Source organism: Nostoc flagelliforme FACHB-838 (assembly GCF_014698065.1).
Taxonomy (GTDB): Bacteria; Cyanobacteriota; Cyanobacteriia; order Cyanobacteriales; family Nostocaceae; genus Nostoc; species Nostoc flagelliforme_B.
On the sequence record NZ_JACJSI010000057.1, the window covers coordinates 1 to 43,658 of the forward strand.

Genomic DNA, 43,658 nt, shown 5'->3' on the forward strand with positions numbered 1-43,658 from the left:
GTGACATTTATCCCTTGTGTTGCACTTGAGTAGTCCCCAGTATCTTCACCTAAGCCACCATCTAGAGTGTCATTGCCAGCGAAAGCATAAATAATCTCATTACCTGGCGTGCCGATGATGTTGTCATTCTTGGGAGTACCGTAGATTCTACGTAGTGGATTAACTGAACCAACACCTGTTCCGTAGATGTCTCGAATTCCCTTAATGTCATCATCATACAGGAACGCGCTTCCTAAACCAGAATAACGATTAACGGCAGTTGGATTCATGATCGCATTAGTGCCACCGTCCTTAGTTGAAGGTTCATGGTCAAGCCCTAAAGCGTGACCAATTTCGTGTACTGCTACTTCTAAGATGTCAACTTGATTAGAAGTAAATTTTAATGCCCAAGTCTCACTGCTGTCGAAGTGAATATCACCAGCTAGACCATAACTTAGACTGGGTGAGGGATTATAGGCATGTGCCAAAATATTACCACTACTACCATCTATCATGTGGTAACCAAACCGTATTTTAGCATGGTTAGCTCCGGGGTAATTATTGTCAGATGGTGGAGGACCACTATCAGGTCTCTCCACAAAAGTTAGCGGTGCATAAGTTGCCCACAGCTTTAATGCCTCTTCTATTGCTGAAGTCAGTGTACTTACAGCAAGACCTCCACGTAAATTACCGTCTAGAAGATTACTGTAGCTATAAGTAATAGTGATTGGTGTTCCTTTACCAGAGGGTTGTAGCCATTTGGAACCGCTCCTCCTGAAGTTCTCCGGCTCTAGAGGTGTGTGTACTAGATCAATTCCATCAGCATGAGCTTGGCTAGTTTCAAGGCTTTGTTCCTCTCCAGTTCCCGGCTCAACTAATAAATTCGACTGACTAAAATTAAAGTCTTGAGCAGGTTTAATAGTGGAAAATGTGGGGACTAAATCTGTAGTACTAACTCCTTGAAAAACAACAGATTCAACCGGAGTTTCCGATAATATGCCTAAGAAAGCATCCTTTGTGGTAAAAGCACTAAGCATGAGTTATGTTTTCTCCTAATATATGTCAGATTGCTAGTTGCAATAAAAGACAGACTGTAAAACCCAAGCAAGAGCTATTAAAATTGACTTAAACCGTTATCAAAACTCGCATTTCTAAGCAGATTCACAGCCTTAGCTGGTGATAGATTAGTTAGTATTGATGCTAGAAAAGCAGATAGTATTAACAGAGTTTTAGTAGTACCGATCATTCTTTTATGTCCATGCAACTTTGAAATCTCTAAAATCTCAAAGACCTGAAACCCACTCCTGTGTACGACTATTTGATCGTTTGTTTTCTTCAAAGACAAGTATTTTTGTCTGCTTGATAAATACAATAAAACAAGCCAAAAGATAATAATATGGATGCAAGTGCAAAGTTGATTGCTCAAGTAAGATAAGTCAATTGCAGATGTAAGCAGTATGGATTACAGTTTTGTGCAATCATTCTCTGATTTTTCCCGTTAAGTCTCAAAAATGTTTGAAGCATTTCAAAATGGCTGATAGCGTACTGAAAAGTAGAGACCGTTTTCTTGCAACGAGTTGCCCCGATCGCCAACTGAAATTAAGGGAATGCCGTAGTCTAGGTGCAACGATAAATCGGGGCTAATCAGCCAGCGCGACCCCAGTCCTAAACTGGCAATTGTCGCCGGGTCGGGGTCAATTTCTCGATTATTCCAGACCGTACCGATTTCAAAAGAAGGCACTAACTGTAGTACTTTGGGGTCTGATGTGACGGGAACGCGAACCTCAACTGAACCTACGATGCCATTGTCGGCAACGAGTTGGTTTTGTCGGTAGCCTCGAACTGTATCGACTCCACCGACGCTGAAGCGTTCCAAAGACAGTAAAGAATCTGGGGTTAGTTGGGCATCAATTCGCGCTACTAGCAGATTTCTGGGTGACAACTGCTGCACCCACTGAAATTGTCCCAACCAGGAAAAGAATTGCCCATCAGTACCCGTATTATTTATAGTTGCATCAAACGCATCTATCCCTAGACTGAATTGAGATCGGGCAGCTAAGACTCGTCTGGTACCGCGATTGACCCAATCTTGAGAAAACCGAATTACTGTAGCTTTGGTTTCCGCATCTTCTGAACCTTCTGTGAAGGAAAAGGGTATGTCGTTGAACAAATACGTTTGGCTGCGACGCAAATCTAAGGATAAGCCGAATGCAAATTCACTGGTTGGTGTTCTTGTGATTGGCTGACGTAAACCGAGGGAATAGGTTTGAGCCTCGCTTCTGATACCAAACTCCCGGAAATCTTCTTCGATAATGCGGCTATCGCCATTGTTATAGCGGAAGTTAAGAGTACCATTGCTCGCATTGACAGGGATGGTATAATTGATGTCGTAAAGGTCAAGTCCCTCGGTACGACCGTATCTGGCACTGAGGCGATCACCAAATCCTAACAGGTTATCATGGCTGACTTCTATGCTGCCTTGGATGGAACCAGTGCTGGGAGATTGGTTGTTATCAATGACTAAAGCAGTGTGAAAAGCAGGTGCTTCTTTGAGACTGACCCGTAAGATATTGCTCCCTGGAGTGCTGCCTGCGACTAACTGGGCATTCACCTGCTCAATAAGCGGATCGAGTTGCAACAGTTGCAAGGCTTCTTCTAGCCGTTGCTGGTTTAAAGGAGTAGACGTGCCACGTTGGAGGCGCGATCGCACGTATCCTTCACGCAATCGCCTTAAGCCACCGATTTCAATCTGCTCAAGTTTGCCCTCTACAACTTGAATTTAGACTATACCAGTACTGAGGTCTTGATTGTTGGGCAAGAAGGCTCCAGAGCTGATGTAGCCGTTTTTTATGTAGAGTTTAACAATTGCCGAGCGCAGTTCGAGCAACTCTTCAAAGGTGACTGAGCGGTTCTCGTAGGGCTGGGTTAAGGTGGTAATTTCGTCATCCAAAACGGTATTTCCCCGCACTTCCACTTTTTTAATGAAGAAGCGATCGCCTGATGGGAAAGTAACTTCAGGTGAATCTGGGGTTGGGGGAATTTGCAGTTTAATTTTTGGTGGTAATGTAGGCGTTTCACCAGGGAGAGTTCGGGGTGAAGAAGGTTTGGGAATCGTTTGCTCAACCGCATCAGGTGCAGTTGGGGGAATAGTGACACCTGGTGGCGGTGGGGACTGAGCCACTGCACTGAGCGCAAGGCAAGCTGAGGTCGCCATGTAAGAGCTTAAAATGACAACCCACCTATTGATTGGGTACATACTCAATATTATTGAATTAAGAACATTCTCGACTCAATACGAGTTTCCCGTTCGATAACCGATACACCCCAAGCGGTTCTATAATGGGGTCGCCTTTTTGCCAAGGACGATTTGGGTTGGTCGTTGAGAGTGTGCTCTCACTGGGTAAAGTTTCTACGTTTACTGTGGGAAAGCTGGACATTTGAGCATCTCCGGGGCGCTGAGGTAAGCCACCAGTACCTGTGATAGTGAAGCTTCCTCTTGTTGGTTGATTGCGGCGGACAATGCAGCTATTTGCCAGAAGGCTTTCGGTGTTAATCTGATTTTCGGGTAACTCGCTGAGGCTGTTTTGGATAAAGGTGGTATCGGGTAGAGTGATGACTCCTTCTACAGCACCAGTGGCATTCACGTCTACTCGGTCATTGCCATTGAGGGTGCGAGGGTCCGTGTTACGAGGTGCAGGACGATAGTCTTCTCCGAAGAATGCCGGAGTATTGAGGGTGATATTTCCACCTGTGCCTCCAGGAGCATAAGCGAGGATATCGCTGTCGTTGAAAGCAACTATGGAGTCAGCCGTCAATTTAATGTTGCCGCCGCCCCCTGCACCTTGGGCAACGAAGGTTGTAATATCAGTGTTACCAAATAGGTGAATCTTAGAAGCTGTGATGTTGATGTCGCCCCCAGAAGATTCGTTGGAGGAGGTTGCGATCTTGCCATTTGTGGCTGTTAGGTTTGGGGTGTTAATCTTGATGTTACCAGCAGGAGCTGCGCCTGTTGACTTGGCATCTAAACTTGCATTGGTAAGGTTGAAGGATTCTGTGGCTTTGATATCGATACTGCCGCCTGTGCCTTCTGGATTTTTTGAGTCGGTGGATGCAGAGATAGTTGCACCGTCAGCAATGGTGAGCTTTTGCGTGTCAATTCTCAACTCTCCCGCAGCACCATCACCTGTGGTTTCTGTGGTAATGGTGCCTTGTCCCTGAATCGTGATGGCGTTGGGAGCCTTAATTTCTATATTCCCCCCGATTCCTTGGTTAGAAGTGGAGGCAGAAATAGACGTTTCCGATGCCAGGTTAATATTGAGGTTTTCTCGATTGGGATGAGATTGAAGGGTAATTACTCCGGCAGGGCTAGAACTTGCTGTGGTGGTGGCAATTTTCGCTCCGTTTTGCAGGGTTAATTCCGGGGTAGTTAGGGTAATATTTCCGGCTTCGCCTTGGTTAGTGGTTCCGGCAAATAGGGCAGATAGTTCACTATTAGAACCGACGAGCGTAATTCCTTGATCGGCTTCGATACCGATACTGCCTGCCGCACCTGTGTTGCTAGTGCTACTTCTAATAGAACTATTATTGAATGTGACTAGACCTGGGCTGATTACGGTTACATTCCCAGCGCTATCGCTACCTTTGGTGTCACTTTGAATGGAACTGTTGTTGAATGTGAGATTGCCTGAGCTGGTGACAGTTACCTCTCCTGATTCACCTTCTCCATCGGCAGTTAAGGTGATGAATCCTCTAACGGCAGTTAAGGTAATGAATCCTCTATACGGCATATACTCAAATGGAACTGGTACAGTTACCTGCTTACTCGTTAGAATGTTAGTATCCGTAAGCACTAAATCTCCCAGACCTTTTACCTGAACTACTCCAGATTTTGAGTCAGAAGATAAAGTTAAGATTTCTAAATTACTTACGTTGTTTTTAGCTTCTAGAGCAACGTTCCCGCCATTTCCTGCTGTTCCTTGCTCAGAGATAGAAAAGGAGCCAAGGACTGTAGACTGATTTCCTCTCCCGGAAATATCCCCTCCTCTGGTTCGGAGGGAAATCGCGCCTCCCTGACCTGCTGTTCCTATGGGAGAGTACGAGAAAGAGTACAAAGAGCCAGTGGTATTGATGTCATTGGCAGTATTTAAGTTAATCGCACCTCCCTGACCCGCATTGCCAAAACCAGAGTACGAGTAAGAGGACAAATCGCCAGTGATATTGATCTCATTGGCAGCAGTTAAGTTAATCGCGCCCCCCTGATCCGCATTGTCAGAACCAGAGTACGAGTAAGAGGACAAATCGCCAGTGATATTGATGTCATTGGCAGCAGTTAAGTTAATCGCGCCCCCCTGACCCGCATTGCCAGAACCAGAGTACGAGTAAGAGTATAAATTGCCAGTGGTATTGATGTCATTGGCAGCAGTTAAGTTAATCGCGCCCCCCTGACCCGCATTGCCAGAACCAGAGGACGAGCCAGAAACTAAAGTGCCAGTGGTAATGCTGCCGTTATCAGTATTTAAGTTAATCGCGCCCCCCTGACCCGCATCACCAGAAACAGACAACGAGTAAGAGGACAAATTGCCAGTGGTATTGATGTCATTGGCAGCAGTTAAGTTAATCGCCCCCCCCTGACCCGCATCGCCAGAAAGAGAGAACGAGTAAGAGTATAAATTGCCAGTGGTATTGATGTCATTGGCAGCAGTTAAGTTAATCGCGCCCCCCTGACCCGCATTGCCTGATTCAGAGTACGAGAAAGAGTATAAATTGCCAGTGGTATTGATGTCATTGGCAGCAGTTAAGTTAATCGCGCCCCCCTGACCTGCATTGCCAGAAGGAGAGGACGATAAAGAGCGCAAATTGCCAGTGTTAATGCTGCCCTTTGCAGCCGAGAGTATAATGTCCCCTCCATTCCCACCATTGCGCGAAAAAGTATCGATATTGCCAACACTAATTCCCAGTGGCAGCCCTAAAGTAGCCGTGAACTCTGTGCTTCCAGCATTCTGAGTCAGGTTAGGAGTGTTGACGGAGGCTAACTCTGCCCGTAAAATCACTGTTGGACGATCTGTGAGTGTGGCGAAATCTGAATCGGTTGTGGGAATACCGCCAGCACATCCCGTGGAACCCGCTGCACACTCTGCTCCTGTAATCTTGATATTCCCACCCTGAATACTGCCCGTTGCTTCCACCTTTAGAGCAACGCCTGTATAGTCCCCAAACAGAATATCCCCATTCGCTTGAATAATTGAACCAAACATACTGACAAAGTTACCCGGTGTACCTGAATCGGTAAGCATCGACAGGTTTCCACCACTCTCAAAGTGAGCATCAAGAGAAATATCGCCATCACTGACCAGGTTGAGATTCCCCCCACTCCCAATCTTTGAAAGGGGATGGGAAAGCGCCAAGATATCAACATTCTGGTTGCCTTGAATGGTCAGATTTCTTCCAGAAGTAGCAATAATTGGGCTAGCGATCGCATCGCGCACTTTCACAGTATCCTGCGCCTGTAACGTCAAATCTCCAAGAGCTTTTAACTGTCCCTGCAAGTCGAGATTGCCAGCCGACAGAGTAAGATGTTTCCCAGTTGATAAATTCCCCTGATTAATAATCGAACCCGGTTGACTAGCAACTGCATTAAAAAACAGCGCTCCCGGAGTGACAGAAAGCAAACTACTTGTTTGCGGTTGTGTTGCACTGAAATAGCCACTATCACCCAACTGTATGCGGTCGGCTGTCGTCGCCAGAAATGACCCCTGGATATCCAAACTGGCATTCGGACCAAATATAATCCCGTTCGGATTGAGCAAAAATAAATTCGCCCCACCCAAAACCCCTAACCTGCCCAAAATGTTAGAGGCATTGCCGCCTGTAACGCGAGTTAAGATGTTCTCAATTCCAGTGGGATTGGCAAAATAAGCCCCCTTGCCTTCTCCCACATTAAAGTCCTGCAAACTGTGGAACAGGTTAGCACCGCGAGTTGCGCCACCATCAATGCGATCGCTAGAAATTCCCTGTATATTGACATTGGGTGTAACGACAGAACCTTCAGCACCTAGCATCTTGTCAGGCACGATTTGAGCATTAACGCGATCGCTTACTCCTATTGAGAGTACCGCCACTAAAGCGACACAACCCCCAATCTTCCACTCCAAACCTCGACCGAACCAGCTTTTAATAATCATTTGGTGGTTTTATTAACATTTTTGGAAATCTCTACACGCCCATCTCTCAATCACCTCTGTAGATGTATTTTCCGTATTTACTTATCTTTACATGTTGGTTTTTTTCACGCCGACTTTCTTAGATTAATTGGGATAAGTGAGTTGGCACAATCAAACCAAACTGTGTAAAGATAAGTAAACAAGGCTCAAGCCCTTTTTCCTCCTCTCCCCTGCAAGAATTGCCTTATCCCGACAATAATTATTTACGCCGACCTACTTATTAGGTTAAAAGCTGTCAAAATCTTAACTATAATCGGCCTCATATAACAATTTTATTTATACGTATCATTTATAAGATTTTTATTTTGAGAAAGAGAAACTGAGTGCCGCTTCCCTCGAAGTCAAAAATCAAAAGTTATTCCAGCTAATGGTATCAATCACTGGTAAATCATGGCTGACTTTTAAGCCGTCACTGCATTGAGTACTGCTTGCTTAATTTATACAATATATCTGGAACTAAAATTAGGCATTCACCTGTTGTGCTAAATTAATGGTAAAACAAAGCAATACTGATTGCACAATTAGGCAGCTACCATTGCTCAAATGTGCAAATTCAGATCAGAATAGAGTAAAATTTCGGACAAGTCTTTCGGTACTTGGGTACGCTCCATATCCTTTGCACAACATCTTTGACGATTCTACCAGTGGGAACTTTGGCACCCGCAAGCTCTATTGCCGTTAGCCATACTTCTTGCTGTTCTTGGGGTTCAAGCTTTGTCATGGGTCAAACTTGCCCCTCTGCTGTCGGCAATTTGTGATCAATTTGATCACAAATTTCAACCAAGTTATCAAAAACAACAGCCGTATCCATTAAAAGATAAGACTGGCGACGGCTATGACCAAATCTTTCCCGGCAATATTCCTCAAATGTCTTATGCGTCGAACGATATAATCTGCGATCGCGTAATTCCGCCAACCGACAGCAGTAACCGTAATTGTTGCTGAAGAGGGATCTACTTGCTGGGAGATATCCCCATTTGTGGAAATAGCTGGTAGTTCTGAGTTAGATGCGGCAGAGGTGGCTTTTTTGCGTTTTGAAGGTGGTTTAGCCATTATTCCACCTCTTATGGTTTAACGGTATTTGCTTAGAGTCAATGGCTAATAAATTTTGAGTGTTATGGATAGTTGCGATTGCCAAACAGCTAAGTTAATTTTTGTAAAAACAAAAGCATTCATGATGCCTCCTTATTAGGTAATAACCAGAATACCTGGGCATTAGTATTGTCTGATTTCCCTGAATTAGGTGAATGCCCGTTTTTGGGTTTTTCTGTAGTCATTGATTGAATATCGGCATATCCTGGATCACCATCGCCATCATAAGTGTAGTCAAACAAATCTCCAGGCGTAATGATTCGCTCATCCCCTTTTGCGTGATAGGCCTTGGTTAAGCCGTTACACAAATTATTCAAAACTCTACCGCTAATCTGCTCAATCTCATCAGCGTTTTTCAGTTTTGAAATGGACGTTGGATGTATACCTGAAAGTTCAGCAAGTTCTTTGTTGCTGATTTTCTTCTCTGCCATTAATATTCTTAGCCGCCAACGAATCATCTTTTGAGAGTCTTTTTTTGTTTTCCTTACTCTCATAGTTTCCTCCACTAATGCTTTTATAGCTAGATCGCTTACTTAAAGCGATTCCTTCAAATATAGCAGCCATAACAATTAATATGCAAGCTTGACAAATATATAGCAAGATCGCTATATTTATAGATAGCAAAAAGCGACCGCACCTCTCTCGCAAATTGGAAGCGATCGCTTTTGCAAAACATCCACCATACAGATGGCCTAACCAATATAATGACATACCAAATCTATAGTCATCAACAGCTGCAACTGAAATCGATTGCCCGTCTCAAGCAAATCTACAGCGAAATCGCTTGTACAGACGAAGTAAGCGACAAACGCTGTAAAAACGCGTGGATTTCCGCCATTGTTAACTATCAGGCAAGCAAGATTCAGAAAGTCGCCCCTGCTACCCCAGACAACCAAGCCCTCGCTCAAGCCGAACTCGACCACTTCATCGCAACCCAAGCCCAAGCCGTAGCTCCCGAACCCCTCAGAATAGTCGAAATCTCATTTTCTGATTACGAATATTACGCTGATGACAAACTGATAGCCAGCATCAGCCATGACGACAACCACTTAACGTGGCTAGACTTGCCTAAATGGCGTAATCAGCGAAACTTTATTTTAAAGTATTCTTTTGGTGAAGATAATTATAACCCCTTGGCATCTTGAGTAATAAATGCGATTTTAGATTAAAGATACAAAAACCCTGTTAATGCTTTAAGTAAATATACCAGTTAACAAATTAATTACATATAGGACTCCGATTTGATTTCTGAAAACATACTGAGGCTGGAAAGCCCGTTTTATCTAGGGTTTTATCTGAAATCTTGTTCAGAAATCAGATATGAGTCTTATATACCTTTTTAACTTAAAAGCCAAATACAAAAAATATTTTCGATATTACATGAATAACATTTATACGCTTTCTAACAGTTTAGTTGTAGAGTCTCCTTTAGCCATTGACTCAATTATATTAGTAACTTTAGAATAAGCTCTAGTTCTGGTGCAAGAAAGATTGCAAGCTTTTGCTGATGACCCAGACTTTACTCAAAAGATGGCGCTAGCTTTTGGGGAAAAATCTGATCCTGGCTCTTTAAAAATAGCGTGGTTGGCAGGGGATTTTAGTATTTTTCCAAAAATAGATATTCGCCATACAGCAGATATCAATGGTGCGAATGGAGCTTACGGGGCATATACTAACCGGATTTATCTGTCTTGGGAGTTCTTGCAGGCGAATCAGGTAAATACAGAAAGTTTTGTTGGATTGTTATTAGAGGAAATTGGACATCAAGTTGATAGTATCTTGAATGATAGTGATAGTGATAGTGCTGGGGATGAAGGGGCGATTTTCTCAGCTTTAGTACAGAGAAAAAGTTTTTCTGATGAAGTATTGATACAGTTAAAGACGGAAGATGATTCAGCAGTTATTAATATTGATGGGCAAGCGATCGCAGTTGAACAGCAGAATTTCACTGGTGATAATGGAAATAACACAATAACAGGAACCTCTGGCGACGACACAATTAATGCCGGATTAGGAAGCGACAACGTAAATGGCGGTGCAGGCAATGACCTATTAATCGTTGATTACTCCAGCAATACCTATACAGGTTCAAATTCTGGCATTAATAACTCGGTATCCAGCAATGGTACAGGTGGATTCAACGGTTATTATCAAGCCAATAATGGCTCTGTTTACGATACAGTTAACTTCTCCAACATTGAACGGTTTCAAATTACCGGAACCGCAGCTAACGATCAGATTCGCACAGGCGATGGCAATGACACGATTATTGGCGGTGCTGGTAATGATGTCATCAATGCAGGGAATGGCATAAACGTCATTGATGGAGGGGATGGGATAGATACTTTAGTTGATACCAACTTCAGTACTGCTGCTAATGGACTCAGTATTAATGATGTTCAAAATTCCATCATCCTCTCAGACGGCACAAGTGTATCAAATATTGAACTGTTCACCAACCTGACTACTGGCAGTGGTTATGATGTCATCAACTACACCCAGCGCAACAGCAACACAATTAATACAGGTGATGGTGACGACACAATTAATGCCGGATTAGGAAGCGACAACGTAAATGGTGGCACAGGCAATGACCTATTAATCGTCGATTACTCCAGCAATACCTATACAGGTTCAAATTCTGGCATTAATAACTCGGTATCCAGCAATGGTACAGGTGGATTCAACGGTTATTATCAAGCCAATAATGGCTCTGTTTACGATACAGTTAACTTCTCCAACATTGAACGGTTTCAAATTACCGGAACCGCAGCTAACGATCAGATTCGTACAGGCGATGGCAATGACACCATTATTGGCGGTGCTGGCAATGACACCATTGATGGACTGGGCGGAAATGATACCATTACGGGTGGTGCAGGTAATGATGTCATCACGGGTGGGACAGGCATCAACATCATTGATGGGGGAGAAGGAATCGATACCCTGGTTGATGGCAACTTTAGTTCTGTAACTAGTGCCTTAAGCATTGACGACACCAACACCAGCAAAACCATCACCCTTGCAGATGGCACAAGTGTTACCAACATCGAACTGTTTACCAACCTAACCACTGGCAGTGGTAATGATGTCATCAACTACACCCAGCGCAACAACAACACGATTAATACAGGTGATGGTGACGACACTATTAATGCAGGGTTAGGAAACGACAATGTAAATGGTGGCGCAGGCAATGACCTATTAATCGTCGATTATTCCAGCAATACCTACACTGGTTCAAGCTCTGGCATTGGTAGCTCGGCATTCAGCAATGGCACAGGTGGATTCAACGGTTCTTATCAAGTCAATAATGGCTCTGTTTACGACACAGTTAACTTCTCCAACATTGAACGGTTTCAAATCACCGGAACCGCAGCTAACGATCAGATTCGTACAGGCGATGACAATGACACGATTATTAGCGGTACTGGTAATGACACCATTGATGCTGGTGGTGGGAACGATCGCTTGATCGGGGTTGCTCAAAACGCCGTTAATCCTGGATTAGGAGAAATTGACACTCTTCAAGGCGGTGCAGGTGGAGACATTTACATCATTGGTAATGCAGCTACTACCTTCTATGATGATGGCAACACGACTACAGCAGGTACGGCAGATTATGCCCGAATTGTTGGCTTTAACGCTAGTGAAGATATCATCCAACTGACAGGCCCAAAAACTAACTACATCCTGGGTACATCTCCTATAAATGGCGTCACTGGCACAGCAATTTACATTAACAAACCCAATAGCGAACCAGATGAACTCATCGCCATCATTGAAGGAGTCACAGGATTAAACCTGAATTCCAACGTTTTCATCGAAGCACAAAACGAATCTGGTCTATTCTCCTTCAGTCAAGCTACTTTTAGTACTCCTGAAAGTAATAATGCCACCATTACAATTACCCGTGAACAGGGAACTGTTAATGCAGCTAGTGTTACCTTGGCTTTAACTAACGGTACTGCCACTGCTCCAGGTGATTATGACAACAGTAGTATTACTGTTAACTTTGCCGATGGCGAAACTAGCAAAACCATCACTATTCCCATTGTTAACGATAATATCTATGAATCTAATGAGACTGTCAATCTGACCCTGATTAACCCCACCAATGGCGCAGCTTTAGGAACTCAGAAGACAGCCACTTTAACCATTGTCGATAACGATGCTCTTCCTGGCGCGATTGCCTTTAGTGCAGCTAACTATAGCGTCAACGAAGATGGTACACCTATTACAGTTGTCACCCTCACCCGTACTGGTGGTAGCGATGGGGCAGTCAGTGTGATTTTGACTCCTACCAACGGTACAGCAACAGCATCTAGTGACTTTATTAGTAACCCGATTACAGTTAACTTCGCTAACGGGGAAACTAGTAAAACAGTTACAATTCCTGTAATTAATGACACTATTAACGAATCCAATGAAACCATTAATTTAACCCTCACCAATGTGACGGGTGGCGCAACCATTGGCGCACAAAATACCGCCGTCTTAACGATTATTGATAACGATCCTTTACCTGGAACTTTGGCATTTAGTAATGCTAATTACACAGTTAATGAAGATGGAACACCAATTACCATTGTTACTGTTACCCGTACTGGTGGAAGTGATGGCGCAGTCAGCGCAATAGTAAACTTAACTAATGGAAGTGCGATCGCGCCTAATGACTACAGTAATACTCCGATTAATGTTAATTTTGCGAATGGAGAAACTAGTAAAACCGTTACTATTCCGATCACCAACGATGCTTTACTAGAAGGGAATGAAACAATTAACCTCTCCCTGACTAATCCTACTGGTGGTGCAATTCTGGGTACTCAACAGAATGCAACTTTGGTAATTATTGATAACGATGTTCAGTTAGCCTTTTCTAACAGTACTTTCAGCGTCAATGAAGATGGTATCCCCATTAACCAAGTTACAGTAGTACGTAGTGGTCTAACTAGTAGTGGGGTATCTGCCACAATCGAACTGAGTAATGGCACAGCTACTACACCCTCTGACTATACTGATACCCCGATTACTGTTACCTTCGCTGCGGGTGAAACCAGTAAGATTGTTGCGATTCCCATCATTAATGACTCAGTATTAGAGGCGACAGAAACTCTCAGTTTAACTTTAACTAATCCTACTGGTGGCGCAACACTAGGAACACAAAAAACAGCCATCCTGAATATTGTTGATAATGATGTTGTACCAGGAGTTATTCAGTTTAGCAATGCTAACTATTCAATTAATGAAAATGGTACGCCTGTAACTGCTATTACTTTAACTCGTACTGGAGGAAGTGATGGTGCAGTTAGTGTCAGAGTTGACTTAAGTAATGGAAGTGCGATCGCAGGCAGTGACTATAATAATAGTTCAATTACGGTTAACTTTGCCGATGGAGAAACGAGCAAAACTGTCACCATACCCATCATTGATGACAGTATTTTAGAAAGCAATGAAACCATTAATTTAAGTCTTTCTAATCCCATCAATGGTGTAGTGATTGGAACACAAAACAGCGCAATTGTCAATGTTATCGACAATGATTTTAAACCGATTTTAACCGTTAATATTGCTGCTGAAGAAGCTACTGAAGGCAATACCATTCAGGGAACAGTCACCCGCAATAGTGACACCACAGAACCCCTCACTGTTACCTTAGCTAATAGCGATAATACTCAAATTACAGTACCTACCACAGTTACGATCGCTGCGGGGGCAAGTTCTGTTAACTTCAATATTAGTGCTGTTGATGATACTTTAATTGAACTCCCTAAAAATTACAGTATCATTGCTTCTGCACAGGGATTTATTAGTGGATCAGATAACGTTGCCATCATTGATAATGATGAAGTAACATTAAATGTAACTTTTGATACCACTAATATTAATGAAAATGGCGGAAAAGTGATCGCTACTGTCACCCGAAATATCGTTACTAATATCCCTTTAGTGGTTCAACTTTCTAGCAGCGACACCACAGAAGCAACCGTTCCCACGACCGTCACCATTGCAGCCAATCAAGCATCCGCTACCTTTGAAATTCAAGGGGTTGATGATAGCATTGTTGATGGTACACAACCTGTTATTATTACGGCTAAACCTACCTATACAAACACGAATTTAGCTTTACAGACAGGAAACGCTACTGCTAATCTGAATGTCGTTGATAACGAAAGTCCCACTTTAAAATTAACCATAGATCGGGATGTTATTGCGGAAACAGGAATAGCAAGTGCAACTATTACCCGTAATACAAATACAAATACTGAGTTAATTGTCACCCTTAATTCTAGTGATACCACAGAAGCAACAGTTCCCAATACAGTAATCATTGCTGCGGGACAAACTTCGGCAACTTTTGCGATTACTGGAGTTAGTGACGGGATTAATGATGGAAGTCAATCAGTCAATATTACAGCATCAGCGATCGGGTTAAATAGTGATACAGATAGCTTAGAAGTCACTGATATTAATGTACCCGATTTAACTATCACTCAGTTACAAGGAATTCAACCCACTTATACAGGAAAACAATCTCAATTTACCTACACTGTTGCTAATAATGGGATTATAAATGCGTCGGGAAGTTGGAAAGACAGAGTTTATCTTTCTACAGATAACAAACTTGATGCCAATGATACGTCATTAGGGGAATTTGGCTTAGGTAGCGTGGAAAATCCGGCTAACTTTGCACCAGGAACATCTTATGAACGCACTGTCACCTATTTTGCACCACGCACCCCTGGACAGTATTATTTAATTGCCACCACCGATACTGGCAATACAGTTAATGAAGGGGTAGGCATTGGGGAAAATAACAATACTACTATTGCACCGATTACAGTTACACCATCCTATCGTGCGATCGTTTCGACTAACACTGAGACTTCTTTAGCTGGAAATCCTGTCATCCTGCGCGGACAAGCTATTAGTAATAGCGATAATTCCCCCATTGCATTTGAATTTGTCAAAGTCAGGGTAGAAAATAACGGCATAATTCGAGAATTCGACTCGTTTACCGATGCAAATGGTAACTTTGTCAGACAATTTAATCCCCTCCCAGGTGAAGCGGGGACTTACAACATTAACGCTTATTTCCCTGGTTTTGCTAGCGAAGACACCGCCGCCGAAGACCAATTTACCTCGTTGGGAATGCGGTTTGAGCAGAATAACCAATTCTTGCAGCAGGTAACGCAAAAAATAGTTGAAGGGACGACATTTAACGGTCAAGTTAAGCTGCAAAACCTGAGTAATATCGATTTATCGGGACTGACTGCAAGTATCATTGATGCGCCGAGTAATTGGACTGTTGAAGTCACTCCACAAAAAACCAGTCTTGCAGGAAACGAAGAAATTACCGTCAACTACAACATCACCGTTCCTGATGACAGCTTACTCTACGACCAGTTACAAATTCGCCTAGCCACCACCGAGGGAGTCACTGCAACTTTACCTGTAACGGTGAATGTCGAGCAAATTCTACCGCGATTAGTTGCTGATACCAGCAGCTTACAAGCCAGTATGCTGCGGGGAGGTCAAACATTAGTTGAGTTTACCGTAACTAATCAAGGGGGAATTGCTTCTGGGGAATTAGATATATTGTTTCCTGAAGCGCCTTGGTTAAAGTTAGCATCTCCTGTAGAGATACCTTCCTTAAATCCAGGTGAGTCAGCAAAAATTTCTGTGTTACTGCAACCATCTGCAACGCAAGAATTAACAGTTTATAACGGCGATTTAGTCATTGCAGGTGCGGAAACATCGATAAGATTACCGTTTAATTTCCGTGCGGTTTCTGAAGCTAAAGGGAATCTAAATATTAATGTAGTAGATGAATTATTCTTCTTTGCTGAAGGTTCACCAAGATTAGAAAATGCCACAATTACGCTGGTAGATCCGTTTAGTGGCAAGGTTATCTCTTCTGAGCAAGATGCGGACGGCATTTTATATAAAACGGATTTAGCAGAAGGCTATTATACCCTACGAATTAATGCCGATAGTCACGACTCCTATGAGAAAAATATTTATATCGGAGCAGGAGAAACTGAGAACGTTCAAGCTTTCTTGTCTCGCCAAACAGTTAAATCTACCTGGACGGTAACACCGACAGAAATTCAGGATCAATATACGATCAGCATTGAAAGTGTTTTTGAAACTAATGTTCCTATTCCTACGGTAGTCATTGAACCCAGTTTCATTGATCTAGATCAATTGCAGGTGGTTGGTCAGGTAATGCAGATTAATGTTACCGCCACGAATCATGGTTTGATTTCTGCCCATGACATTGATTTAGACTTTGGTGATCACCCCTTCTACAAAATCGAAGCTCTCATAAATAATATTGATCCCCTAGCAGCGAAAAGTTCTATCACCGTCCCTGTGAGGATTACTCGCATTGCCGATTTTGATACGCTAAATCCTGCCGGTGGGGAACTCGTCTTACAATCGACCCCCTCTGTTCCCTGTAGCATTTCAGCCAGAATTGACTATTCCTATGAGTGTGCCGGGGAAGAAATCACACGAGATATCCCTATTCCTATTTTTAATGTAGAAGGTAACTGCACCACTCCTGGCGGTGGCGCTATACAACCTACTGGGATGTTCTGAATGAAGTTGCCTTAAATTACTATGGGGATGCGGTTTGGCTTGAGGTGAGTGATGAAAACCAGCCCATTCTGCAAGCTTGGCATCAGGCTTTTAAAGAATATGCTCAAGGCGATACCATTGAGAAGTTTAAAATATCCGATACAGAGCGGGAACAACTTCTAACTTTAGACTTTCCTCAACCACTAACAGCCGATGATGTCAATAAATTTATTGCCCGATGGAATCGCAACATTGAGTATTACAGCCAAGGAATCTTTAGTAAAACAGACCTGAGTGAAGGTCAAAACCCAGATTTCATGGCAATTGATCAGTTGCAGACTCTTGAATCCCAGATTGATGAATTTAAGGCAGTTCTTGAAAGTGAAGGTTACGAAGACTTGTATGATGCCACTCTGGGTTTAAGTAATGAGTTATACGAGTCTCTCAGTGGTGAAGGGGGAGTTTGCGCTACGGTCAAAATCAAAATCGACCAAGAAGCGGTAATGACTCGTGCCGCCTTCTTAGGTACACTGGAAATCGAAAACGGTAACAGCAGCAACCTCGAAAACCTTTCTGTTACTCTTCAACTCAAAGATGCAAACGGCAACATTGTCAACGACTTATTTGGTATCACTAACCCCATTCTCAAAAATATTACCGCAGTTGATGGTACGGGTATCCTCAGAGGCGATGACCCGACAACTAGTGTAGATGAAGGTATCGGTTCCGCCCAATGGACATTTATCCCCACTAACCTCGCAGCAGCGGAAATTCCCAGCCAATACACCATCGGCGGGACTCTCAGCTACACTGAAAATGGCAGTCAAATAATAGTTCCCTTGCTTGCTGCTCCCATCACGGTCTATCCCCAAGCGGAACTTTATCTTGACTACTTCCATCAACGTGATGTGTTTGCTGATGACCCCTTCACCAATAATATTATTGAAACCTCCGTTCCTTACTCTTTAGGAGTATTAGTTAGAAACCAAGGCAAAGGTGAAGCCAAGAACTTAAAAATTACTTCCGGTCAACCGAAGATTGTAGAGAATGAAAAAGGTCTACTTATAGACTTCCAAATTATCGGTTCAGAAGTCAACGGTACTGGTGTTAGTCCTTCCTTAACCGTCAACTTTGGTAATATTGCTCCTGGTAAAACCGCCGTTGCTGACTGGTTACTAAAATCTTCCCTGCAAGGCAAATTCATCGACTACAAAGCCACCTTTGAACATGTCAATAATCTCGGTAAAGCTGAACTCTCTCTAATTAAAGATGTCAAAATCCACGAATTAATTCACAAAGTCCAAATTAACCAACCCACGGATGACGGACTCCCAGACTTTTTAGTTAATGATATCTTTGACGCAAAATTCACCCCCGATACTCTCTACTTCAGTCAGGGAGGAACTGCACCCGTCAACGCTGCAACTAATATCACTGCCGACGCACCCGTAACTGTGGGCGACCTCAGCGTGCAAATTGCTGCTACTGTTGATTCAGGTTGGAGTTATCTTCGCCTCGCTGAACCTAGTAATGCACAATTTGATATCCAAAAAGTATTACGTGCAGATGGTACAGAAGTCAAATTAGATAACGTTTGGACAAGCGATCGCACCTTCCCTGGTACAGGTCGTCCCATCTACGAAAATATTCTACATTTCCTCGACTACAATTCTACCGCAAGCAATACCAACTACACCGTCATCTACACCCCAGGCGGCCCTAGCATAACTGATATTATTGATGTCAGCCCAGACCCCCGTTCCACTGCTGTCAATGCAATCGTTGTTGACTTCTCGGAAGCAGTCAAAGCCAGCACCTTTGATATCAGCGATATCAGCTTAACTGTTGATGGTGGGGCAAATCTGATTACTCCTGCTGTTTCTATTGTTGCCCAGTCCGCAACTCGTTTCCAAATTACCGGACTGAGTAACCTTACTAACTTGGATGGAACCTATCAACTCACCGTCAATGCTGCTGGGATTGCAGACATTGGCGGCAAACTGGGTACAGGTTTAGTTAGCGAAACTTGGATTAAAACAGCCACAGGTAACTCTGATACAACTGCGCCTACTGTCACTGACATTGTAGATTTGTTAGTTGACCCACGCAATCAACCTGTATCTTCCCTCAATGTCACCTTCTCGGAAAAAATTGACACCAGCACCTTTACTTGGCAGGATATCACCCTCACTCGTAACGGTGGCGCAAATTTAATTACCAATGCTGTCACTATTTCTGCCGTCGATGACACTACTTACCGCATCAACGGATTGAGTGGGTTAACCGCAACAGATGGAACCTACAACCTCACCGTCAACGGTAGCAGTATTCAAGATTTATCTGGCAATGCGGGTACTGGTACGCAATCAGAAAGCTGGGTAACGGATACCACTGCACCCAATGTTCCTAGCAACATTACTGTCATCGCCACCCCATCACCAAGTAGCCTGCAAACAGCCTCCGCCAGTTTGGGTATCCTCAACCAATTCGGTCAAATTCGGGTTAACAGCACCTCGGTGACTGTAACTGGTGATTTGGGTGAAACAGGTTTGCGTGTCTCCCTCATTGATAAAGTCACATCCCAAACTCTGGGACAAGCAACTGTCACCGGAACCAGCTTTAGCGGTAATATTCAACTCCCCTCTCCCGGTAGTAGAGACGTAGATGTTCATATTCAAGATGCTGCCGGAAACATTACTACAACTACCTTAAGCCTGTTTGCAGATGTCACTAAACCTGTAATTACCGAATTCCTCAACGTTCCCCAAAACTCTGTTACTACTCCCGTAGACTTCATTGATGTCCGCTTCTCAGAACAAATTAACCTCTCTACCTTCGATAAAAGCGACATCACCCTCACCCGCAACGGTGAAAATATCATTCTCCCTGACACCACAACAGTTGAATATATCTCCGGTACAACCTACCGCATCAACGGGTTAGGCAACTTTACAACCACTCCCGGAACTTATCAACTGCGAGTTGATGAGACAACCATTCAAGATAACGCAGGTAATAGCGGTGATGCTTCCAAAACAGCCTCCTTTGCGATCGCTGCACCTTCTACCCCTGGTATAAACTTAACTCAAAGTGGTGCTAGCACAACTGTCACCGAAGGCGGTAACACTGATAGTTACACCCTTGTTCTCAGAACCCAACCCACTGCTGATGTAATTGTTACTCTTAACGTTGGTAATCAAATTACCACCGATAAAACTAACCTCACTTTTACATCTGCGAACTGGAATACTCCGCAAACTGTCACCGTTACCGCCGTTAACGACACCGCCCCAGAAGGCAACCACACCAGCACTATCACTCACGGTGTCACCAGTACAGATACCAACTACAGCAATACCACTCTTGCTGATATTGCCGTCAGCATCACCGATAACGATGCGGAAATTCGCGGGATGAAATGGCATGACATTGATGGTGATGGTGTCAAAGACTCAGGGGAAACTGGTTTACAAGGTTGGACAATTTACCTCGACACCAACAGCAACGGACAATTAGACAACACCGAAATCTCGACTGTTACCGACGCAAATGGCAATTATCAATTTACCAACCTGCGTCCTAGCATTTACACTGTTGCTGAAGTTCAGCAAGCAGGATGGAAGCAAACCTTCCCCGGTGTTAATGTTACTACCACCAACGCTGACATTCCCCTTTATACCCCAACCTTAGAGATTATTTCTCCACAGGGAACAGAAAACACTGGGATTTCCTCGCTCTCAGATAATCAGGCTCAAATTAATTTTAATGCGGCTAATTATATAGTCCAAGAAGACGGAACCGCAGTCACAGAAGTTTGGGTAACTCGCACAGGAAACACCAGTAGTGCAGTCAGTGCCACACTTAGCTTCATTGATGGTACTGCCAAAGGGTGTGGGTGTGCCGTTAGTTCCGTCAATAATGATTTCAACAATATTCCGATCGCCATTACTTTCGCTGAAAATGAAACCAGCAAACTCATTTACGTGCAAAATGCCCTGCTAGGTAATCCTAACGCCATTAAAATTCGCAACGATAACAAAGTTGAGGGAGACGAATCTTTTACAATTCAGCTAACTAACCCCACAGGGGGAGCATTCATCGGTAATCAAGGCATTGCCACTGTTACTATTATTGATGACGAAGCCCCCTCAGACATTACGGTAACGCCTCCTCTACAAAGTCCTGGCACAACTATTTCGAGTTTCGGGGATAGTAAGGCGACTTCCTTAATTAACTTGAATAACTTTTGGACAGATACCCGCTTTGCTAACATCAAAGGTAACGGTTTAACTACCGTCATTATTGATACAGGTATCGACTTAAATCATCCCATCTTCGGGGCTGATGCTGACAATAACGGCATTGCTGATAGAATCGTCTACCAATACGACTTTGCTGACAACGATGGAAATGCTAGCGACAAAAACAATCACGGTTCCCACATCGCTAGTATCTTTACCAGTGTTGCCCCCAATTCCAATATCATCGCCCTCAAAGTCTTTAAAGATAACGGTTCTGGCAGTTTCTCTGACTTAGAAAAAGCTTTACAATGGGTCGCTGCTAATAGCACTTCATATAATATTGCATCTGTCAACCTTTCGATTGGAGATAGCCAAAACTGGACAACAGCCACCTCCCGTTACGGTATCGGTGATGAATTAGCAGCGATCGCCTCCCAGAATATCATTATCAGCGCCGCCGCAGGTAACAGCTTCTACCAATATGGCAGCAATCCCGGATTAGCTTACCCTGCAATAGATCTCAATGTCATAGCCGTCGGTGCAGTTTGGGCAGATAACTTTGGCGGGCTGAAAAACTTTGTCGGTGGGGCAATTGATTACACCACGAGTGCCGATCAAATTGCTAGTTTCTCCCAACGAGATCCCCAAGAGCTAGATGTATTTGCCCCAGGTATCTTGATTACAGGTGCTAATGCCAATGGCGGTACTACTACTATGGGAGGAACCAGCCAAGCAGCAGCCTACATCACAGGCGTGGCAACTCTCACGCAACAGATAGCACAAGAAAAACTTGGTCGGAAACTCACGATTAACGAGTTCCGTAACCTTCTCGATAGTACCAGTGTCATGATCAATGACGGTGATAACGAAAACGACAACGTTACCAACACTGGCAAAAACTACCCCCGCGTAGATTTATTGAAACTTGCAGAAGGTATCCTTAATCTCAATAGTTCTACTCCCAACCCCAATCCTGTTAACCCAAGTAATAACCCTAACAATAACGGTACTACCACATCCGACAATACCCTCAACCTTGTTCACACTATCAACCTCACGGCAGGTCAAGTACGCACAGGGATTGATTTTGGTAATCAACAATTCACAGGTAATCAAGCACCCACCATTGCCAACCCCATAGCTGACCAAACCGCAACCGAAGACGCAACCTTTACCTTCACCATTCCAGAAAACACGTTCTTAGATGTAGATGCAGACGATATTCTCAGCTACTCTGCAACTCAAGAAAATGGTGTAGCTTTACCAACTTGGCTGACATTCAATTTAACAACTCGTACCTTTAGCGGTACACCAACCAACAGTGAAGTTGGTAGTGTCAACATTAAAGTTAGCGCCACAGATAAATCTGGTACAACTGCAAATGATACCTTCACTATTACAGTCGCTAATACTAATGATGCACCGATATTGGGGAGTGCGATCGCAGACCAAAATGCAACCGAAGACACAGCCTTTACCTTCATCATTCCAGAAAACACTTTTGCAGATGTCGATGTCAGCGATACCCTTACTTACTCAGCAACATTAGAAAACGGTGCAGCTTTACCAACTTGGCTGACATTCAATGCCGCAACTCGTACTTTTAGAGGTACAGCCACTAACAGTGAAGTTGGTAATCTCAGGATTAAAGTTACAGCTACAGATAAATCTGGTGAAACGGCAACCGATACCTTCCTCCTAAACGTTCTCGACACCCCAGATCCTGGTATCCTCTCCTTTAGCAATGCCACCTACAGCGTCAACGAAGATGCGATCGCTATCATCACAGTTACCCGCACAGATGGTAGTGATGGCTCTATCAGTGCTACCATAACCCTGAACAATGGTACAGCTACAGCCCCTACAGACTACAGTAATAATCCTCTAACCATCGCCTTTGCTGCTGGACAAACTAGCCAGACATTTAATATTCCCATTGTCAACGACAGTTTAATTGAAGGAAACGAAACCCTCAGCATCACTTTAACTAACCCCACAGGTAATGCCAGCATCGGCACTCAAAGCACCGCAGTCCTTACCATTGTTAATAATGATGCCAGTGGCAGTATAAATGCTAGTGGTGGTATTGGCAACGACACCATTAATGGCAGTAATGGCAACGATATTCTTGATGGTGGTGCAGGTAGCGATCGCCTAAGTGGTGGTACTGGAGATGACATATACATTGTCGATAGCATTCGAGACGTAGTTGTAGAAGCGTCTGCACAAGGCACAGATACCGTTAAGTCCTCTGTCAATCATACCCTGACAGCAAATGTCGAAAACTTAATCTTGATTGGCACTGACAGCATCAACGCTACAGGCAACGAATTAGATAATGCGATCGCAGGTAACAGTAGCAACAATCTACTCAAAGGATTAGGAGGTAAAGATACCCTCATCGGTAATGCCGGAGATGACATCCTCGTTGGCGGTGCAGGTAATGATCTACTAACTGGAGGTCAAGGAGCAGATAGCTTCCTGTTTGGCAGTGGTGCTGCCTTTACTGAGAGTGCTTTTGGCATCGATACGATCACCGATTTCAGTAAGGGAACGGATAAAATTGCTCTCAGTAAAGCTTCCTTCACAGTTTTAAACAGTGTAATTAATAGCAACTTGTTTGCTAGTGAATTCACAACTATCAATACGGCTGCTGTTAATGAAGTATCTATTGCTGGAGCTAGCAGTGCCAAGATCATTTACAACTCCTTAACAGGAAACTTGTTGTACAACCAAAACACCTCATCTGCTGGTTTAGGCACTGGCGGAGTTTTTGCCAACCTCGCAGTCACATCGTTGCCTTCCTTGGAAGCTAATGATTTCTTAATCCAATCTTGAGCATAAATTTATACTGTTTAGCCCTTATTAGATTATAAATGTAATAAGGGCTAATTGTTACATTGCCCTACAAAGTTTCACTTGCGTATGTATAAATATTTCATTCGTAATTGAATTTTTTCAAATTGGTACTACTAGCTTAATGATCAGTTGTTTAATCAGAATTATTTACTCTTAATAAAAAGAAAAATTTATGCTTAAGCTGTCAAGCTTTACTCTCGCCTTTGCTGCCAGTTTAATCATGGCTAACACTGAAACAGTTCGTGCCACAGTCTTAAACGGTGGCTTTGAAACAGGCAGCTTTAGTGACTGGATAACGACAGGTCAAGCAACCGTTGAAGATTCATCTTTTGGCGTAACTCCCACTGACGGAAATTACCAATCTATTTTAGAAACAGTTAACGGTAGCACAGGTGTTAGCGCTTCTGAGTTAGAAACTTTCTTGGGATTATCACTAGGAAGCTTAAAAGCAGTGGAAGGAACTGCTATCAAGCAGACTATTAATATTAATGATGAGGATATTTTGACCTTTGACTGGAACTTTCTCACTGATCAAGAAGTAGACCCCGATTATAATGATTTTGCTTTTTTTACCCTTAGTAATACTACAAATCAGCTAGCAGATACTAATTCTGTTTTTACTATATTTCCCTCTTTTTCACATTTGAGCAAAGAAACTGGATATCAACCTTATTCTTACAAATTCCAGATAGCAGGAACATACACTTTGGGATTTGGGGTAGTTGATGTCGGCGATGACACAGTTAATTCCGCTTTATTAGTAGATAATATCCAACTGACTAAGACAGTAACTTCAGTTCATGAACCTAGTACTTTTATTGCTACTTTTATTACCTTACTCTTTGGATTCACCCGCAAACTTCAAATCAAAAATTAAAGTAATTCTGTGGCTTTCGCTCCAGTTTTCCTAAACACTTCAAAACTTCCTTGCTGGTGCTTCTAGCTTGCCTCTGTCCCGTAACCTATGAATGCGTAGGCATAGACCGCCGCAGGCATCGCTAATCTGCTGAACCTGCTGACAGTCTTGGGAGCAGGTAGTTAAAGAACTTCAGGTGTTGCAACCCAATGGTGTACTCGCCATGCCACATTTTCACGGTGAAACTGAAATCATTTGCTTGGCTGACTATTCAAAACCTGGATTATATCGCAATGACGCAACTGAATAATCAAATTAATTGCATTTACCAAAAATTCTTTTCAATAGGATCTGAACCAATCAGAAAATCAAAATTACCTTCACCTCTATTTCTCTTCAATGTTTCCATGATTTTTTTCGGGTTATCGTGAGGGCCATTAACATAAAATGGTTTCCCGTCACGACCACATTCAATACGTATTCTTCCATCCCATTCTCCGATGTGCGAACGCGATTTTTCAAACACCCACCTTTTCCTCTGAGTTCTGGGTTGTCAAGAGCAAGAATTTGGCAGACTTCCCCGATTGGGTAGGTGTTTGGTACTACTTTCGTTCTTTCAATTATGCGTTGCACTACGTCTTACTTATAAGGCGCTGAACTTGGACAGATACATTAGGAAAGGCTAAGGGTGAAATAGTACCTGTGGTTAATGTCAGTTCGGTTTTGTATTCCCCATTTTTTAGGTCACGAAATACTTTTAACTGCGGAGTCTTCAGGTTGACAACCCAGTATTCAACAATACCAGCCTCAGCATAAATATCTTTTTTCTCACCTAAATCTTTGCTCAGGGTGGCTTTGGAAAATTCAATAACCCAAAAGATATCTTCTGGGTAAGGATGGTGTTCTAAGTAGACCTCACCTAAAGGTTTGACAATCGCAACGTCGGGAGCAGGTTCTGAATCGTTGGGTAAGGTAATCGGTTTGGCATCGCGGATTTTTACCCGTTCACCAAGCAGTGTGCGAAGATAATCAGCTGCTTCTGTGTTGTAGTAGGCGTGAGGTTCTCGTTCTGGGGGCATAACAATCAAGTCGCCACGCAATAGTTCAATGGACTGGTCATCAAAGATACCTGCCTCTATTGCCTGGTGATAACGTTTAATTGTCCATTTATAAGTAGTTACGGTCATAACCATTATTTAGCTCAAAGCCAAATCTATCATCAATTCCATATTCTTTCTCAATCAAACCTAACACCTTCTCTTCTACCTCCGTCAAATACGGTCGCTTCAACTTCCCCAAGTACTTCAACACAGCACTTGGGGCATTTTCCAAATTTTCGCGGTTTTGCAATCTACTGATGCGTAAGCGTAGCCCAAAGCAGGCATCGCTCTTAGAGAAATGCCAGTTATCTACATCTTCTGAGATTCTATTGAGTTTTGTTCATTTCTAGCCAGTTGTAGAGTGGGAACTGAACTCTGTTGAGTGCTATATAAATCATCTAGAGGGGTTCTACAGCACTCAATTAAACAACTGGCTCCGGCTGGATGTCTTGAAGCGGGAAGTTTTATCTTTTCCCTCGTACAACTTCTTCACTGTCCCGTCGTGTTGCTAACTCCATTGAAACTGCAACCCAAAGCCATTGGATGCCAAATTGCCAAAATTGTTTAGGGTATTCTCCCATACTCCAACTCCAGAAGCTTCAACAGCTTCTCTTCCACAGCAGTAAGATAAGGCCGATTTACCTTCCCCAATAACTGCAACAAACTTTTGACTGTCTCCTCAAGCGAATCGGAATACACCCGTGTAATGTGATCGCTGATTAACTGCATCTGCTCACATTCAGCAGGCAAGTAATCGTAAGACTTCAGATGTTGCAAGCCAACCGTATGTTCGCCATCCCACATTCTCACGCTGCAACTAAAGTCATTCACTGCGCTGACAATTGCCCAACAGCCACCTCTGCCTCTCAGATCGGGATTGTCTTTAACAAGGATTTGGCACACTTCGCCGATTTGGTAGGTATTGAGTACTTTTGTCCTTTCCATGATGCGCTGCACAACATCTTTGACGATTCTACCAGTTGGCACTTTGCCGCCAGCAAGTTCTACTGCTGTTAGCCACACTTCCTGCTGATCCTGGGGTTCAAGCTTTGTCATGGGTCGAACTTGCCCCTCTGCTGTCGGCAAAATGTCCACAATTTGTGGACATTTTTGCAAGTTGTCCACAACAACTGCCGCATCAACTAACTGGTAAGAACGGGAACGATTGTAGCCAAACCTGTCTAAACAGTACTCATCAAAGGTTTTGTGCGTGGAGCGGTACAACCTGCGATCGCCTACGGCGGGGCGAAGCCCATCGCGTAATTCTATTAAAGCTTTGCCTGCTTCAAAAAATGCCCTCTCTACTTTCCTCTCCAAGTGCAGGCGATCGCTTTGCTCCTCCTGGGTCAACTCTGTTACTTCAACAGCAGTAACTGTAATCGTTGCTGAACCTGGATCTAGTTGTTGGGAGACATCCTCGTTTGTTGAATCGGTAGATGCGGGAGGAGCGGCTTTTTTGCGTCTAGAAGGTGGACTATTCATATTTCCACCTCTAGTTCGACAATATTTTTTTGCGGTCAATTGCAACGTATATTTTGGGCGTGGTTGGAAACTCCGGTTCCTTCTCTAATAAAACAGAGGGGAGAGCAAGAAGATTGATGGTCTAAGGGTCAATCATCTTTGCTCTAATCACGGTTGCACCCCAAACTCAATGCCTAAAACCTGCTCAATTCGTCTTAGCGTAGGCAGTGGCAATACTTTTATCCGCTCTTGCTCAATTGCATACCAATTGGCAACAGAAATGTCAGCCTCAGCTGCCAATTGAGTAATAGTACGACCTGACTCATGTCTTGCATCTCGGATGCGTTGCCCCAACTCAGGAACATCTATTTCCCAGCCTACCTTCATTAATAGTTGATTTTGTGACATGTAACGCCTCCTTTATACAACGCATTAGAGCAATATTAATATTGTAACATTACACATATATTGACATTATTATAATAATATTATAGGATTAATATTATAAAGAAAGCGCCCCGACTACCAATCTGAAGCGCTTTCCGTCCCGTTAGGAACTGATTTATTATGACTTACAATATCTACAGCCATCAACAGCTGCAACTGAAATCGATTGCCCGACTCAAGCAAATCTACAGCGAAATCGGCTGCACAGTCGAAGTAAGCGACAAACGCTGTAAAGATTCTTGGATTACTGCGATCGCGGAATATCAAGCCAGCAAGATTCAGAAAATCGCCCCTGCTGCCCCCGACAAGCAAGCCATCGCCCAAGCCGAACTCGACAGCTACATCGCCGACCAAGCTCAAGCCATAGCCCCCGAACCCCTCACAATAGTCGAAATCTCGTTTGATCATCACGAATATTACGCTGATGATAAACTGGTAGCCAGCATCAGCCATGACGGCAACCACTTAACCCAACGCTGGGTAGTCATCGTCAACGATAAAGAAGTATTTCGTGCCAACACTCTAATGCGTTGCGATCGCTTCATCTGCACTCACTACAAAGACGGCTCATTACCTGTGCAAGAAGAAGCAGAGGGGCAGGGTGCAGGGGGCAGGGGGGAAAGATTCTCTCCCACGCTCCCTGCTCCCTGCTCCTTGTCCTCTTCTACCACTGGTAACGAAGTCATGGCGCAGATTTTCAACGAATGCCAGAAATACGGCTTTGAAATCCTGAATGATGGCATTTACCAGAATGACGAGAAATTAGGCGAAGTAGGACAGACTGACACTGGCTGGTGGTTCACACGCGCAGCAGACGAAACCCAGCGCATACTCTGTGATTCTGCAATGTCAGCAGTTCAATCGCTGTCGATGGTGAACGTGTCTACTGATGGTAAATCCATTTTTGATGAATATTTTTTAGAGCAACCCTTAGAACAGCTAACTGGCGATAAATTGCAACAGCTGCTGGAGAGAGCGGAGTTAGTCACAGCGTAATTCAAACAGTTATCAGTTAACAGTTATCAAGATTCGACACTGTTAACGGATAACTGGTAACTGCTCACTGATTATTTCCCTTCATTCACCCACCAATCAATATGCAAGCCACAATATCCATTCCCCAATACTGGGGCTACCCTCGCTTTACTTTGGATCAGCGTACAGAACAAGGCACGATTCTAGGACTTTACTACTATCCCTCTGGTACAGAGTTGGCTGAACAATTTGATGATGGTTGGCGCTATGTGCTGATGCCTAATAAAATTTCTGACGAGATATCTTACTTGCAAGAGAATCAAATTCAACCGCTCTCTCCCCAGGAATTGTTCACGCAAATTACCGCAGAGATTGACTTTTATCAACAACAAATAAGCATTCTCAACCGACAGTTAACCGTATTAACTCAAGGTGCAAAAAATGGCTAATTCTACAAACAGTTTTGACCGTAGAGCTAATCATTTACTGCGTTTACTTCAACTTTGTGGCGGTTGTGTTCCTCTGCACTCTCTCCAATGTCAAGTTTCAAATTCAGTTATTCAAACTCTGCTGGATAAAGAGCTAGTAAAAGTGCAGAACACAGGACGCGGTTTTTTGTTAGAGATTGCCGAAGATTTTTAGGTTATTAATCCCAAAGGACACAATCATGAAACTTTACGCAAAGACCATTCCACAGACTTTACCAGATTGGGCAACCGTCGTTACAAAGAGCGCAGATTTATTTGAGATTGAACTTAACGATGAACACCCGAATTTTCAATCTCTGCTTGAAGAGTTAGAAACCGAAATTGAACCAGGAACATTCGGGGTTAAAGCGGAGGATTTATGTTCATGGCTGGGCATTCAAATATCTAGCCCCAGCCTCAACCAATTAGTTGAACAAGCCCAAACTCTGATATCTGAAATTGCTACGCACTCAGACTACAGACAACTGTTGAACGAGGGATATCAACCTGATTTAAACATTGCTGATGCTAGCACTGCGCTCACTTATTTGGAATGCGAATTAGAACGGAGTCGAGAGACTTCTCTTTAGTAAAGAAGCGATTGCTTGAAGAAAAGCTGATATTCAAGCAATCGTAAAGCACTGAAATTTACGCTACAAACCACTAATTATTGCATAGGTCAACAAAATATGGTTACTGAAATCAAACTAGGTTTATGCAACCCTCCAGAACCCATCTATTTATATGTCAATCAGGGAGAAGTAGATGGCGAATCTTACGTTTGGTACAAGTTCAATATCAGCCAGGATAAGAAAATCTCAGTTCCTCAAAGGGCGTTAACTGGGTACTTGTCAGAACTCCGCCTAACGACTAAAGAATTTAAAGGCAAAGACAATCTAAAGCTGGATATTGTTGTCAGTGCTGATGAACTTTACGTCATAAGAACCGGTGTTGAAACCAATTTCGCCAAAAGTTTCTTTTTAGCTGCCTCATTAGTTCAAGATTTTTCCAAGCCACTGATTATTGTTGCTAATGCTGGCGACGAGAACACAGTTTTCTGTAATCTTTACGATGCTACAAGTAAGACCAAGATTTACAGAGAATGGAGTAGAGATTTAGATTGGGCAACAATCATTCATGACATTCAAATTTTATTAGCTGGGAATTCCTCAACTACTCCATCCACGCCAAAACTTAGTATAGTCCCTCAAGCGGTACATCCTCAAGATTTACGAATCAAAAATATTCGTACTTTGCTTGATTATCCCCTTGATTTAGTCAAAGAGTGGTTGCAATTTCAGGATGTTGACCGCCCAAGTCTACTTCATATTAGCAAGATTAATGAACTGGTAAAAACAATGTGTTTGGCTTGGGCAGCAGACAAGTGCGAGTATCCCAATCATGCTGAATCTTCTTATCAAAATCTTGTTGTTGATGCTGTTGTTAGCGGTGCGGATGAATTAACGGCAATCAACGCATGGATGCAACAGTTGCAAACTGCAAAAGCTGGAGCAGTGTAAATCAGAAGTCAGGATTCAGAATGCAGAATAATTGTGATTTCTGAATCCTCAATTAATCAGATAGGAATTAAACCATGAGAGTCATCGTTACAGTAGTTGAAAAAATCATCAGTGAAGCGCACATCGATATCCCTGATGGGCTGAATCAATCCGCAATCAGGCAGCACATCGTAGACCGCTACAACACTGGGGAAATGTCCACAGATATGAACATCTTTCAAGTGGATTTTGAATCTATCAGCGCTCGAATTGTTCAAAAAAAAATCTTCTCCTAAGTCTGCATAAACATTGGAGGTAATAAATGAATCCCAAATGGACTGACGAAGAACTCGGAATCATTGAAGCTAAGGCTGAACTTTATACCCCTAAGCAAATAGCTTCAATCTTAAAAAGACATGGCTATTTCCGCACGACCATTGCTATCGCTACTAAACTTTGGGCTTTAGGTTATTCTACAAGCCCCTTTCTCGATAACTATAGCAGTGCTGAAATCGCCCGTGTTCTGTGTGTGCATTCCACCACCGTTTCTGGTTGGGTGCGCCGTGGTTGGTTGAAAACTAGCCGCCGTTCTTCTAAGCGTTATCAAGTTCGTCGATGGCATCTCAAAAACTTTTTTGACAATCCTCCACAACATCTAAAAAAGCGTATTGCCTCTATTGAGTGCGAAGCCATTAATTACTTATTGGGGAGAAAAGCATGATTGAACATATTAACGCACTTCAAACAAGCTGGTATCTCTCCCCACCTTGGGGACAAACAATTCCACCTGTTGCAGTTAATTTACTGGAGAGAGTTTTTCTCCGCACAACAAGAACGTTCGGTTATTGCTGTGGAATGCAATGGAAACACGAATGTTGGATTTATTCAATTGATTGCGGAAAAGAAATCCTCCACGCTACACAAAACCAAATCATCGCAACTGGAGAATTAGAAAGCATCACTGTGCAAAAACCTGCTTCCGTTTTGGGCGAAAGAGTAATCCTCTGTTCTCACGACAAGGGAACAAAACAACGGCTGATTTTGGGGATTGCACTGGTGCATAATTCTTGGTTTTACCTTGTTGAATTGATGTCGCCAACATTAATTAAGACACCAACTATATTGAATCGTTTCTCATTAGTTGGTGAGAAAAGTTTGGTGCGGGTAAATGTTTAATTCTTTCTAATTACACAACGAAAAATTATGTCGCAAATTGAAATCAGCCAAATCATCGAACAGATTAAAGAAGAGATTGAAGTTGACGCTAATGGTCAGGCTAAAGCCAGTATTCGAGCAACTGCAAGGCTAGCTGGAGTAGACCACGCTGCAATCATTAATCATCTTCAAAGTGGTGAACTAAAACCGACTAAATTAGCTCAAAGCATTATCATGCAAGGGTTTGAGACTGGTGAACTTCGAGAGTGGAGAACCATCGGTATCCCTGATATGGCGATCGCAATTATCCTAGAGTACTACGCTTACGAGGCTGGGCGATACTGCACTAAACAAGCCAGACTGGTATGCCGTTCATTCAACACTATCGGCATTCGAGCATGGATTCAAGATAAATTGGGCTGGACTAAACCCGCCTCAAATAGCGAAACAGCGATGACTCAAATACAGTTACTCGCCGCTCTAGCTAAACACTTGGCAGAGCAAGAACAGCATTTACTCCAACAGCAGCAGCAACAGACCGAAATTTTGCACCGACTAAAAGCCGTTGAAGTTGAGCAAGACAGAGTAAACACCCCATGCGGTCATAAATATAGTGTTGTTGGATTCGCCAATCTTCAAGGTTTAGAAATATCGGTGAAAGAAGCCGGTACTAAAGGTAGAAAGGTAAGTGCATTGTGTCGTAAGCAGGGCATAGAAATAGAACGTATTCATGATCCACGTTTTGGAAAAGTTGGTTTGTATCCACAAAGTGTATTGATTGAGGTTTTCTCTACTAGTCAAAACTGACAGCAATTATCTTCAGAATACTTTCTTGAATGGGAGAAAAGTACCATGCAACAACTCAATTTGTTTCAGGAATCAACCCCAGTTTTACCCATCGCTTATTACCCCGATTTCTTAACTCTTGAACAAGCAAACGAACTCTACCAACACTGTTTACAACTGGAGTGGCAGCAGAACCAAATCAGAATCGCGGGTAAAACAATTCCTGTTCCCCGTCTGGAGTGCATTTACGGGGACTACGGCTGTGATTACCTATACTCGAACAGCGTATTTTTGAAACCTCTGACTTGGACAGACAATCTGGCTAAGTTACGAGACAGAATCACTGCGCTAACTGGTTATAAGTTCCGCATAGTCATCGGTAATCAATACCGCAGTGGACAGGATTCGATTGGTTGGCATGCTGACAATGAACCATCGATGGGATCTAACCCTGCGATCGCTTCCATAAGCCTGGGGTCATGTCGCAAATTCCAAATCAAACCGAGAAATGGCAAACCTACTGATTTTTGGTTGGAACACGGCAGTTTGCTTGTGATGCACCCAGGTTGCCAGTCTACTCATCTGCATCAGGTTCCTAAAACCAATAAAGTCGTTAGCACGCGAATTAATCTCACATTCCGACCACACACAGGCGGAAGCAGATAATTCTGATTTTTTCAATCTGAGCAGTTGAAGAAGAATTCAGAAGTCAGAATTCAGGAGTCAGAATCAATCAGTCGGGGATTCAGACCGACGCAGGTCTTGTTGACCACCAAATTGTAGATTTGGTGGGGGTTTTAAACCCTATTATTCATCCGCTTTTTCGATCAGAAAACATTGCTGAATTTTGACTCCTGACTCCTGAATTCTGTTGGATAAACAATAGCACTTCAAAAAAGCTGTCAACCCTGATTCTATATCAGATTCACTGGCTGACAGCATCAATTTTTCGTGCAATTGATTTTTTCTAAGTCATCTACAATCACAACTTCTTAGTTTGTTTGTACTATTTCATTCCCTCAAAAAGGAGTCAAATCATGGGAGAAGCAAAACGTCGTCGGTTATTAGATCCTAATTATGGCTTACCTAAAATACCCAATACTTCTGAACCAACCTCAAAACAAGTTTTCAAAAAACAAACTGATTTCAAAACTGTACCTAAAAATCACTTCATCAATTCTCATTATGAATTACCAAAGTATTATCTAAATTTACGTGACTCCTCGAACCAAAATGATGCTGTTCATTTGAGCCACACAATTGATATACATCAGAATCCGAACAGTGAATTAGCTCCCAACCACTGGCATGAATGGGTAGTTAATTCCGCCGTTGACCCCAAACTCACTGCCCTAAATGTCCGCTCTTTAAATGGTTCGGAAGTATACGAATACCTTTTATACGCTCTGCCCCAAACTGCCAGACGCAACGATGGGCGATTGCGTGATGGGTATTTGAAAAGATATGCCCATGTAGAATCGGGCGCATGGTGGGTTAGTGGACTCGACCCCCTCAATAATTGGCTACCGATGGACTGGGGACGCATGAAACCAGATTATCCTCGTTTGGAATGGGATAAAACAACCCTTGAACAAACTCAAAAGCCCGTTAAATACGAGTCACCCCCCAAAACTCCCAATCGTGTCACGTATCTAAGAGTCCCTCTGCACATTTGGCGGTTGATAGCCCTGCGGTATGACGTGCCAATGCCAGAACTAATCACCGTTACCGAAAATGGTGAAGCGTTAGGTTTTTGGGCTTGGGTCATGGCACACCCTGAAATCCCTGTATGCCTTACGGAGGGCGAGAAGAAGGCTGCTTGTCTTCTGACTTTGGGGTATGTAGCGATCGCACTTCCTGGAATCTGGAACGGTCGCGTGGGCAAGGAAGACTTGGAATACCTGCACCCTGATTTAGTCCCAATGGCTCAAAAGGGTCGCAAATTCGTTATCCTCTTCGACTACGAAAGCAAACCCAAAACCAAACAGCAAGTTTTTAGTGCTACTCGCCGTACCTGTCAAGTTATTCTCCAAATTGCGTGCCAATGTGAAGTGGCGCTGCTGCCCGGCCCAGAAAAAGGAATTGACGATTGGGTTGTGGCTCTGGGGAAAAAAGCAGACAAAGCAGTGTCCACCATGATTGCTGATGCCTTGAGAGTCAGCGAGTTAAACCAAAGATTTTTCGTGAATCGTGCCAGGGGGCTTCACAAATTCAAACCTAATATTATCGTTAATACTCGCTATCTCTCCACCGTCATCCGCTCACTGCCTCAATCGGGGTTAGTTGGTTTGGCTTCTGATATGGGTACTGGCAAGACTGAAATCTTGGCAATGATTAGAAGAGATAACCCAGACTTGAGCTTTTTGAATAATGGGCATCGGGTGACTTTACTGAAGAACCTCAGCGATCGCCTGCAAACAGCAATGTACTCAGCTATCTCTTGCGGTGACTGGGCTAAAGTCAAAGCACTGAGTATCACTGTAGACTCATTGTATAAGATGGCGAATGATTTACAGGCTTACGACATTTTATTTATTGATGAAGCCTGCCAGTATCTCGCTCACTTGCTCAAGTCTAAAACCTGCAAGGAACACCGAGGGGCTATCCTGGAAGTGCTGGAGTATCTGGTTTACAATGCCAAGCTGGTAGTGTTGGCAGATGCTCACTTGGATGATTTGACTATCGAGTTTTTCATGCGAATGCGACCGACGGATGAAAAACCCTACATCATCAAAAACGAATATCGTTCAGGTGGTCGTCAAGTTTATTGGTACGAGGGGAAAAACAGTAGCGCTATTGTTGCCGAGTTTCATGCTCAATTGATGCTGGGTAAAAAATTGATGATGGTCAGCGACAGCAAGCGGTTTATCAAAAAACTGGAACGAGCGCTCAATGATGGTTCAGCAATTGATGACGCTGATGATACACCGGAATCAGCCGAAGACCGCAAGTTACGAGTATGGGCTATTCACTCCGAGAATAGTGGCTCTGAGGAGAATGTGATTTTCATTACAGAGATTAACATTGCCATTAAGGATATTGACGCTTTTTTAATTACTCCCAGTCTCAGTTCAGGGGTTGATATTTCCAGCTATCATTTCGATGCTGTGTTTGGTGTATTTCATGCTGTCTCGCAGTCGGCTACAGAATGCGCTCAACAATTATGGCGGTATCGTCCAGATGTCCCCATGTATGTTTGGGTGGCTCCTCGTCCTCCTTTTGGTTACGCCGAAACCAATGCCCGTCGCATCAAGGAAAAGATTCTCCAGAAGAATGAAATGACTGCCTTTCTGATTCGCATTAACCGCGAGACAGGCAGACGTGGTGCAGAGAAGGATTGGGCATTGGATGCCTCTTGCCAAATTGAAGCACAGCGCAATTGGTCGATTAATAATCTTCGGGCTGATCTGCGATCGCTCCTTTTTGAGATGGGGAATACGATTATTCCTTTGGGCAATGGTGGTGATGAAGGAACTTCCCGGTGGATGAAGGCGGCTGGTATTGCCATCGATGAGGAGCATTATCGCAAGGTGGCAAATGCCAAAGATATTGACAGAAGAACTTACAACAGCAGGCAGCATCAGGATTATCTCAAGCCGGAGGAAGTTTTGGAGTGCGAGAAGTTTCGCATACAAGACACTTACGGGATGAGCGTAACCCCGGAACTGGTTGAGAAAGATGATGGGGGGCGGTTAATTAAAAAGATTGTTGCACTTGAAGCGATATTGGCTGATCCTGGGGAAATAGTCACTGATAATCAGGGACGGGAGTTTGTTCCACCGCCCTCTATTGTTGTGGAAAGGGATAAATCGGAACGGGAGCGATTAGCCATTTGCACTGACTGGAGCAATCATTCTACATCTTGGTTAATGCGTCATCGACTGGGACTGAGAGCAGTGTTGATGGATCTGATGGCTGGGGTTGAGATTAAAGGGGACGAGGCGATGATTCAGGCTTTGGCAGAGTTCTCCAAGCGCAATGCATCTCACGTTAAAGGCATTCTTAATCTGACCATCCCGCTATCGGAGTCTGCTTTGTGGATTTTAGGTCAGTATCTTTCACAACTCGGATTGTCTACTGAATCACGAAGACCGCTTGAAGATGGTCAGAGGGTTCGGTATTATCGGCTCAATACTGAGGATGTTGAGTTTGCCCAAAAGGTGCTGGATTATCGGCAGAGGCAGAGAGAGGAGAAGGAAAGAAAGCGGCATCAGGAGCAAGAACGAAACGCGGCTTATGCAGCTAGAATGAAGTCTCAGTATGGGATTAATGCTCCGTCCACACCCCCCATTAATGAAGATGGCAGTAATAATCGGGGGGGTATGGACACAGAGCTAGAACTCAGTGATTCTTGGTGGGAACGGGTCAAATATTATGCTCATTTAGCAATTGAGCGAGTGGAACACGGGATTGATACAGTCAAAGAATTACTCAGTACTCTAACGATTGATGAGCGGTGGGGCGTGATCTTGAAGTTTGAAGATATTGAACCGCAGAAGTTTGGTCAACTGATAGCCAAAGCGCCCGATTGGGTGGAGTGGATGGCTTGAATTATCTGTTGATTGAGGTCAGCCCAGACAGATTTGCTCAACTGGTGACAGATGCTCCACAGTGAACTGAATGGATGGTTTGATTTACACCAAGCTTGGTATTAGACCAATAAACTATTGCTTGCGAAGTGTGTCCGCTACAAACGATATAGCTACACCCTTGTTACAAGCCAAACTTCTCATCACCGCTGACGAGCGTTGAAAAATCCTGTTGCCGTGCGTGAAACAGAGTAAATCAAAACGTGGGATGTTACCAAGCGGAGCAATTGCGCTTCATCGATCAGTTGCCGCAACCACCGAAAAACATTACTCCCGTTTGACCGAGAGCTAATCTGTCTCTCGTCGCTGAAGCTGTAAGCGTCGCTGATGGTGAGCTAATAAAGAACAGATTGGGCACTAGCAAGTTGATCTACTTCTGGTGTATTTCTGGAAAACAGATTGTGCCGTATGTATCTAAGATAAATATCAATTTAGATCCTATGGATCTAATGATTAATCGCTTTGTCAATTTCATTTTTGTTAATTTTTTGTCTCAGTAACTAACTTGATATTTAATGCCTGAATTAGTACTAATACCAAATTATTGTGAAGCTGCATGAAACTAAAGAAAGCTGGAATGATTGCCAAGCATACTTTCTAGCCTTTTCATTCTATGCAACTTCATACAAAATTGGTATAAAGTCTGCAACTATTTATAGGAAGAAGAAATGAATAATTAATTTTCTAAACTTGGAATTAGCAATAGTTCTTTGAAATCACCATCATCTTTGATGGATACACAATAGTATGAGCAGAAAAATGTAATATTATTTAATTATTTTCAAAGATTGAATCTGTCGCTAGATCAAGTAAAATCAACGGGTGATTAAACCTTTGAAAATAACTTTCACTTTTTAAAATTCTATTTATGAAAGTGAATTTAAATCTCCTCAATGAGCAAACATAAGCTCAAATAATATTTTTAGATTAGAATCTAATTCCCGCAAATATTTTAAATACTAGAAATCTCATAATATTTATTAACAACGATTGAATGTTTCCAGGTAAAGTAATGCTCAATATAGATTTAGAACAACTCCTTTACACAGTACAAATAGATTTTCAAACAGAGATTACTAAGATTGCTGGACAAGCTTTTAGCAATACTGAGTTTCAATTATCGGCTCGAAAAATCGGAAAATCTCATGCAGCTTTAGTTGTATCACAGATGTATTTGAAGTCATTACATAAAGACTATCAAAACATTTTTAGCACTAATTTAGCTATTACTTTTAAAAGTAAAAACCGTACTGTCGGAAATTTTCAAGTAAATTATTTACCTAAAATAAATATCTTAACTATATCTGGATACTACAAAGATGGCACCGCTTATCTGTGTTATTCTCCAGCGATGAATCCCGATTGGTACAATGGCAAAGGTTATAAAATAGCTCGCCCTGATTGTATTGGAGAAAAGTTTGAGTTGTTAGCGAACAAGTTTTATCCATTTTTTGAAGAATGTTTTGCACTTTAATTCTAATTAAACGCGTTGTCAGGATGGCTGTAGAGCGACGAATTATTTGACCAAAACAAGACCAAGACAGTACGGACTCAATCGTGTGGCATTGAGCGCAGAACAAGTGATTGCGTTGTTAGGAGTCCGAGCGGTAGTAGCGGCTTAGTTGCTGAAGTGAAAAAGGTGATTGCTCTCCCCAAGAGAAATGCGATCGCCCAGAATATGCAATTACAGATAATCATGACATATAGCACAGCAAGTAACATCATATTTTAGATTCAGGTTTCTATGACTGTTGTGCTATCTCCAGCAGATCTGAACGCACAGGTGTAAGAAATTCCTAGTAGTCTGCCAACCCAAAAGTGCGCTTGTGAGGACAGGGAAAAGGGTAAGGGATTTAAACCCTTTACCCCGCTTTCATCACGAAAGCGAACTACTAGTAGTCTGCCAACCCAAAGATGCTAGGTGAGGGCTGGGGAAAGGGGAAAGGTTAAGGGATTTAAAACCTTTCCCCCTTCCCCCTTACCCTTTACCCCGCCAAGTTCACTTGGCGAACTACTAGTACTGGAAGCCAAAAAGGCGATTGCAGCCATAGAGTTATGCAATCGCCGACAAAATACTACTACACTTAACACAATGATGACACAAAATACAGCAAGTAACATCATAGTTAGAGTTTCATGTTTAGATGACTACCGCCAAAAATTCTCTTACCTCCAACCGACCCCAACGCAGAGGTACTTAAATCAGTGAACAGTTATCAGTTACCAGCGACCAGGTAACACGATTAGTTCCGAACAGGTTTTGTTGCAAAAAGCTACAGAAATTCTTCGCCAACATCGAGTCGAAGGGTTACTTGGCTTCGAGCATGAATGCCAGGAAACTATTGTTGAAAAATATGTAAGTAATCGCACATAATTATTTACACATGAGGATCTAGCGTGGATAGGAGGTTTATGCTTAATTTTGTGTAATTAATTTTGTTTAGCTACTTAGGTCGTGGTCGTGCAACAGATCGTCCTAACCGTAGTAGCAAGAAAATTAGGTATCAAATCAAAAACATTACACGTAACCAAAGTGCTATTACCCAAGCCCAAAAAGCTTTTGGATGGAGAGCTTTTGTTAGCAATGCGCCACTAAGCATCTTATCCATCGAGCAAGCCGTACTGGCGTAATCGAGATGAGTGGATTGCCGAGCGTGGTTTTCATCGTCTCAAGAGTGCATCGCTTTCCATTGCCCGAATGTTTGTTCAACGTGAATACCAGGTTACTGGGCTGATTCATTTACTGAGTTTAGCACTGCGACTGCTGACTTTAATCGAGTTTGTTGTCCGACGACAACTGGAAGCACAGAGCAAAACTTTTACTGGGTCATATCCTGATAACCCCAAAAAACAAACTAATAAACCTACTGCTGAGAGGTTATTACGTGCTTTTTCTAACCTCACTTTGACGATTATTGAAGTCCGAGGTGAACGTTTTGGCTATGTACCACCAATAAATCTTCTACAGCAAGAAATTATTAGCTTACTAGGGCTGTCTCCTGATATTTATAGCGGCTTGGTGGATAATTCCTCTTAGTCAAATCCTATTACGCGAACGATGAGATATGAAGTTTAACTTAGTTAATTCAAACTCTGGGTAAAGAGCGGATGAATCTTGGATGCAATTGTATGAAAAAAGTATTAACCAAGATTCAATTAATAGTGCTTACTTTTTACAGGTCTGTTGCTAGGCTGGCTCTAATTGCGCTTGAATTAACAATATTTATAAAAGATAAAAATAATTTTTAAATAAATCTAAACTTTATATAAATGGTTTATTAATGAAGTTTTCGACTATAAGTAAATACCTTGGAGAAGATGTGCTAAAAAGGTTTTACAGCAACTATGCTGTAGTTAACATCTGGTCTTGTAAGTTTAGATAATTTATTAAATTTAATTATTAGGTCAAGTCATGAACAAAAAATGGGCTGTCAAACGAATCACGCTAAATCTTGCATCAGTTGAAAGCCAAAAGCTTGAACGATATTGTGCAATGGCAGCTAGACCTGCTACTGATGTGATTCGGGAGTTGATTCGCTCTCTCTCCATAACCGATCTGTCAGCGTCTGAACAGACTAAACCATGTAGCTCTGACCCTATTGTACATAGCCATTCTTTACCTACTCCTTCTTAATATGCTAAGAATTCAGCACCCAGGAGTCAGAAGCCAGAATATATAAGGGATTTATTAAAACTAGGATATTTATCAAGTCTTTGTTTCAATACCTCTCGGTTAAGCTTCTCTGCTCAAAAATCTGCTTAGGAAAAAGTGACTGAATGCCTTAAATTTGGTAAGTGCAAATCATGCCGAAATTCTTAACCTAAAAGTATTGGTCTCTGTTTGATTCTTTAACTATCCACAATAGCTGAATTCTTACTCTTGAATTCTTACTAAAATATTTTACTCAAACGGAAAATCAAAATATTCCTCACCATTAATTGAAAGTATGCCCAGTCCAACTACTGACTTAGTTCGCTCCTACCTCAAAGAAATTGCTCGCTATCCTCTGCTGACTCCATCTCAGGAAATCTCGTTAGCACGACTTATACAACTGATGCTTGGGGTTGAACAAGAGCGCGTAAGCCTTGCACAACGATTAAACCGACAACCAACTACAAGAGAATTAGCCGTAACTCTTGGTAAAACTGAAGCCGAAGTCGAGTCAATTCTTCACCAGGGGGAACGAGCAAAGCAAAAAATGGTGACTGCTAACCTACGGCTGGTAGTTTCTGTTGCTAAAAAGTACCAGAATAATAATCTGGAATTTCTTGATCTTATCCAGGAAGGTACGCTCGGTTTATACCGTGGCATTGAAAAATTTAACCCAAATCAAGGTTACAAACTTTCAACTTATGTCTATTGGTGGATAAAACAAGCAATTACCAGAGCAATTGGTGAGAAGTCTCGCACTATTCGCCTTCCGATTCATGTTGTCGAGAAACTAAGCTCTCTTAAAAAAGTACAAAAAGAACTATCACAATTGAATGGACGCCAGCCGACTATGGCAGAAATTGCCGAATCCTTGAAAGTCAAGCCAGAAAAAATCCGAGAGTATCTTCAAGTATCTAAACTCCCTGTATCTTTAGAAATGCGAGTCGGCGATCAGCAGGATACCGAATTAAGTGAGCTTTTGGCTTCGGAAAATGTTTCCCCTTTGGAACAATTAAATTCTTCATTGATGCGCCAGAATATTAAAGACTTGCTAGCATTACTGACCCCAATGCAACGAGAGGTAATAACTCTACGTTTCGGGCTAGAAAATGACCATCAACTGACCTTAACTCAAATTGGAGAACGCCTTAACTTAAGCCGAGAACGAATTCGCCAGCTTGAATATAAAGCACTCTCTATTCTTCGTCGTCAAAAAAGTGATATTTTGGAGTATCTTAATTAATTAGAATAACTTTTGTTGCCGTAAATCATTAAAAAATATATACTGCAATTATCAAGCAATGAATTTACTAGCTCTCAGTTTTAGATCAACTAGGAGCTTTTTTTATTGATTATCCATTATAAATCTTGTATTTGCCAGGGTTTGCAAGGGCTGCGGTGACAATTACCTAATAACGTGATTGAGGATTGAAACCGCTAAAAGGGAACTGAACAGCGTTTCCCCTAGCGTGACAATTACCTAATAAAGTGATAGAGGATTGAAACGGGGCAATTGTATGGTAACAAATCAAATTGCATTGAGACAAATTCCTGTCATCAACCATAATTTTTTTACCGAGAGTGATGAAAGAGCGTTAATTACTTTTGCTTAACTTACGGCATTGCTGTCGGATAACAATTTCTTTGTCGTGTTATCAAATTAATGTCGTTAAAGTTTTAAATTGATAAAATTTGCATCCCAGCTATGTTGTAACACTTTGGATTCTTTAGAACAACGGCAGACAAAAAAAACTTATATGGTATGCGTATAATGGGCTAATCTTTGATACAGCCTAATTTAGCAGCGTGCATTGTAGAGCTACAGTAATGTATTAACGACGACAAATAATTTGTTATTCGACAACATCGATTCACTAATCTCCAAAACTAGGTTTTGTTCTAAGAAAGCCCAGATTTTTGTTGGAGTATATCAAAGAAACTAGGGTTTTGCATCACAACTTTATATCCCTTGACGCACTAAAATTCAATTGCCTTAAACACACTCAGCCTACACTCTCTACCCCCAACAAGATAGCCCAAACTATGTTTCACTTTTACAAGAGTGACATTCATTCTTGTTACTTTTTACCACTTTGAGTTAGGTTAAGCGAATGAGCGCACTGCTTCACTTACTTTCGTGCGCTCACTCATAACCTTGAGACAACAAATCATCCGGCTATGTCTTTACCGCTTTTGTAAGTCATAGCTCTGGGTTTTCTCTTCTTGAGAGGAACTACTGATTTCTTGGGTGCTTGCGGCGGACGGCATTTCTCGCAATATAGAGGTCGAACCCCAAAGGTTTCTCGTTGTGTGGGTTGTTCGCACTGCTTACATACGAAGTTGAAAACGCGGGTGTGAATTTCCCGCTTATGCGCTCTGACGGTGTACTCTCGGACTTCAATAGTTTTGCTGGGCATTGATTAGTTTTTTAAGTTGCTATTTATAAATATAGTTTCTTGTTTTTGACTAATAGTATAGCCAGAGCATCATCTTCATGATTAAAACAAGGATAATTGCCCTAGCGAAATATTACCTTTACGTCCGCGATGATACTAGAGCGGGAAATCAATCTAATTAATTAAGGTACTCCTTAATATCACTTTTTTGACGGCGAAGAATAGAGAGCGCTTTATGCTCAAGCTGACGGATTCGTTCTCGACTCAAGTTTAAGCGATCGCCAACTTGAGTTAAGCTCAG

33 protein-coding genes and 1 pseudogene are annotated in these 43,658 nt (G+C 42.6%); 19 read left to right on the forward strand and 15 right to left on the reverse strand.

The features are described from left to right. The 8 genes from H6G97_RS23250 to H6G97_RS23280 all read right to left on the reverse strand — a co-directional run. On the reverse strand, window positions 1–1,016 hold a 1,016-nt coding region (locus H6G97_RS23250), incomplete at its 3' end, for a matrixin family metalloprotease (protein ID WP_190943006.1). Window positions 1,017–1,504: 488 nt separating this feature from the next. Next, the gene (locus H6G97_RS23255) at window positions 1,505–2,704 is read right to left on the reverse strand and encodes a ShlB/FhaC/HecB family hemolysin secretion/activation protein (protein WP_338421831.1); all 1,200 of its coding nucleotides are present in this window, start codon (window positions 2,702–2,704) and stop codon (window positions 1,505–1,507) included. A gap of 54 nt (window positions 2,705–2,758) precedes the next feature. Next, entirely contained in the window at window positions 2,759–3,193 is a 435-nt protein-coding gene (locus H6G97_RS55455; protein WP_338421832.1) for a POTRA domain-containing protein, read from the reverse strand. A 58-nt stretch (window positions 3,194–3,251) separates the two neighbouring features. Beyond that, window positions 3,252–7,160, reverse strand: a complete 3,909-nt coding sequence (locus H6G97_RS23260; protein ID WP_190943007.1) for a two-partner secretion domain-containing protein — start codon at window positions 7,158–7,160, stop codon at window positions 3,252–3,254. A 592-nt stretch (window positions 7,161–7,752) separates the two neighbouring features. Beyond that, window positions 7,753–7,920, reverse strand: coding sequence for a hypothetical protein (locus H6G97_RS23265; RefSeq protein ID WP_190943008.1), 168 nt, complete (start codon window positions 7,918–7,920; stop codon window positions 7,753–7,755). A gap of 89 nt (window positions 7,921–8,009) precedes the next feature. Next, entirely contained in the window at window positions 8,010–8,252 is a 243-nt protein-coding gene (locus H6G97_RS23270; RefSeq protein WP_190943009.1) for a hypothetical protein, read from the reverse strand. Between the two features lie 119 nt (window positions 8,253–8,371). After that, window positions 8,372–8,722 (reverse strand): helix-turn-helix domain-containing protein, encoded by a 351-nt coding sequence (locus tag H6G97_RS23275; protein WP_199349572.1) that lies wholly within the window; start codon window positions 8,720–8,722, stop codon window positions 8,372–8,374. Beyond that, window positions 8,685–9,002, reverse strand: coding sequence for a hypothetical protein (locus H6G97_RS23280; protein ID WP_190943035.1), 318 nt, complete (start codon window positions 9,000–9,002; stop codon window positions 8,685–8,687). The genes H6G97_RS23275 and H6G97_RS23280 overlap by 38 nt, the downstream gene beginning before the upstream one ends. On the opposite strand from H6G97_RS23280, the gene H6G97_RS23285 reads away from it, so the two are divergent. The 4 genes from H6G97_RS23285 to H6G97_RS23300 all read left to right on the forward strand — a co-directional run bounded on the left by H6G97_RS23285 (window position 8,996) and on the right by H6G97_RS23300 (window position 24,851). Beyond that, the gene (locus tag H6G97_RS23285; protein ID WP_190943010.1) at window positions 8,996–9,436 is read left to right on the forward strand and encodes a hypothetical protein; all 441 of its coding nucleotides are present in this window, start codon (window positions 8,996–8,998) and stop codon (window positions 9,434–9,436) included. The two genes, H6G97_RS23280 and H6G97_RS23285, sit on opposite strands and share 7 nt — an antisense overlap. 334 nt (window positions 9,437–9,770) lie before the next feature. After that, a complete protein-coding gene (locus H6G97_RS52825) occupies window positions 9,771–16,895 on the forward strand; it encodes a Calx-beta domain-containing protein (protein WP_190943011.1) in 7,125 nt (2,374 codons plus the stop codon). A 44-nt stretch (window positions 16,896–16,939) separates the two neighbouring features. Then, entirely contained in the window at window positions 16,940–23,953 is a 7,014-nt protein-coding gene (locus H6G97_RS23295) for a putative Ig domain-containing protein (RefSeq protein ID WP_190943012.1), read from the forward strand. Between the two features lie 193 nt (window positions 23,954–24,146). Continuing rightward, window positions 24,147–24,851: a PEP-CTERM sorting domain-containing protein gene (locus H6G97_RS23300; RefSeq protein ID WP_190943013.1), complete on the forward strand. Its 705-nt coding sequence runs from the start codon at window positions 24,147–24,149 to the stop codon at window positions 24,849–24,851. Between the two features lie 304 nt (window positions 24,852–25,155). Here H6G97_RS23300 and H6G97_RS23305 read toward each other — a convergent pair whose 3' ends face one another. The 5 genes from H6G97_RS23305 to H6G97_RS23325 form a co-directional block, all read right to left on the reverse strand. After that, a complete protein-coding gene (locus H6G97_RS23305; protein WP_242055138.1) occupies window positions 25,156–25,356 on the reverse strand; it encodes a hypothetical protein in 201 nt (66 codons plus the stop codon). 106 nt (window positions 25,357–25,462) lie between these two features. Continuing rightward, window positions 25,463–26,017, reverse strand: coding sequence for a Uma2 family endonuclease (locus tag H6G97_RS23310; RefSeq protein WP_190943014.1), 555 nt, complete (start codon window positions 26,015–26,017; stop codon window positions 25,463–25,465). Then, entirely contained in the window at window positions 25,998–26,180 is a 183-nt protein-coding gene (locus H6G97_RS23315) for a hypothetical protein (protein WP_199349574.1), read from the reverse strand. Before H6G97_RS23315 ends, H6G97_RS23310 begins: the two co-directional genes overlap by 20 nt. 314 nt (window positions 26,181–26,494) lie before the next feature. Further along, window positions 26,495–27,412 (reverse strand): hypothetical protein, encoded by a 918-nt coding sequence (locus tag H6G97_RS23320; protein WP_190943015.1) that lies wholly within the window; start codon window positions 27,410–27,412, stop codon window positions 26,495–26,497. Between the two features lie 147 nt (window positions 27,413–27,559). Beyond that, a complete protein-coding gene (locus H6G97_RS23325) occupies window positions 27,560–27,799 on the reverse strand; it encodes a helix-turn-helix domain-containing protein (RefSeq protein WP_225892625.1) in 240 nt (79 codons plus the stop codon). A 159-nt stretch (window positions 27,800–27,958) separates the two neighbouring features. On the opposite strand from H6G97_RS23325, the gene H6G97_RS23330 reads away from it, so the two are divergent. From H6G97_RS23330 to H6G97_RS23405, 15 genes and pseudogenes are all read left to right on the forward strand, one after another. Next, window positions 27,959–28,834 carry a hypothetical protein gene (locus H6G97_RS23330; RefSeq protein WP_190943016.1) on the forward strand — a complete coding sequence of 292 codons (876 nt, stop codon included), beginning with the start codon at window positions 27,959–27,961 and terminating at the stop codon, window positions 28,832–28,834. A 101-nt stretch (window positions 28,835–28,935) separates the two neighbouring features. After that, window positions 28,936–29,262 carry a hypothetical protein gene (locus tag H6G97_RS23335; RefSeq protein WP_190943017.1) on the forward strand — a complete coding sequence of 109 codons (327 nt, stop codon included), beginning with the start codon at window positions 28,936–28,938 and terminating at the stop codon, window positions 29,260–29,262. Next, complete coding sequence (locus tag H6G97_RS23340; RefSeq protein WP_190943018.1) at window positions 29,255–29,455, forward strand: hypothetical protein; 201 nt, start codon at window positions 29,255–29,257, stop codon at window positions 29,453–29,455. Before H6G97_RS23335 ends, H6G97_RS23340 begins: the two co-directional genes overlap by 8 nt. A gap of 25 nt (window positions 29,456–29,480) precedes the next feature. Then, complete coding sequence (locus H6G97_RS52830) at window positions 29,481–29,870, forward strand: hypothetical protein (RefSeq protein ID WP_242055140.1); 390 nt, start codon at window positions 29,481–29,483, stop codon at window positions 29,868–29,870. A gap of 99 nt (window positions 29,871–29,969) precedes the next feature. Next, window positions 29,970–30,800, forward strand: a complete 831-nt coding sequence (locus H6G97_RS23350; RefSeq protein WP_190943019.1) for a hypothetical protein — start codon at window positions 29,970–29,972, stop codon at window positions 30,798–30,800. Between the two features lie 74 nt (window positions 30,801–30,874). Continuing rightward, window positions 30,875–31,075: a hypothetical protein gene (locus H6G97_RS23355; RefSeq protein ID WP_190943020.1), complete on the forward strand. Its 201-nt coding sequence runs from the start codon at window positions 30,875–30,877 to the stop codon at window positions 31,073–31,075. Between the two features lie 26 nt (window positions 31,076–31,101). Next, on the forward strand, window positions 31,102–31,500 hold the full coding sequence (locus H6G97_RS23360) for a MerR family transcriptional regulator (RefSeq protein WP_190943021.1): 399 nt from the start codon (window positions 31,102–31,104) through the stop codon (window positions 31,498–31,500). Beyond that, window positions 31,497–31,955 carry a DUF1392 domain-containing protein gene (locus H6G97_RS23365; protein WP_190943022.1) on the forward strand — a complete coding sequence of 153 codons (459 nt, stop codon included), beginning with the start codon at window positions 31,497–31,499 and terminating at the stop codon, window positions 31,953–31,955. The genes H6G97_RS23360 and H6G97_RS23365 overlap by 4 nt, the downstream gene beginning before the upstream one ends. 27 nt (window positions 31,956–31,982) lie before the next feature. Next, the gene (locus tag H6G97_RS23370) at window positions 31,983–32,741 is read left to right on the forward strand and encodes a hypothetical protein (protein ID WP_190943023.1); all 759 of its coding nucleotides are present in this window, start codon (window positions 31,983–31,985) and stop codon (window positions 32,739–32,741) included. 45 nt (window positions 32,742–32,786) lie between these two features. Beyond that, entirely contained in the window at window positions 32,787–33,386 is a 600-nt protein-coding gene (locus H6G97_RS23375) for an alpha-ketoglutarate-dependent dioxygenase AlkB family protein (protein ID WP_190943024.1), read from the forward strand. A gap of 371 nt (window positions 33,387–33,757) precedes the next feature. Beyond that, window positions 33,758–37,270: a plasmid replication protein, CyRepA1 family gene (locus tag H6G97_RS23380; RefSeq protein ID WP_190943025.1), complete on the forward strand. Its 3,513-nt coding sequence runs from the start codon at window positions 33,758–33,760 to the stop codon at window positions 37,268–37,270. Between the two features lie 1,033 nt (window positions 37,271–38,303). After that, window positions 38,304–38,783, forward strand: coding sequence for a hypothetical protein (locus H6G97_RS23385; RefSeq protein WP_190943026.1), 480 nt, complete (start codon window positions 38,304–38,306; stop codon window positions 38,781–38,783). A gap of 971 nt (window positions 38,784–39,754) precedes the next feature. Beyond that, window positions 39,755–40,346: pseudogene (locus H6G97_RS56055) on the forward strand (IS1634 family transposase); the annotation flags it as partial. Window positions 40,347–40,721: 375 nt separating this feature from the next. After that, window positions 40,722–40,943, forward strand: a complete 222-nt coding sequence (locus H6G97_RS23400) for a CopG family transcriptional regulator (RefSeq protein WP_190943029.1) — start codon at window positions 40,722–40,724, stop codon at window positions 40,941–40,943. 313 nt (window positions 40,944–41,256) lie between these two features. Beyond that, entirely contained in the window at window positions 41,257–42,204 is a 948-nt protein-coding gene (locus tag H6G97_RS23405; RefSeq protein WP_190943030.1) for an RNA polymerase sigma factor, RpoD/SigA family, read from the forward strand. A 925-nt stretch (window positions 42,205–43,129) separates the two neighbouring features. Here H6G97_RS23405 and H6G97_RS23410 read toward each other — a convergent pair. Both H6G97_RS23410 and H6G97_RS23415 read right to left on the reverse strand, forming a co-directional pair. Next, complete coding sequence (locus H6G97_RS23410; RefSeq protein WP_190943031.1) at window positions 43,130–43,378, reverse strand: hypothetical protein; 249 nt, start codon at window positions 43,376–43,378, stop codon at window positions 43,130–43,132. A gap of 157 nt (window positions 43,379–43,535) precedes the next feature. After that, on the reverse strand, window positions 43,536–43,658 hold a 123-nt coding region (locus tag H6G97_RS23415; protein ID WP_277883324.1), incomplete at its 5' end, for a sigma factor-like helix-turn-helix DNA-binding protein.

Coding starts and splice junctions, on each gene's coding strand:
- H6G97_RS55455 (WP_338421832.1), bottom strand. CDS start 3,193: ATGGCGACCTCAGCTTGCCTTGCGCTCAGTGCAGTGGCTCAGTCCCCA.
- H6G97_RS23260 (WP_190943007.1), bottom strand. CDS start 7,160: ATGATTATTAAAAGCTGGTTCGGTCGAGGTTTGGAGTGGAAGATTGGG.
- H6G97_RS23265 (WP_190943008.1), bottom strand. CDS start 7,920: ATGACAAAGCTTGAACCCCAAGAACAGCAAGAAGTATGGCTAACGGCA.
- H6G97_RS23270 (WP_190943009.1), bottom strand. CDS start 8,252: ATGGCTAAACCACCTTCAAAACGCAAAAAAGCCACCTCTGCCGCATCT.
- H6G97_RS23275 (WP_199349572.1), bottom strand. CDS start 8,722: ATGGCAGAGAAGAAAATCAGCAACAAAGAACTTGCTGAACTTTCAGGT.
- H6G97_RS23285 (WP_190943010.1), top strand. CDS start 8,996: ATGACATACCAAATCTATAGTCATCAACAGCTGCAACTGAAATCGATT.
- H6G97_RS23280 (WP_190943035.1), bottom strand. CDS start 9,002: ATGTCATTATATTGGTTAGGCCATCTGTATGGTGGATGTTTTGCAAAA.
- H6G97_RS23300 (WP_190943013.1), top strand. CDS start 24,147: ATGCTTAAGCTGTCAAGCTTTACTCTCGCCTTTGCTGCCAGTTTAATC.
- H6G97_RS23310 (WP_190943014.1), bottom strand. CDS start 26,017: ATGACCGTAACTACTTATAAATGGACAATTAAACGTTATCACCAGGCA.
- H6G97_RS23320 (WP_190943015.1), bottom strand. CDS start 27,412: ATGAATAGTCCACCTTCTAGACGCAAAAAAGCCGCTCCTCCCGCATCT.
- H6G97_RS23325 (WP_225892625.1), bottom strand. CDS start 27,799: ATGTCACAAAATCAACTATTAATGAAGGTAGGCTGGGAAATAGATGTT.
- H6G97_RS23330 (WP_190943016.1), top strand. CDS start 27,959: ATGACTTACAATATCTACAGCCATCAACAGCTGCAACTGAAATCGATT.
- H6G97_RS23335 (WP_190943017.1), top strand. CDS start 28,936: ATGCAAGCCACAATATCCATTCCCCAATACTGGGGCTACCCTCGCTTT.
- H6G97_RS23340 (WP_190943018.1), top strand. CDS start 29,255: ATGGCTAATTCTACAAACAGTTTTGACCGTAGAGCTAATCATTTACTG.
- H6G97_RS52830 (WP_242055140.1), top strand. CDS start 29,481: ATGAAACTTTACGCAAAGACCATTCCACAGACTTTACCAGATTGGGCA.
- H6G97_RS23350 (WP_190943019.1), top strand. CDS start 29,970: ATGGTTACTGAAATCAAACTAGGTTTATGCAACCCTCCAGAACCCATC.
- H6G97_RS23355 (WP_190943020.1), top strand. CDS start 30,875: ATGAGAGTCATCGTTACAGTAGTTGAAAAAATCATCAGTGAAGCGCAC.
- H6G97_RS23360 (WP_190943021.1), top strand. CDS start 31,102: ATGAATCCCAAATGGACTGACGAAGAACTCGGAATCATTGAAGCTAAG.
- H6G97_RS23365 (WP_190943022.1), top strand. CDS start 31,497: ATGATTGAACATATTAACGCACTTCAAACAAGCTGGTATCTCTCCCCA.
- H6G97_RS23370 (WP_190943023.1), top strand. CDS start 31,983: ATGTCGCAAATTGAAATCAGCCAAATCATCGAACAGATTAAAGAAGAG.
- H6G97_RS23375 (WP_190943024.1), top strand. CDS start 32,787: ATGCAACAACTCAATTTGTTTCAGGAATCAACCCCAGTTTTACCCATC.
- H6G97_RS23380 (WP_190943025.1), top strand. CDS start 33,758: ATGGGAGAAGCAAAACGTCGTCGGTTATTAGATCCTAATTATGGCTTA.
- H6G97_RS23385 (WP_190943026.1), top strand. CDS start 38,304: ATGTTTCCAGGTAAAGTAATGCTCAATATAGATTTAGAACAACTCCTT.
- H6G97_RS23400 (WP_190943029.1), top strand. CDS start 40,722: ATGAACAAAAAATGGGCTGTCAAACGAATCACGCTAAATCTTGCATCA.
- H6G97_RS23405 (WP_190943030.1), top strand. CDS start 41,257: ATGCCCAGTCCAACTACTGACTTAGTTCGCTCCTACCTCAAAGAAATT.
- H6G97_RS23410 (WP_190943031.1), bottom strand. CDS start 43,378: ATGCCCAGCAAAACTATTGAAGTCCGAGAGTACACCGTCAGAGCGCAT.